The sequence below is a fragment of the Corynebacterium sp. UBA2622 genome, from assembly GCF_002339505.1.
Taxonomy (GTDB): domain Bacteria; phylum Actinomycetota; class Actinomycetes; order Mycobacteriales; family Mycobacteriaceae; genus Corynebacterium.
This window is the reverse complement of sequence record NZ_DDJO01000011.1, coordinates 1-55,810: the sequence shown is the minus strand read 5'-3', so window position 1 is coordinate 55,810 and position 55,810 is coordinate 1. Positions and strand designations below refer to the sequence as shown.

The window sequence follows — 55,810 nt, the reverse complement described above, 5'->3', positions numbered from 1 at the left end:
TCGTCGATGCCGTGGCCGGGTTTCTTCAACCACATCGCCCGGGCCCAGGCGCCGGCGAGCTCCTCGTCGGTAGCGCCCGCCCGCATCATGTCGCGCAGGGAGACCTCCTCCACCGCGGCGGAAAACAGGCAGGAGCGCACCGCGCCGTCGGTGGTCAGTCGGGTGCGGTCGCACGCACCGCAGAAGGGGTGGGTGACGCTGGCGATGATGCCGACGCGCCCGCTGAGCTCGCCGTCGGTGACTTCCCACAGGGCGGCCGGCGCCGAACCGCGGGGTTCCTCCGCCGGGGAGATCTCGAACTCGGCGGAGAGCCGCCGCAGCNNCCCCCCCGCGCGGCCCCCCCCGCCGCCCCGCCCCAGCGGCATCTGCTCGATGAAGCGCAGCTGGAGCCCCCGGCCGAGGCAGAAGCGCACGAGGTCGCAGACGTGGCGCTCGTTCACACCCGGCAGCACCACCGAGTTGACCTTCACCGGGCTCAGGCCCGCCTCCAGCGCGGCATCGATGCCGCGGAACACGTCGTCGAGACGGTCGCGCCGGGTGAGCTCGGCGAACGCGGCCCGGTCGGTGGAGTCGAGTGAGACGTTGATCCGGTCCAGGCCGGCGTCCGCCAGGGCCCTGGCGCGCCGTTCCAGACCGAGCGCGTTGGTGGTGATCGCCGTGGAGGGGGCCACACCTTCGTCGGTGCGCAGGGCGGCGGTGGCCGCGACGATGTCCTCCAGCGAGCGGCGCAGCAGGGGTTCCCCGCCGGTGAAGCGCACGGAGCGGATCCCCAGCCGCTCGACGGCGAGACGGATGAGGCGGGTGACTTCGGCGTCGTCAAGCGATTGCTCGGTGGGCAGCCACTCGAGCCCCTCTGCCGGCATGCAGTAGGTGCACCGCAGGTTGCACCGGTCGGTCAGGCTCACCCGCAGGTCGCGGGCGGTCCGACCGTACCGGTCGACGAGTTCGAGGGGGGTGGTGGCCATGATGGGGGACATTGTACGGCCCGCGTCAAGGCCCCTCCGGCGCCTACAGGTCGTCGGGGTTGGCGGCCTCGACCTGCTCCGAGGTGGGGTTCCCGTGCGAGCGGTTGCCGGGCCCGGGAAGGGTGATGATGTCGTAGCGGTTGTTTGCCAGGTGCTTGCGCAGGTCCTTCTTGTCGAACTTGCCCACCGACGTCTTGTCGATCGAGTCCACGAAGGCCCAGTACTCCGGCGCCATCCAGGTCGGCAGGGAGCGGGAGAGGGATTCGCGCAGCGACGCCGCCGTCTCCGGGGAGGGCTCAATCCCCTCGTGCAGGACGGTGATGGCCAGCGGGCGCTCGCCCCACTTCTTGTCGGGGTAGCCGATGACCGCGCACTCCACCACGGCGTCAGCCTCCATGATGAGGTTTTCCACCTGGGCGGAGTAGATCCACTCCCCGCCGGAGCGGATGACGTCGCGGGCGCGGTCGTAGAGCGTCATGAAGCCGTCGTTGGTCACCGTGCCCACGTCCCCGGTGCGCAGCCAGCCGTCGGAGGTGAAGAAATGGCGGGCGTCCGTGATGTCCTCGCCGCGGAAGGTGCTGGCGATCTCCCCGGGCTCCTGGGTGGGTGAGTGGTAGTAGGAGGCGGCGACCATGTTGCCCCGCACCTGGATCTCACCCTGGGAGCGGTCGGTGGAGGCCATGACCTCGCCGTCGTTGACCACCCTGTACTCGAGCCAGGGGGCGAAGCGGCCCTGTGAGACGCGGTAGGCCCAGCGGGCCTCGCCGGACACGCCCGAGGGGGGACGGGCGATCGTGCCCACCGTGGAGGTCTCCGTCATGCCCCAGACATGGACGACGTCCACGCCGTAGCGCTCCTCCCAGACCTTGATCAGGGCGGGCGGGGCGGGGGAGCCGCCGACGTAGATCTCGGTCAGGCTCATGCGCTCCGGGGGGTTGTGCAGGTAGTGGACCATGAGCTGGATCCACAGCGTGGGCACGCCGTGGGCCACGCGCGGGTGGGTGCTGGCGATCAGCCGCGCCAGCGTCGGGGCCGACATGTCGGAGTCGGGCAGCACCAGCGGCGCGCCGACGAGGAACGCGGCGAAGGGTACGCCCCAGCTCATGACGTGGTAGACGGGGATGCAGCAGAGGAAGGATTCGCCGTGCGAGACGGCCAGGGAGTCCGTGGCGCGCAGGCTCATGGCCTCCAGCCAGATCGAGCGGTGGGAGTAGGCGACACCCTTCGGCGCGCCGGTGGTGGCGGTGGAGTAGACCAGCGCCGCGGCTGTGTTCTCGGGCAGGGTGGGCCAGTCGTAGACGGTCGCCCGGCCGTCGAGTAGCGCCTCGTAGCTCACCACCTCGAGCCCGGCCGGAAGCTCGCGGGAGGGCTCGGTCAACGGCTCGAGGCCGGTGAAAACCACGGCGCGCACCTTCGGGCAGTCCGCGAGGATGCGGCCGAGCTTGGCCGCCAGGCGCGGGTCCGCCACCACCACCTCCGCCTCGGAATGGTTGACCACGTAGGCCACCTGGTCCTCCACCAGCTGCACGTTGAGCGGGGTGAAAACGGCTCCCTTGGCGGCGACGCCGAACATCACCTCCAGGTGCTCGGCGCAGTTGTACATGAAGGTGGCCACGCGCTGGTCGCCGTCGATGCCGAGGTCGTCGTGGATGGCGTGGGCGAAGGCCGCCGCGCGCGCCCCGATCTCCGCGAAGCTCGACTCCTCCGCGCCTCCGGAGCGCCAGGTGGTGACCTTCGTGGTGCCGTGGATCGTCTCGCCGTACTGGAGGATCCGGGCGACGGAAAACGGCACTTCCTGCATGGTGGAGAGCATGCCCAACACTCTAGCGCCAGGGCTTTGGGCAGGCCCGAACCGTGCGGGGGCCGGTGGATGGGTTACAATAGCGCGCGGGACCGCCTCCGAGTGCTCACGCACGTTTGACGCGCGATCCCCGCATCGCCCCGCACGAACCTCGGCGCACCCGCCGCAGAAGGTGCGTGGAGTGCGGTTTCACCCCACGATCTGCTCCACTTACCGCCCCGGGTTGCGCGTTCGCACGCGCCACCGGGCCGCGGCCGTGTGAGCGCGGGGACCGGGCGGATGAGAGGCGCACCAGCGCTCTCCGCGCGAGCAGCACAGCAGCACTACGACTTAATTGCACACGAAAGCTTCCGGCTAGCCGAGCCGAGCGCCGGGCCCCGAGGGTCCGGCCCGGCAGCGGCGACATCAGCGCCGGTCAAGCGACGAAAGGACATCCGTGACCGAACCGGGCACCACCGCAGCAGGCCAGAACCTGGCTGCGCTCAAGATTCCCGAGCTGCGCAAGATCGCGGCGGATCAGGGCCTCAAGGGTCTTTCCGGGCTGCGCAAGGGCGAACTCATCCAAGCCATCACCACCGGCATCGTGCCGCGGAAGGACGCCGTGGCGGCCCCCGCCGGCGACCAGGAGGACGAGAACCAGGGCCACGAGGGCACCAACCCCCGCCGCCGCGCCGCCCGCCGCTCCGCCGGGCCGGGCACGCACGAGTCCACCCAGGGCGCCCACGAGGAGGCCGCGCTGAAGAGCGGCAAGGCCGCCGACGCGGGGGAGGCCGGGCAGCAGCTTCACGACGACCACCGCGAACGCACCAGGGGCGAGGGCGGTGCCGAGGACGAGTCCGGCGATGAAACCCGCGGCGAGTCCCGGGGCGAGGAGCAGCGCTACGAGTCCCGCTCGGCAGCCCGCCGGGCGCGCCGCTACCGCGCGCGCCAGGGTGGCGAGAACACCGAAAATACGGGCAACGCGGGTGACACCGACGATTCCGGGGACGCGGAGAACCGCGGGCACGCCGGCGGCCGCCACGACGAGCAGCGCCGCGGCGACCGGGATGACCGGGATGACCGTGACAACCGCGACGACCGAGACGGCCGTGGCGAGCAGGACGACCAGGATCGCGACGACTCCGACCGCGGCAACCGTGGCGGACGCGGCAACCGCAACGACCGCAATGACCGCGGCAACCGCAACGACCGGGGCGACCGTAACGACCGTAACGACCGGGGAGGGCGCAACAGCGGCGGAAACGGCAACGACAACCGCGGTAGCGACCGCGACGACTCCGAGGGCGGCAACCGTCGCGGTCGCCGTAACCGCCGCAACCGGAACCGCAACCGCAACGACAACGGGCACAATGGCGGAAATAACAACGGCCACAACAACAACGACGGCGGGAACCAGAACCACGGCCAGGACTTCGACGCGTCGGACCTCCAGGAGGTTGCCGGCATCGCGGACGTGGTGGACAATAACACCGCGTTCATTCGCACGACGGGCTACCACCAGAGCTCGGCCGACGTCTTCGTGAACAACAAGCTGGTCCGCCAGTGCGGCCTGCGCTCCGGCGACGCCGTGATCGGCCAGGTCCGCGCGAACGGCCAGGGCCACTCCCACGGCTCCGGGCGCAACAAGCAGCGTTACAACCAGCTCGTGCGCATCGACTCCATCAACGGCATGACCCCGGAGGAGGCCAAGCAGCGCAAGGAGTTCCACAAGCTCACCCCGCTGTACCCGAACAAGCGCCTGCGCCTCGAGACCGAGCCGAACATCCTCACCACCCGCGTCATCGACCTCGTCATGCCGATCGGCAAGGGTCAGCGCGCGCTCATCGTCTCCCCGCCGAAGGCCGGCAAGACGACGATCCTGCAGAACATCGCCAACGCCATCGCGACGAACAACCCGGAGTGCTACCTCATGGTCGTGCTCGTCGACGAGCGCCCCGAGGAAGTCACGGACATGCAGCGCAGCGTCAAGGGCGAGGTCATCTCCTCCACCTTCGACCGCCCGCCGAGCGAGCACACCGCCGTCGCGGAGCTCGCCATCGAGCGCGCCAAGCGCCTCGTGGAGATGGGCCAGGACGTCGTCGTGCTCCTCGACTCCATCACCCGCCTGGGCCGCGCGTACAACAACTCCTCGCCCGCCTCCGGCCGCATCCTCTCCGGCGGCGTCGACTCCAACGCGCTCTACCCGCCGAAGCGCTTCCTCGGCGCCGCCCGCAACATCGAGGAGGGCGGGTCGCTTACCATCATCGCCACCGCCATGGTCGAGACCGGCTCCGCGGGCGACACCGTCATCTTCGAGGAGTTCAAGGGCACGGGCAACGCCGAGCTCAAGCTGGACCGCAGGATCTCGGAGCGCCGTGTGTTCCCGGCCGTGGACGTCAATCCGTCCGGCACCCGCAAGGATGAGCTGCTCATGACCCCGGAGGAGGCGCGCATCATGCACAAGCTGCGCCGCATCCTCTCGGCGCTCGACCCGCAGCAGTCCATCGACATGCTCATCAAGCAGCTGAAGAAAACGAAGTCCAACGGCGAGTTCCTCATGGGCGTCGCCCAGTCTGCGCCGATGGTCTCCAGCGAGGGCGAAGAGGAGTACAGCTAATGGCGAACAACGGCAACGCCGCGTCGCACGTCTCGCTCGTCGACGACTACGTCTCCGAGTACCAGGGCATCCAGGCCCAGATGGGGGACCCGGAGATCGCGGGGGACCAGGCGCAGTTCCGCAAGCTTTCCAAGCGCTACGCGGAGCTCCAGCCCATCATCAAGGTCAACGACGAGCTCGTCCGGGCCCGCGAGAACCACGAGGCCGCCGCGGAAATGGCCTCGGAGGACCGCGAATTCGCCGAGGAGGCCAAGCGCCTCGAGGGTGAGATCGTGGCGCTGGAGGAGGAGCTCGCCGACCTGCTCGCCCCGCGCGATGAGCACGACGGCGACGACATCATCATGGAGATCAAGGCCGGTGCCGGCGGCGAGGAGGCGGCCCTGTTCGCCGGAGACCTCGCGCGCATGTACCAGAAGTACTGCGAGAAGCACGGCCTGAGCTGGGATGTCCTCGACATCGCCGAGTCCGATCTGGGCGGCGCCAAGGACATGACGGTGGCCATCAAGTCGAAGACGCCGTCGCGCGACGGCGCGTGGAGCATGCTCAAGTTCGAGGGCGGCGTGCACCGCGTGCAGCGTGTTCCCGTCACCGAGTCCCAGGGCCGGATCCAGACCTCCGCCGCAGGTGTCCTGGTCTACCCGGAGCCGGAGGAGGTCGGCTCCGTGGAGATCGACGAGAAGGACATCCGCGTCGACGTCTACCGCTCCTCCGGCAAGGGCGGCCAGGGCGTGAACACGACCGACTCGGCAGTGCGCATCACCCACCTGCCCACCAACATCGTGGTGACCTGCCAGAACGAGCGCTCCCAGATCCAGAACCGCGCCCGCGCGATGCAGGTCCTCCAGGCCCGCCTGGACCAGCTCGAGCGCGAGCGCGCCGATGCCGAGGCCGCCGAGGGGCGCGCCTCCCAGGTGCGCACGATGGACCGCTCCGAGCGCATCCGCACCTACAACTGGCCGGAGAACCGCATCTCGGACCACCGGATCAACTACAAGGCGAACAACCTCGACTCGGTCCTCGACGGCAACATGGACGACCTCATCACGGCGCTCCAGACCCACGAGCGCCAGGAGCGCCTTGAAGCCGAGTAGCGATCTGCGCCAGCTCGTCGCCCGCGCCTCCCGCACCCTGGGGGACGCGGGCGTCGCCACGCCCGAGGTCGACGCGCGCCTCCTCGCCGCGTCGCTTCTCGACGTCCCACCCCTGCACCTCTTCTTCACCGACCCCCCGGAGACCTTCGCCGCCGACTACGCGGCAGCGGTGGAGCGCCGCGCCCGGCGCGAACCTCTGCAGCACATCACCGGGCACGCCCAGTTCGGCCCCCTCGACCTGCGGGTGGGGCCCGGCGTGTTCATCCCGCGCCCCGAGACGGAGGTGCTGGCGCAGTGGGCGGTCGGGGCGATCGCGGACGTGAACGGGCCGGTGGTCGTGGACCTGGGCACGGGTTCCGGTGCCCTGGCCATCTTCATCGCGCAAGCGCGCGCCGATGCCCGGGTCACCGCGGTCGAGCTCTCGGAAACCGCCCGCGCGTACGCGCGCGACAACGCGGCGGCCCATGGGGCGTCGATAAGCGTGGTGGCGGGGGACATGACAGACCCCGGACTCCTGGCAGAGCTCAGCGGGGCGGTGGACCTGGTGGTCGCGAACCCGCCCTACGTCCCGGCGGACCCTGGCCTGTCCCCGGAGGTATACTTCGACCCCGCCGAGGCCGTGTTCTCGGGAGCGGACGGCATGGAGGCCATACGCGGCCTCGTGCCGGTGGCCGCGCGTCTGCTCGCGCCGGGTGGGCGGCTCGCCATCGAGCACGACGACACCACCTCGGCGGCGGTGCGCCGGGTGGTGGGCGGAAGCGGGGCCTTCACCGAACCCGGTGTGCTGCGGGACATGACCGGTCGAGCCAGATTTGTCACCGCGAGTAAGCTAAGCCCCTAAAGCGCGGCCCCGGGAGCGGGTGTCCGCCGGCTAGATGACGAGGGAGAACCATGCCGAGCACGATCTACAACTGCCTGGAGGCCGAGGGCCGCAAGGACGGGCTGGCCGCGGCCGTCGAGGCCGTGCGCGCCGGGCAGTGCGTGGTCCTTCCCACCGACACCGTCTACGGGATCGGTGCGGACGCCTTCAACAACGACGCCGTCGCGCGCCTGCTGGCCACCAAGCGCCGGGGCCCGGACATGCCGGTGCCCGTGCTCGTGGGGTCGTGGCTGACCATCCAGGGTCTCGTGCGCGAGTTCTCCGAGACCGCGAAGACCCTGGTCGAGGCGTTCTGGCCCGGCGGATTGTCCATCGTCGTCCCCGAGGCTCCGAGCCTGCCGTGGAACCTGGGGGACACCCGGGGAACCGTCCTGTTGCGCATGCCCAACCAGCCGCTGGCGACCGAGCTCCTGCGGGAGGTCGGCCCCATGGCCGTGTCCAGCGCCAACATCTCCGGCAACCCCCCGGCTGTGACCGCCGCGGGGGCGAAGGACCAGTTCGGCGACGCCATCTCCGTCTACCTGGACGGGGGAGAGTCCCAGGTGGGGGAGCCGTCGACCATCATCGACATTTCCGGGCCCGCCCCCGTGATCCTGCGGGAAGGCGCCATCTCCGCGGAGCGCCTCGGTGAAGTCCTCGGACTTGACCCCGAGGCGCTGCGGAGGAAGTAGATGACGGGCGCGGGAGTGCCCCTGCGCGAGCTCGGCCTGGTGCTGCTCGTCGCCGCCGCCATCACGTACCTCTCCACCGGGCTCGTGCGCTCCATTCTGGTGCGCACAGGCCGTCTGGCCGAGATCCGCACCCGGGACGTCCACACCCAGCCCACCCCCTCCGTGGGCGGGGTGGCCATGTTCACCGGCTTCGTGTCCGCCGTGTTTCTCGCCCAGCAGCTCCCCGCTCTGACGCGTGGTTTCGCCCCCGTCACGCCGGAAATGACCGCGGTGCTCGCGGGTGCCTTCGCCATCGTGGTCGCGGGCGTGTTCGACGACCTCTACGAGCTCGGGGCGATCACCAAGCTCATCGCCCAGTTCTTCGCCGCGATACTCATGAGCATGCTCGGCCTCGTGTTCACCGTGTTCTACCTGCCCGTCGACGGCGGCACGACGCTCATCTTCGACCAGCTTCAGGGGGTGATCGTCAGCGCGGTGTTCACGGTCCTGCTGATCAATGCGATCAACTTCGTCGACGGCATCGACGGGCTCGCGGCGGGCCTGGGGATGATCGCCGGGGCGGCCATCCTCGTGTTCTCCCTGACCGTCCTCCACGACCAGGGCGGTGCGGTCTCTGCCTACCCGCCCGCCATCATCTGCGCGGCGCTCGTGGGGATCTGCGCGGGCTTCCTTCCCCACAACTTCGAACCCGCGCGCATCTTCATGGGCGACTCGGGCGCCATGCTCATCGGGCTGCTGCTCGCCGCGGCATCCATCTCGGCCTCGGGCAAGATCAACATGTCCCTCTACGGTACGGCGGATTTCGTCGCGCTGATCAGCCCCATCGTCGTCGTCATCGCGGCGGTGGCCCTGCCCGTCCTCGATCTGGTCTGGGCCGTGATCCGGCGAACGGCCCGGGGGCAGAGCCCGTTCACGGCCGACGCCGGGCACATCCACCACCGGCTGCTCCGCCTGGGGCACACGCACCGCCGGACCGTTTTAGTCCTCTACCTCTGGGTCTCCGCGGTGGCGTTTGGTGCCGTGAGTTTCTCTGTGGTGCCCGTGAGCTGGGCGGTCGGCTTCACCCTCGTCGCCCTCGCGGGGGCGACGGTGCTCACCGCCGTCCCGTTGATGAGCGGGAAAATCGGTCCGGCCGCCGCGCCGCCGGAGACGGGGCGGACCTAAAGTGCCACGTGCCGCGGCGCGGGCGCGTCAGACCCGGAAGACGTCCTCCACCGGCGTGTCGCCGTCGTTGAACTCGATCACCCGGTTGAGCGCCTCGCCCTCCGCGGGGCCGTTGTGCACAGCCGCCGCAATGGCCAGCGCCACGTTGTCGCGGCTCGTCTCCCCGGCCTCGTCCGCCGAGGCGTCGATGCGCCCGGTGCCCTCCTCGAAGGTGAGCCGGCTGGGGCGCAACAGGGTGAAGCTCAGGCCTGAGCGCTCGAGGTGGGCGTCGGCCTCCGTCTTGGCCTGGGCGTAGGCGTAAAAGTCGTTGTCCTCCGGGACCCCGTGGTCCGGGCCGGCCCCGAAGTAAGAGACCATCACGTAGTGCTTCACACCCGCCTTCGCGGCGGCGTCCATCGAGCGGACCGCGGCGTCGCGGTCGACGGCCCAGGTGCGCTCGGGGTCACCACCGCCCGCTCCGGCGGACCACACCACGGTGTCCACGCCGCGCGAGGCGAAAAGCTCAGTCATGGAGGCCTCGTCGCCGTTCTGGATGTCGAAGACCACGGGCGTCGCCCCGGCCTTCTCGAGGTCGTCGGACTGCTCCTGCCTGCGGATCACCCCGACGACCTCGTCGCCCTGTCCGACGATGTGCGGGATCGCCCGCAGCGCCACCTTTCCGTGCGCGCCGATGATTGCCACCTTGTATGACATGGGAGTCTCCTTCTGTTGTTCAACCGGTACAGCCGTTCCCACCCTAGCCCCGAAACGCCCGGCCCCCGCTTGTCGACGTCCCACCCTCCACCGGTGACCGCGGGTTACGCAGTTGACCACGCCGGTCGGTAGGATGTGGCCCCGTGACTCATCTGCCGAAGGACCAGGACACGAACCGGGAAGGCGCCGCGGGGGCGTCGCCAAGCGAGGGCGAGCTCCGCGTCAACGACACCGCGGGTTTCGACGACCCCCGCCTCCCCCTGACCCGCGCCCTCCGCCTCGGCGCGTGGGTGCTGCTGGGCCTGACGGTGCTCTCCTTCATCGCCTGGGGTGCGGCCCGCGGGCTTCCGGGGCTCTGGGCGGTGCTCATCGGCGCCGCCATCGGCGGGGGATTCGTGCTCCTGACCGCCGCCTCCGTTCTCGCGACGTCGGGCACGTCGCCCTCGGTGACGATGGCGACCGTCCTCGGGGGGTGGCTGGTCAAGATGGTGGTCCTGATCATCGTGCTCATGCTGATCCGCGACATGCAGTTCTACGACCACACCGCGTTCGGGGTGACTGCGATCCTCGCGCTCGTCGTGGTGCTCACGGCCGAGGCGTGGGGTGTGATGACCTCGCGCGTGGGCTACATCGGGCGGTAGGGGAGAAGCAGCCCGCGGGCCGGACGGGAGTTGCCCGACCGGCCCTTTCCGCGTTTCCGGCCCGCTGTGAGCTGGGCCGACGGCGCGTGTGACGCAGCTAACAGGGGGCGCAAAAACGCCTGAACCTGCCGTATCCGCCCCGGTGGGGGAGTTTCCCCCATACTGGGGAAAACACGAACCCCCCTGAAGCGAAAAAAGGGGCATCGACCTGTTAGGCTAACCGCTGGGTTTGCTTGAGGTAGATATCGACCTGCTTGCGAGTTGGCGTTGAACTGCCTGAAGAAACATCCCCTGCACCGCGGTCGCTGATGTGCGACGGAGTCCGCCGCGGAAGCAGTTGACTTGAAGACGTCCATCGCACCGTGCCCGCGCAAACGGGTGCGGCCCGAGAACGGGAGAGAACGCTGAGCGTTACAACTTTGGCCGAGGGCATGAAGGGTACCTTCCACGCGCCCGCACTTGGTCCAGAATTTTTCCCGGGGCAAACGTACGGCCAGCTCATTGGCGGAGACTTCGCCAATGGATGGTTCGCGCTGGATCGCATCATGATTGTCCGCCTGTTTGTTGCGGCTGTTCTGGTGCTCCTTTTTGTTATTGCGTTTAGGAAGCCGCAGCTGGTTCCTAAGGGTCTGCAGAACCTGGCGGAGATGGGCGTGGACTTTGTCCGCGTCAACATCGCGGAAGACACGCTGGGCAAGAAGGATGGGAAGCGGTTCCTTCCGGTTATCGCCACCATCTTCTTCACAATCCTGTTCATGAATGCGGCGACGATCATCCCGTTCCTCAACATCTCCCCGAACGCACGCATCGGCATGCCGGTCGTGCTCGCGGTGGTTGCGTACATCGTGATGATCTACGCCGGCATTCAGCGCTACGGAATGCGGTACTTCAAGCACTCCGTGGTGATCCCGGGGTTGCCGCCCTTCCTCCACATCCTCGTGGTTCCGATCGAGTTCTTCTCGACGTTCATTCTGCGACCGGTCACGCTGGCTCTTCGTCTCATGGCGAACTTCCTCGCGGGCCACATCATTCTCGTCCTGCTGTACTCCGCCACGAACTTCTTCTTCTGGCAGCTGAACGCATGGACGGGTGTGAGCGGTCTGACCCTCATCGCAGCGCTGCTGTTCACCCTGTACGAGATGATCATCATCTTCCTGCAGGCGTACATTTTCGCCCTCCTGACGGCCGTGTACATCGAACTCTCGCTGCACGCTGACGCGCACTAGCAAGACGCGAAACACCTGGCCAAACTGAATAACCCCACACATTTCGTCACTCGCCCGGCCACGCAAGTCAGCTGGCGGGCACCAAGAAAGGGAACGACTTTCACATGAACGACATCATCCTCGCTCAGGCAAACGAGACCGTCACTTCGTTCGACGGCCTTCAGTCCATCGGCTACGGCATCGCCACCATCGGCCCGGGCATCGGCATCGGCATGCTCGTCGGCAAGACCGTCGAGGGCATGGCCCGCCAGCCCGAGATGGCCGGCCAGCTCCGTACCACGATGTTCCTGGGTATCGCCTTCGTCGAGGCCCTCGCCCTGATCGGCCTCGTCGCCGGCTTCCTGTTCTAAAAAGCCCCACGCACCACCGTCAACCTTTTTAGATCAGGAGCAACCCATGACAAACGTCACTCAATTTATTGTGGCGGCAGAAGGTGAGCACCTCCCCATGGAGAAGGAGCCCAACATCCTTGTGCCCGCCATGTACGACGTGGTGTGGTCCTTGGTCGTCTTCATCGTCGTCTTCCTCCTCTTCTGGAAGTATGTCCTTCCGAAGTTCCAGGAAGTTCTCGCTGAGCGCGAAGACCGGATCAAGGGCGGCATTGAGCGTGCTCAGGTCGCCCAGGCCGAGGCCAAGGCTGCCCTGGAGAAGAACAATGCCGAGCTGGCCGAGGCACGCGCCGAGGCCGCCGAGATCCGTGAAGCCGCCCGTGCACGCGGCAAGGAGATCGAGGCTCAGGCCCGAGCAAACGCCGAGGCGGAGTCCCGCCGCATCGTGGAGTCCGGTGAAAAGCAGCTTCTCGCCTCGCGCGAGCAGGTTGTCTCCGAGCTGCGCAACGAGATGGGCCAGAACTCGATCTCCCTGGCCGAGCGTCTGCTCGGCACGGAGCTGTCGGATTCGACCCGCCGCTCCAACACGATCGACGACTTCCTGGCCGAGCTCGACCACGTCTCGACGAGGAAGTAGGCGAGATGAAGGCAGCTAGTCGCGAAGCACAGGCGAACGTGTCGGCTCAGCTCGACGAGCTGGTCCGCCGGTCCGACAACCCCGTCGCTGTAGCGGCGCAGATCGGCACCGAGCTTTTCCTCGTGGTCGATCAGCTGGACGGCGAGCGCGCACTGCGTGTCGCCATCGCCGACCAGTCGCTCGAGGCCTCCGGCCGCCAGGGCATCGTCGACGATGTTCTCGGCGCCAAGGTGGCCGACGCGACCCGCAAGGTCCTCCATGCAGCAGCGGGGCAGGAGTGGTCCTCCTCGCGCGAAATGCGCAACGGGCTGATCCACCTCGGGCGCCGCGCACTGCTGCTCGGCGCGCAGGAGCAGGGCCAGCTTGAGAAGGTGGAGCACGAGCTCTTCCAGCTCTCGGTTGTCCTTGAAAACGAGAAGCAGCTCACCCAGCTGCTGTCCGACCGCACCGCGGACGCGAAGCAGAGGCGCGGGCTTCTGGCCAACGTGATCTACGGCAAGGTGACGATGTTCACCGAGGCCCTCGCGCTACAGGTGATCGGCCGCCCGAAGCACAACCCGATCGACGACCTTTCCGCCCTCGCGGACGAGGTTGCTCAGATGCGCGGCAAGACCGTGGCGCGGGTGACCACCGCCGAGGCTCTGAGCGAGCCGCAGCGCGAGGCACTCGCCGGAAAGCTTCAGAACATTTACGGCCGCGAGATGGCTGTTCACACCGAGGTAGACCCCAGCCTCCTCGGCGGAATGGTGATCCGGGTGGGCGATGAGGAAATTGACGGCTCAACGCGCGGCAAGATCATGCGCCTGCGCGCCGACCTCGCCGCGAACACGGCCTACTAAAGAAAAATATGCTGGAACAATCTACCGAGAGCAGGAAGAACATGGCGGAGCTGACGATCTCCTCCGATGAGATCCGTAGCGCGATAGCGAACTACACCTCGAGCTACTCTGCGGAGGCCTCCCGTGAGGAGGTCGGCGTGGTGACTTCGGCTGCCGACGGCATCGCCCAGGTTTCTGGGCTGCCGGGCTGCATGACGAACGAGCTGCTCGAGTTCCCCAACGGTGTCATCGGCGTTGCGCAGAACCTTGAGACCGACACCATCGGTGTCGTCGTCCTGGGTAACTTCGAAACCCTCACCGAGGGCGACAAAGTCAAGAGGACCGGCGAGGTCCTCTCCATCCCGGTCGGGGAGAACTTCCTCGGCCGCGTCATCGACCCCCTGGGTCAGCCGATCGACGGCCTCGGCCCGATCGAGTCGACCGAGGAGCGCGCCCTGGAGCTCCAGGCCGCGGGCGTCCTGGACCGCCAGCCGGTCGAGGAGCCGATGGCCACGGGCATCAAGGCCATTGACGCGATGACCCCGATCGGCCGCGGCCAGCGACAGCTGATCATCGGCGACCGCAAGACCGGCAAGACCGCGGTCTGCATCGACACCATCCTGAACCAGAAGTCCTACTGGGAGACCGGTGACCCGTCGAAGCAGGTCCGCTGCATCTACGTCGCCGTCGGCCAGAAGGGCTCCACCATCGCCGGTGTCCGCGCCACCCTCGAGGAGCACGGCGCCCTGGAGTACACCACGATCGTGGCCGCTCCGGCCTCCGACTCCGCGGGCTTCAAGTGGCTCGCGCCGTTCTCCGGCGCCGCGCTCGGCCAGCACTGGATGTACCAGGGCAAGCACGTTCTGGTGATCTACGATGACCTGACCAAGCAGGCCGAGGCCTACCGCGCGATCTCCCTGCTTCTGCGCCGCCCGCCGGGGCGCGAGGCGTACCCGGGCGACGTTTTCTACCTGCACTCCCGTCTCCTGGAGCGCGCCGCCAAGCTCAACGACGAGCTCGGCGCGGGCTCCCTGACGGCCCTGCCGATCATCGAGACCAAGGCGAACGACGTGGGCGCGTTTATCCCGACCAACGTCATCTCGATCACCGACGGCCAGGTGTTCCTGCAGTCCGACCTCTTCAACCAGGGCGTGCGCCCGGCCATCGATGTGGGTATCTCCGTGTCCCGCGTTGGCGGCGCGGCGCAGACCAAGGGCATGAAGAAGGTCGCCGGCAACCTGCGTCTCGACCTCGCGGCCTACCGCGACCTCGAGGCCTTCGCCGCCTTCGCCTCCGACCTGGACTCCGCCTCCAAGCGCCAGCTCGAGCGCGGCCAGCGTCTCGTTGAGCTGCTCAAGCAGCCGGAGAACTCCCCGCAGCCCGTCGAGTACCAGATCATTTCGATCTGGCTCGCGAACGAGGGCGCCTTCGACGTCGTTCCCGTCGGAGATGTCCGCCGCTACGAGTCCGAGCTGCAGGAGCACATCCGCTCCAACGCCCCAGAGGTTTACGAGCAGATTGCCGGCGGCGCCGCGCTCGACGACCGGTCCAAGGAGACGCTCCTGCGCGTCAACGAGGACTTCGCGCGTGGCTTCCAGTCCAGCGAGGGCGAGCGCATCGTGCGCGAGCCCGAGGCCCAGGCCCTGGATGCCAGCGAGGTCTCCAAGCACCAGCTCAACGTCAACCGCTCCAAGTAGTGAACAACTTGGAAAAGCACTACTAAAGGAAGGGAGGGGAGAACACCATGGCAACACTTCGCGAATTGCGTGACCGCATCCGGTCCGTCAACTCCACGAAGAAAATCACGAAGGCCCAGGAGCTGATCGCGACATCGCAGATCACCAAGGCCCAGCAACGCGTGGAGGCCGCCAAGCCCTACGCGGACGAGCTGTTGCGCGTCATGGAGCGCCTCGCGGCTGCGAGCTCCCTCGACCACCCCATGCTCCGCGAGCGTGAGAACGGTCGGGTCGCAGCCATCCTCGTGGTCACCTCCGACCGCGGTATGGCCGGCGGTTACAATCACAACGTCCTGAAGAAGACGGCCGAGCTGGAGCGCGCCCTGAAGGACGCGGGCTACGAGGTCGTTCGCTTCGTCACGGGCGGCAAGGGTGTCACGCACTTCCGCTTCCGTGAGATGGACGTGGCTGGTGCCTGGACCGGGTGGTCCCAGAAGCCGACTTGGGAGGGCACGCACGACGTGCGCCACCACATCGTCAACGGGTTCCTCGCCGGTTCCGAGGGAGATGTGGAATGGCGCGAAGGGGTCGATGCGCCAGAGGGCCAGCGCGTGCGCGGTTTCGATCAGGTGCACGTCGTCTACACCGAGTTCGTGTCCATGCTGACCCAGGAGGCGCGCGTCCACCAGCTCCTGCCGATTGAGCCGGTTCTCACCGAGTACGAGTACAAGCAGGATGACATGCTCACCACCAGCGGCGACGTCCTGCCCAACATGGACTTCGAGCCGGATCCGGAGACGCTGATGTCCGAGCTGCTCCCGGTCTACGTCTCGAGAAGCCTCTACTCGATCTTTTTGGAGTCGTCGGCGTCCGAGTCCGCCTCGCGCCGCACCGCCATGAAGAACGCGACGGATAACGCGACGGACCTGGCCAACAACCTGTCGCGTGAGGCCAACCAAGCCCGTCAGGCAAAAATCACCCAGGAAATCACCGAGATTATCGGCGGCGCCGGCGCGCTGACCGGTAGCGGAGAAAGTGACTAAGATATGACTACTGCTCACTCTTTTGAGGAGCGCATTGACGAGCCGTCGGGCGGGGCCGGGACTCCGGCTCCCTCCGCCGGGGCCGAAAATGTCCAGAACCCCGCGGGTTCCGACAACGGCCGAGTCGTGCGCGTGATCGGTGCCGTCGTCGACGTGGAATTCCCGCGCGGCGAGCTGCCCGAGCTATACAACGCCCTGCACGTCGACATCGAGCTGGGCGACCTGTCCAAGACCATCACCCTCGAGGTGGCTCAGTTCCTGGGCGACAACCTCGTCCGCACCATCGCCATGGCCCCGACCGACGGTCTGGTCCGCGGCGCGCAGGTGCGCGACTCCGGCAACCCTATCTCCGTGCCGGTCGGTGACCAGGTCAAGGGCCACGTTTTCAACGCCCTCGGCGAGTGCCTGGACGACCCGTCGGTGGGCAAGGACGGGGAGCGGTGGGGCATCCACCGCGAGCCGCCCGCCTTCAAGGACCTCGAGGGCAAGACGGAGATCCTGGAGACCGGCATCAAGGTCATCGACCTTCTCACCCCGTACGTCAAGGGCGGCAAGATCGGCCTGTTCGGTGGCGCGGGCGTGGGCAAGACGGTGCTCATCCAGGAGATGATCACCCGTATCGCCCGCGAGTTCTCGGGCACCTCCGTGTTCGCCGGTGTGGGTGAGCGCACCCGCGAGGGAACCGACCTCTTCCTCGAGATGGAGGACATGGGCGTTCTCCCCGATACCGCCCTTGTCTTCGGCCAGATGGACGAGCCGCCCGGGGTCCGCATGCGCGTGGCCCTGTCCGGCCTGACCATGGCGGAGTACTTCCGCGATGAGCAGAACCAGGACGTGCTGCTGTTCATCGACAACATCTTCCGCTTCACCCAGGCCGGCTCCGAGGTGTCCACCCTTCTGGGCCGCATGCCCTCGGCCGTGGGTTACCAGCCCACCCTGGCCGATGAGATGGGTGTGCTCCAGGAGCGCATCACCTCGACCAAGGGCCGCTCCATCACCTCGCTGCAGGCCGTGTACGTCCCCGCGGACGACTACACTGACCCGGCGCCGGCGACCACCTTCGCCCACCTCGACGCCACCACGGAGCTTTCCCGCTCCATCGCGTCGAAGGGCATCTACCCCGCCGTGGATCCGCTGACCTCGACCTCGCGCATCCTCGAGCCGGGCATCGTGGGCGAGCGCCACTACAACGTGGCGCAGAAGGTGATCGGCATCCTGCAGAAGAACAAGGAGCTGCAGGACATCATCGCCATCCTGGGCATGGACGAGCTGTCCGAGGAAGACAAGATCACCGTCATGCGCGCCCGCAAGCTGGAGCGCTTCCTCGGCCAGAACTTCTTCGTCGCGAAGAAGTTCACGGGCGACGAGGGCTCCTACGTGCCGCTGGAGGAGACGATCGACGCGTTCGACCGCCTCTGCGAGGGCGAGTTCGACGCCTACCCGGAGCAGGCGTTCTCGAACCTGGGCGGTCTCGACGACGTCGAGGCCCAGTACAAGAAGCTGCAGGAGAAGTAGGAGGGCCCTCATGGCTGAAATCACCGTGCAACTCGTCTCGGTCGACCGGATGCTCTGGTCGGGTCAGGCCAGCATCCTCACGGCCCAGACGACCGAGGGTGAGATCGGCATCCTGCCGGGCCACGAGCCCCTCCTCGGCCAGCTCAAGGAAAACGGCGTCGTCACCATCCGCCCCACCGAGGGCGAGCGGATCGTCGCAGCTGTCCAGGGCGGCTTCCTCTCGGTGCAGGGGGACAAGGTGACCATCCTCGCCGACTACGCCATCTTCGCCGACGAGGTCGACTCGGCAGCCGCCGAGAACGAGCTGGGCGCCGACGACGCGCAGTCCAAGGCGCGGGCGGAGGCCGAGCTCGCGGCGGTGCGCCGCAACTCCGGCCGCTAGGCCGACAGGCAGCTCTCACCGCAGACAACCCCCGCCGCACGGCGGGGGTTGTCCGCGTTTCCGGCCCCGCGGGAAGGACGACACATGCCGGTCCTCCCTTTGGCGGATTGCTTACTGTGTGCATGTCACTAAAATCATGGGAAGCGCGCGGGCCCGCAGCGGGCGGGGACCGGCCGCCACACCACTATCACGGCAGGAGGGCCGATGAAATACGTCGCCGTTGTTCTGTTGGCCCTGCTCGTCGCCGCCACCGCCGCGGCCATGTGGCGCTTCACCCGGTTCCGCAACGCCGGCGCCCCCGCCCTCTTCCGCCGTCTGCCCGCGCGCGAGGTGCACGGTTGGCGCCACGGGATCCTCCGGTACCGCGGGGAGGTCCTGCAGTTTTTCAAGTTGCGCTCCCTCTCCCTGTCGAACGACCTCGCCCTCGACCGGCGCGACATCACCCTCAAGGGCCTGCGCGAGTGCACGGACGAGGAGCGCGAGATCATGCCCGGAATCTCGAAGGTGCTGCACCTGGGCAGCCCGGCAGGGGATTTCGAGTTCGCGGGCGCGCCGCACGTGCAGATGGCTCTCGTTTCGTGGGTGGAGGCGGCCCCGGACCGTCGCCAGGTGCCGCGCGGCCAGGGGCCCATGGCGCAGCAGGGCCACCAGGCACCGCGCCCCCGGGGCAAGCTCTAGCGAGTCCGCCCGGGCGGTACCCTTGACCCCATGCGTTTGATCATTGCCCAGTGCTCCGTCGACTACGTGGGGCGCCTGGATGCGCACCTGCCCTCCGCGAAGCGCCTGATCATGGTCAAGGCGGACGGCTCGGTGTCCGTGCACGCCGACGACCGAGCCTACAAGCCGCTGAACTGGATGACCCCGCCGTGCAGCATCCGCGAGGAGACGGTGGTCGACCTCGACGGCGGGGACACCGGGGTCCGTCTGTGGATCGTGGAAAACCCCCGGGGCGAGCAGCTGCGCATCACCCTCGAGGACGTCATCAGCGAGACAAACGTCGAGCTCGGCGCGGACCCGGGCCTAGTCAAGGACGGGGTGGAATCGCACCTGCAGGAGTTGCTCGCCGAGCACATATCCACGCTTGGCGACGGCTACACCCTCGTCCGCCGCGAGTACCCGACCGCCATCGGCCCGGTGGACCTCCTGGCCCGCGACGCGCTGGGCCGGACGGTCGCCGTGGAGGTGAAGCGCCGCGGGGGCATCGACGGGGTGGAGCAGCTGAGCCGCTACGTCGAACTGCTCAACCGCGACGACCTCCTCGCCCCCGTCTCCGGTGTCTACGCGGCCCAGGAGATCAAGCCGCAGGCCCGCACGCTCGCGGAGGACCGGGGCTTCCGCTGCCTCGTCCTGGACTACGACGAGCTGCGAGGCATCGAATCCAACGAGCTGCGGCTCTTCTAGGGGGAGCTCGTGCCCAGGAAGAACAGGCGGGGCAACGTCACGCCCTCGCGCCAGCTGCCGCGGGACGGGTCGACGTACTTCGGCACCCGCGAGGTGGAGGGTCCCTCGTGGACGCACGGGGAGATCTACCTCATGCGCGCGATCGGTTCGGCCGCGGCGACGAAGTTCTACGTGTGTCCTGGGTGCAACCAGAACATTCCCCCGGGCGTCGCCCACGTTGTGGCGTGGCCGCGGGACACGGGGCGCGGGGGAGATGACAGGCGGCACTGGCACGGGCACTGCTGGGAGCGGCGCTGAGGGGGACGTCGCTAAGCTGGTCGCATGATTGTTGCATTTTCCGTCGCCCCCACCGTGACCGACAACCCCACCGCGGAGATGTCCGGCGCGGTGGCGCGCGCCGTGCGGGTCGTGCGCGAATCCGGGCTGCCGAACGAAACGACATCGATGTTCACCACCGTTGAGGGGGAGTGGGATGAGGTCATGGACGTGATCAAGCGGGCCACGCAGGCGGTCGAGGAGGTCTCGCCGCGCGTGTCGCTCGTGCTCAAGGCCGACATCCGGCCGGGTCACACCGACATGCTGCACCAGAAGATGGAATCGCTGAACAAGCACTTCGAAAGTGAGGGAAAGTAAATGCCGGAATTCGGACCGGGTGTATTCGACTTGTCGTCGCTGAGGAAGCGGGAACCCGCGGAGGGAGCCGGGACCGGATCGGGGGCGGGCGCCTTCGAGGCCTTCATCACCGCCACGGACGACAACATCGAGGCGGAGGTCATCCGCCTGTCGGTGCAGATCCCCGTGATCGTGGTGGTGGGCTCGGCCCGCTCCCCGGAATCGGAGGAGCTCAGGTCAACGCTGAAGTCGCTGGCGGAGGGGCAGAGGGAGTTCCGCGTCGCCTACGTCGACGCCGACGCCACCCCGATGCTCGCCCAGATGCTTGGCGTGCGGGCCGTGCCCACCGCCATCGCGCTTGCCGCCGGGCGCCCCGTCGCGAGCTTCCAGGGCAACCAGCCGCGCGAGGAGCTCTCGCAGTGGGTGCAGGCCCTGGTGTCCAACGTCGGCCCCCAGCTTGAGGGCCTGCCCGCCGCCAGCGGGGAGGAGAGCCCCGCCGAGGCCGAGGACCCGCGTCTGGCACAGGCGACGGAGGCCCTGAACCGAAGCGACTTTGACGCGGCCATCGCCGTCTACGACGCGATCCTCGCGGACGACCCCCGTAACAAGGAGATCTCGCAGGCGCGGGCGACTGTGGGGGTGCTGAAGAGGCTCGACCCCGCCAACCGAACGACCGATGCGGTGGAGGACGCCGCGGCGGACCCGGGGGACGTCGATAAGCAGCTGGCGGCGGCCGATGCCGAGGTCGTGGCCGGGGCTCCCGAGAGGGCCTTCGACCGGCTCGTGGCGCTGGCGGGGGCCGAGCCCCGGGCGAAGGAGCGCCTGCTGGAACTGTTCACGCTCTTCGACGCGGGTGACCCGCGCGTCATCGCGGCGCGCACGAAGCTGGCTTCCGCGCTGTTCTGATCTGCCACCCGCCGCGCGGGTGCAAAAAGGGGCCCGGTGTCACCCGGGCCCCCTCTTTCGCTTTGCCTGGTGCCGGCTCGCGCCGGCACACCGCTAACGGACCAGCTTGTAGTACTGCGCGCTCATCGCGGGCAGGTGCAGTGAGACGGACTGGTCGAAGTTGTCCCACTGCGTCGGCTCAGTGTGGACCATGCGGGGAAGGTCGTTCCCGGCGCCGCCGTAGATGTCCTGGTCGGTGTTGATCACCAGCTCCCAGTTGCCGGCCTCGGGCAGCCCGAGACGGTAGTCCGTGTGGGAGGCACCCGAGAGGTTGACCACGGCCAGGACCGGCACCGCGTCGACACCCCAGCGGATGTAGGCGAGGACGTTGTGCGCGGCGTCGTCGCCCTTGATCCACTGGAAGCCGAGGGGGGTGTTGTCCTGGGAGAACAGCGCCGGGGTGTCGCGGTAGACGAAGTTGAGGTCGCGCACGAGCCGCTGGATTCCCCGGTGGTACTCGTTGCCCCAGCCCTCGCCGAGGTTGTCCCAGTTGATGGAGTGCGCCTCGTCCCACTCGGTGGTCTGGCCCCACTCGCAGCCCATGAACATGAGCTGCTTGCCCGGGTGGGAGAACATGTAGCCGTAGAGGGCGCGGATCCCGGCGGCCTTGTTCCACTCGTCGCCCGGCATGCGCGTCCACAGCGAGCCCTTGCCGTGGACAACCTCGTCGTGGGAGAACGGCAGGACGTACTTCTCGGAAAACGCGTACACCAGGGAGAACGTGACCTCGTTGTGGTGGTGGGAGCGGTGGATCGGGTCGAGGGAGAAGTACTCGAGCGTGTCGTTCATCCAGCCCATGTTCCACTTCAGGCTGAAGCCCAGCCCGTCGGCGGAGGTCTGCGCGGTCACGCCCGGCCAGGCGGTGGATTCCTCGGCGATGGTGACCACGCCGGGGTGCGTGCGGTGAACGGTGGCATTCATCTCCTGGAGGAACTGCACGGCGTCCCAGTGCTCGCGGCCGCCCTGCTGGTTGGGCAGCCACTCGCCGGGGTTGCGGGAGTAGTCCAGGTAGAGCATGGAAGCCACGGCGTCGACACGCAGGCCGTCGAGGTGGAACTCCTCGCACCAGTACAGGGCGTTGGCGACGAGGAAGTTGCGCACCTCGTTGCGCCCGAAGTCGAAGACGTAGGTGCCCCAGTCCCTCTGCTCGCCGCGGCGCCAGTCGGGGTGCTCATAGAGCGCGGTGCCGTCGAAGCGGGCCAGGGCCCAGGCATCCTTCGGGAAGTGCGCCGGCACCCAGTCGACGATGACGCCGATGCCGTTCGCGTGGAGCGTGTCGACGAGCTCCCGGAACTCGTCTGGGGTTCCCCAGCGCGCGGTGGGGGCGTAGTACCCCGTGACCTGGTAGCCCCACGAGCCGCCGAAGGGGTGCTCCGCGACGGGGAGGAATTCGACGTGGGTGAAGCCGTTTTCCACGAGGTAGGGGACGAGCTCCTCGGTCATGGTGCGATAGGTCGCGCCCTGCTTCCACGAACCGATGTGGCATTCGTAGACGCTCATGGGGGCGTTGGTGGCGTCGATGCCGGGGCGGTTGGTCATCCACTCCTCGTCGCGCCACTCGTAGGCGGAGGCGTCGGCGACCACGGAGACCGTCTCCGGCGGGCACAGCGTCTGTTTGGCCAGCGGGTCGGCCTTGTCCACGCGCTCGCCGCCCGCGGTCTGGACCGCGAACTTGTAGGCGGTGCCGGGCCCGATGCCCGGGATGAAGATCTCCCACACGCCGGTGGGGCCGAGGCTGCGCATCGGGTACTGGTTCGGGTTCCAGCCGCAGAACTCACCGACGACGGCCACACCCTGCGCGTTCGGCGCCCACACGGCGAAGGAGGTGCCGGTGACCTCGCCGAGGGAGGTGGTGTAGGAGCGCACGTTGGCACCCAGGACCTCCCACAAACGCTCGTGGCGGCCCTCGCCGATGAGGTGCAGGTCCAGCGAGCCGAGGGTGGGCAGGAAGTGGTACGGGTCCGCGATGATGACGGGCTCGCCCTCCGGGTAGGTCACGCGCAGGCGGTAGTCCGGGGCGCGGTCGTCGTCCAGGCCGACAACCCAGATGTCGTCGCCCGTGCTTTCCATCTCGAGCGTGCCGTTGTGGATGAGCACCTCCACGCGCCGCGCGCCGAGCAGGCGGGTGCGGATGACGGAACCCCCCGGCGTCGCGTGCCAGCCGTAGAAGTCGTGAGGGGCGTGGTGCTTGCACTCGAGGAGGCGCTGCCGGTCGTGCTCGGGGATGAGAAGCGAAGGATCGATGCCCGTCATTGTTTTCCTTTTGGGTGTGTCGGGGATTTCGTCTTTTCGACGCTACCGCAAGCCGCTTCTACGGCCTGTAATCGTGGTCGGAGATACGGCGGAAGGCCAGGGCCTCCCTGCGCCGGGCGTCCACTGCGGGCAGGCGGAAGATGTGCGCCACGTTGCTCTGCGGGGTCAGCCGCACGTAGTTGTCGCCGCCCCAGGTGTAGGTGGCCCCGGTGACCAGGTCGTGGACGTCGAAACTCTCACCCGGGTTGAGCCCGACTGCCTCGGCGTCAATGTGCACCATGCCCTCCTGGGTGGAGGCCGGGTCGAGGTTGACCACCACCAGGAGCGCGTTGCCGGTCACCGCGTCGACCTTGGAGTAGGCCATGATGTGCTCGTTGCTCACGTCGTGGAAGCGGATCTGGCGCAGCTGCTGCAGGGCGGGGTTGTCGCGGCGGATCGCGTTGAGCAGGGTCAGGTACGGCTCCAGCGAGGTGCCGTTCTCGAGCGCCGCGGCGAAGTCGCGGGGGCGCAGCTCGTACTTCTCGCTGTCGAGATACTCCTCGCTGCCCTCGTTCACGGGGATGCCCTCGTAAAGCTCGTAGCCGGAGTACACGCCCCACAGGGGGCTCATCGTGGCGGCCAGGGTGGCGCGGATCGCGAAGGCCGCGGGGCCCCCGTTCTGCAGGGAGGCGTGGAGGATGTCGGGGGTGTTGACGAAGAGGTTGGGGCGCGAGACGTCGGCGACGTCGACAAGCAGCTGGGCGAAGTCCGTCAGCTCCGCCTTCGTCGTCTTCCACGTGAAGTGGGTGTAGGACTGCGAGAACCCGGCCTTGGACAGGCCGTACATGCGCGGCGGGCGGGTGAAGGCCTCGGCGAGGAAGATCACCTCGGGGTTGGTCTCGTGGACGGTGGTGATGAGCCAGTGCCAGAAGTTCACGGGCTTGGTGTGGGGGTTATCCACGCGGAAGGTGGTGATGCCCAGGTTCACCCAGTACATGAGCACGCGGTAGACCTCGCGGTAGAGCGTCTCCGGGGCGTTGTCGAAGTTGATCGGGTAGATGTCCTGGTACTTCTTCGGCGGGTTCTCGGCGTAGGCGATGGTGCCGTCGGCAAGAACGGTGAAGAACTCGGGGTGCTCCCTGGCCCAGGGGTGGTCCGGGGCGACCTGGAGCGCGAAGTCGAGGGCGATCTCGAGCCCCAGCTCGTCGGCGTGGGCCTTCATGGCGAGGAACTCCTCCTCGCCGCCGAGGTCGGGGTGGAAGGCGTCGTGCCCGCCCGCCTCCGAGCCGACCGCCCAGGGCGAACCGACGTCGCCGTCCTCCACGGCGAGGGCGTTGTTGCGGCCCTTCCGGTTGATTTCCCCCACGGGGTGGATCGGCGGGAAGTAGACGGTGTCGAAGCCCATGGCGGCGACGCGGTCGAGCGCGGCGGAGGTGGTGGCCCAGGTGCCGTGCACGGGCGCGCCGTCGTCGCCCACGCCGCCGGTGGAGCGGGGAAAGAGCTCGTACCAGGAGTTGATCAGGGCTTCGCGACGCTCCACGAGGATGTCGCACACGGGGCCGCGCGTGACGAGCTCGCGCAGCGGGTAGGCGTCGAGCACCTCGCGGACCTCGGCGCTCAGCCCCGGCGCGAGACGGTTGGACAACGGCAGGGTGATGTCGGCCAACGCGCGCGCGGCGTTGTCCAGCACCCCGCGCCCCGGCTCGGGGGTCTGCGCGGCCGCGGCCGTGAACAGGTCGATGCCGTGGGCGATGTCGTTGGCCAGCTCGGCCTCGTCCTGCCCGGCGTTGAACTTCTTGGACACGGCGTTGCGCCACGTGGCCATGACGTCGCTCCAGGCGTCGACGCGGAAGCGCCACAGGCCCTCCGTGTCGGGGACGACCACGGCGTGGACGTAGTCCGGGCGGTAGACCTCGGGCTGCATGTGCACGGAGAACTGCTCGCCGTCGGGCTGGGTGAGCACGAGCGTGGCGGCGACGGCATCGTGGCCCTCGCGCCACACCAGGGCGGAGATCGGAACGACTTCCCCGACCACCGCCTTGGAGGGCAGTGTGCGCCCCGAGATCTGGGGGCGAACGTCGTCGATGCCAAAGCGTCCAATCATCGGTTTCTTCCTTCGGTGAGTGCTCTCAACTGGCGTGACCCCCACGCCGCCGCGGGGGTTAGCGTGCTCTTTTCCCGTGCTTTTACCTGCCCCACGATAGCCCCTCGCCACCCCGCGCGCCGGGGTCCACCGCTGGCGCGGCATTTAGGACAAAATGGGAGGGGTGAGTGAGAAGCGCGAGAACCCCGAGGAACTGACCAACGACCCCGACCTGATGATCGACTTCCGCGGTGTCGACGTCGTGCGCGGCGGCAACACCCTGGTCGGCCCGGTCGACTGGCAGGTGGAGCTCGACGAGCGCTGGGTGGTCATCGGGCCGAACGGCGCCGGAAAGACCACGCTGATCCGCGTCGCCTCGGCCCAGGAGTTCCCGTCCCACGGCGTGGCGTTCGTGCTGGGGGAGCGGCTGGGGCGAACCGACATGCGCGACCTGCGGGCGTCGATAGGCGTGACCTCCTCGTCGGTCGCGCAGCGGGTGCCCGACGGGGAGAAGGTCAAGGACCTCGTCGTCTCGGCGGGTTACGCCATCCTCGGCCGGTGGCGCGAGGAGTACGACGAGACGGATTACGGGCAGGCCCTCGAGGTGCTCGAGCAGGTCGGCGGGATGCACCTGCTGGAGCGGACCTGGGGGACGCTCTCCGACGGGGAGAAGAAGCGCGTGCTCATCGCGCGTGCCATCATGACGGACCCCGAGCTGCTCATCATGGACGAGCCGGCGGCGGGGATGGACCTCGGCGGCCGCGAGGACCTCGTCGCCTTCCTCGGGGAGCTCGCCCTCGACCCGGACGCGCCCGCCATAGTGATGATCACCCACCACGTGGAGGAGATCCCCTACGGCTTCACGCACGCCCTGCTCCTCGACGAGGGGCAGGTCATCGCGCAGGGACTCATCGATGACGTCCTCACCTCGGAGAACATCTCCCGCGCCTACCACCAGCCGATCGAGGTCACGCGCGCCGACGGGCGCTTCAGCGCTCGTCGCGCCCGCCGCGGCGGCGTGCACCGCGCGCCGGCGGAGTAGAAAGGGGCGCGGCGGGTAAGCCGGCAGGGAGGTGACGATGACGGTGGCTGCGGAGACACGGATGAGCACGGCGGCGCAGGTCGCCCGCGACGTGCGCGATGCGAAGGACGAGATCAACCCCTATGACACGGCCGGGTACAACGGCTCGCGCCTGGCGACCACCGTGATTCTCGCCCGCGACGGGCGCCGCGGCTTGGAGGTGTGGGTGCAGGAGCGCGTGATGACCATGCGCAACTACCCCGGCATGACCGTCTTCCCCGGCGGCGGCGTGGACAGCCGCGACTTCCCGGGTCGCGCGTGGAACGACGGCGACCTGTGGTTCGGCCGCTCCGCAATCTCCCTCGCGCGCCAGCTCGGCGTGACCAAGTACAAGGCGCACGCGCTGCTCTTCGCGGCGGTGCGGGAGCTGTTCGAGGAGACGGGCACGCTGCTCGCCGTCGACGAGGACGGCGTGCTGCTGCGCGACGTCCGCCCGTTCCACAGCCAGCGCCTCCGGCTCGAGTCCCACGAGCTCTCGCTCACCGACGTCCTGCGCGACAACGACCTCAACGTCGACGCGGACCTGCTCACCCCCTACGCCCGGTGGGTGGGCCGCTCGAAGCGCGGCACGTGGTTCGACACCTTCTCCTGGCTGGCGGTCTCCCCGGGCGGGCAGGACCCCGACGGCGTGACGGGCGAGGCGGACGACGCCAACTGGTTCCCGCCCGCGCTGCTTCTCGACGGCTGGAGGGCCGGCCTGGTGCGCTTCGCGCCGTCGACGTGGGCCCAGCTGCTCGACCTGGCGGACCATGACTGCGTCGACTCGCTCGTGCGCTCCGCGCGCAACGCCGACATGACCCCGGTGGTGGGCGACCCGGTGCACTTCCCGCGCTACCGCGAGTACTTCCGCAGCGCGCCCGCGGACAGGATCGGCAGGGCCCGTGAGCTTTAGCGTGTCCGAGGTCCGGTACCTGTGGGCCAACGCGGGTGCCATCGCCGCCGCCGAGGCGGGTCTCGGGTTGACCGGGAAGTCCGCCTTCGCCGACCGCGCGCTGCTCCAGGAGCGCTTCGGGGACCACTCCCGTGCGGTGCTCGAGCTCGCCACGGCGCGCCGGGGGGCCGCGGGGAAGTTTCCCGGGTGGTGGCTCGCCGACGGTGATGCGTCCCAGCAGGCGACCCCCGCGCGCGTGGCCGCGGTCCGCGCGGCGCGCCTGCGCGGGCACGGCGTGGAAATGGTCCACGACGTGACTTGTTCGGTGGGCTCGGAGGCCCCCGCCGCCCTGGCGGCCGGGATGGGTTGGCTCGGTTCCGACCTGGACCCCGCGCGCCTGCTCATGGCGCGGCACAACCTCGGCCCCGACGCGTGGCTCGCCCGGGCGGACGCGCTCGCTCCCGCGAGCACCGCGCGGCATGACAGCGCCGTGGTCGCGGACCCCGCCCGCCGGGCGAACGGGAGGCGCATCACGGACCCCGCGAAGCTGCACCCGCCCCTGCCGGCGCTCCTGGAGGCGCACCGCGGCCGCGAGCTGGCGGTCAAGTGCGCCCCGGGCATCGACTACTCGGAGTGGGAGGGCCTGGTCAGCGTGGTCTCGGTGGGCGGAGCCGTGAAGGAGGCGTGCCTCTACACTCCGGGCCTGGCGGGCGGGGTGGCCCGCGAGGCGGTCGTCCTGGGGGAGGGGGAGGAGCGCGTGACCTCGTCCGACCCGGCTGAGGTGGAGGTGACGGGGCCGCGCGCCTTCATCATCGAGCCGGACGGGGCGATCGTGCGCGCCGGGCTCGTGCGACACTGGGCCCACCGGCACAACCTCTCCATGCTCGACGAGCACATCGCCTTCCTCACCGGGGACGCCCTGCCCCCGGGCATTTCCGGGTTCCCCTTCCTCGAGTCCGTGCCGCTGAAGAAGCTGCGTCCCGCGCTCGCCGCGCACCGCGCCGGCGCCGCCGAGATCCTCGTCCGCGGTGTCGATGTTGACCCGGACGAGTTGCGCAGGAAGCTCAAACTGAAGGGGCCCGAGCACCGCGGGGTGGTGATCGCCCGGGTGGGCGCGGGGGCCGTGGCCCACATCTGCGGGCCGCGCCAGCGGGGCCAGGCGCACGGCTAGGGTGGGTCGCATGGCTTACTTCGACCATGCAGCGACCACCCCGATGCGCGAGTGCGCCATCGAGGCCTGGGTGCGCCACGCCGGCGCCCTGAACCCGGGGGGACAGTACGCCTCCGGCCGAGCCGCGAACGCGGTGCTTGCCGACGCCCGCGAGGCCGTCGCGGAGGCGCTCGGCGCGGACCCCGCCGAGGTTGTCTTCACCGGCTCGGGCACCGAGGCCGACAACACCGCGATCCGGGGCCTCTACCGCGCCTCCGTCAAGGACAGGGGCCTGACGCGCGTGGTCGCGCCACCGACGGAGCACGCTGCGGTGCTGGAGACCGTCAAGTCGCTCGGCGCCGACGAGGGTGCCGACGTTGTATGGCTGCCGGTCGGCCGTTCCGGCGCGGTGTCCGATCTCGCGGCCCTGGACACGCCTGCCGCGGTGGCCACCTGCATGGTGGCCAACAACGAAACCGGCGCGCTGCAGCCGGTGGAGGAGCTGGTGGAGCGCGCGGCGCGGCAGGGCACCCCGGTCCACCTCGATGCCGTGCAGGCCGTGGGCAAGGTGGCCATCGACTTCCACGGTCTCGGTGCGACCACCCTGGCGGCCTCGGCGCATAAGTTCGGCGGTCCGCGCGGGGTGGGGATCCTGCTGGCGAAGCGCTCGCCCGCGCCCCTGCCGCTCGTGGTGGGCGGGGGTCAGGAGCGCGGGTTGCGCTCCGGCACCGTGGATGTCGCCGGGGCTGCCGCGGCGGCCGCGGCGCTCACCGAGGCGGTCGCGGAGATGGAGCGCGAGCGCGAGGACGTCGCAAAGCTGCGCGACCGCCTGGTGCGCGGGGTCGTCGAGCGGGTGCCCGGGACGGTGGTGACGGTGGAGGACAACGTGCTGCCCGGGCACGCGCACCTGCTGTTCCCCGGCGCCAACGGCGACGCGCTGATCATGCTCCTCGACATGAAGGGCATCGAGGCGTCGACGGGTTCCGCGTGCTCCGCGGGCGTGCACCGGACGAGCCACGTGCTCGAGGCCATGGGTGTGGACGGGCGCGAGAGCATGGGGGCGCTGCGGCTCACGCTGGGCCGGACCACCACGGAGGGGGACGTTGACCTCCTCCTGGCGGAGATCGCCGGGGTGGTCGAGCGGGCGCGGGTCGCGGGTTCGCTGTGAGGGGTATGGTGCGCGTGTGACGTGAGTGTCGCACCGGGGCGGGCGGGAAAGCTGTTATACACTGCCAGGCATGCATGTGAACCGGAGGCACCAGACCGTCCTCGCCGCGCTCGTCGCGGCCCTCATCACCGTTGCCCTCGCCGTCGTCGTCCCCTTCAGCCCCACCCGCCACACCGACGCCGATGCCCAGGGAATCCCCGGACTCGTGCAGGGCATCGACGTGGCGGGGCACCAGCGCCCGGGCGGGCGCGCAATCGACTGGAAGACCGTGGCTGGACCCGGCGGCCAGCACTTCGCCTTTGTCAAGGCCTCCGAGGGCGAGGGCTGGAAGAACGAGTTCTACGACGAGGACGCCCGCTCGGCGCGCGACGCCGGCCTCTCCGTCGGTGCCTACCACTACGCCCGTCCGGCGGAGGACCCGACGACGCAGGCCCGCTACTTTGCCGGCGTGATCAACTCCGGTCCCGCGCTGAACCTGCCCCCGGTGCTCGACCTCGAGGTCGACGAGGGTCTCAACCCCGCGGCGCTCGCGGCATGGACCGCGGCCTTCCTCACCGAGGTCGAGCGCTCCACCGGCACCAGGCCGATGCTCTACACGTACCGCTACTTCTGGTCCGAGCACATGGACAACACCAGCGCCTTCACCGGCTACCCGCTGTGGCTCGCGGCGTACCAGAACCAGGCCCCGCGCCCCGTCGGCGGGTGGGACAAGGTGTCCATCTGGCAGCGCTCCGACAGCGGCCGCGTCGCCGGCCTGTCCACGCCCGTGGACCAGAACATCTTCAACGGCAACGAGGGCGCCTTCAACGCTTTCGCCTCGGGCGATCTCACGGCGGGCGGTGGTGTCCTCGAGACCTTCCAGGCGCCCGACGCGGGCGACCTCGCGGTTCTGGAGCAAAACTCGACGGCCCTCGTCGTGGCGATCCTCGGCCTCGCCGGCGGCATCCTCGCCGCGCCGCAGGTGGCCCAGGCGGCCCAGCAGCTCGGCTTCGACAACTACGACGCCGGCAACATTTCCAACGCCGTGCGCGACCTGGTCACCAGCGGGCAGCTGCCCGTCGAGGACCTGCGCTCGATGATGGTGGGAGACTACTCGGTCGGCGACCTGCTCATCCTGCTCAACAACGCCTCGAAGTAGTCGCCGGGGCCATCCCCCGAACGCCGCGCCCCGCCCGGGTCCACTCCGGCGCGGGGCGCTTTTTCGCCCGCCCAAAGTTCGCGGCGGACCGGGCCTTGTGTCGTGCGCTACAGCAAGCCAAGGGGGGCGAGGACGGCATCGGTGCGGCGCGCAAGGCCCGAGTGCGACACCCCGCTCAGGGTGATCACCCCGCCGAGGCGGGAGGACCAAGCGGGGACCTCCGTGTCGGCGTCGGAGACCACGGAAACCACGTCGATGCCCTCCGGCACGACGGGTTCGTGCGGGTAGTTCTCCAGCTCCACGTAGGACTCGCCGAGGACCCGCGAGACGAGCCAGGCCGGCCGGTACCAGGGGCTTTCCCCTGTGCCGCGCCACGCCGCGCCGAGGCCGACGAGCGTGTGCACCCGGGCGCGGGCCGCAGCGGCGTCGGGGCCGCTGAGGGCGCGCAGGGCAACCAGGGCGCCGAGGGAGTGGCCGACCACGTCGACGCGGGTGACGCTGGCGGGCAGGGAGGCGATGAGGCGGGTGATGGCGGGGGCCGAGGCGTCGATAAGCGCCGTGCCCCGTCGCGCGTAGGAGGGGGCGAGCATGTCCACGCCCCGGGACGCGAGCTCGCGGCCCAAAAGGCGGAAGGTGGAGGGCTCTCCCAGCGTGCCGTGCAGCGCCACCACAACCCGGCCGGAGGACTGGGAGTTGACTGTGGAGGGGTCGGGAAGTACGCGGGGGATGTGGGACAGCAGCGCCATGCGCACCTAGATTACTAAGGGTGCACGCACTTCAATCGGTTTCCCTGGTCTCACCCGCCGCCTCAGTGGTGATTTACGCGGTGGTCATCCTCGCCGCGCTCGTCGCCCTCCGGCGGCCGAACAGGAGGACGGTGTGGGCCGCGGTCGGCTCCCTGTCGGTCCTGATCGTGGTGGCCTTTGCGCTGAGCGTGTGGCCCAAACCCTTCCCGGACATTGTTCCCTGGACCATCTACGCCTCGGGCGCGGCCGCGGCTTTCGTCCTCTTTTCCGCGCTGATGCAGCGCGGGCGGCGCATCGTGCTGGCCCTGCTCTCCGTGCCGGCGATCGCCGCAGCCTACCTCGCCGCCAATCTCATCTACCAGCAGTACCCGACCGTCGGCTCCATCAAGCCCGCTCCCGTGGCCACCCCGATGAGCTGGGACGAGTTCAAGGCCACAACGAGCTCGCCCACCCTCGACGGGCGCGAGGTCGGGGCCCTGGTGACCATGCCCGCCGAGCCGATGCGCGACGCGGTCGTCTACGTTCCCCCGGCCTACTGGCACGGCGCGTCCCTGCCCGTGATGGTCATCCTGGCCGGCAACCCGGGCCGGCCCATCGACTGGTTCGTCACCGGCCAGGCAGCCGAGGCGCTCGATGACTTCCAGGCGGGCCACGACGGTGTCGCCCCCCTGGTGATCAGCGCCGACGCCACTGGAACCGAGACCGGCAACCCCGCCTGCGTCGATGGGCCGGAGTACAAGGTGCAGACGTACCTGAGCAAGGAGATCCCCGAGAAGCTGCACCACAACTTCCGGGTCGAGCCCGACCAGAAGAAGTGGACCATCGCCGGGCTGAGCTACGGCGGCACCTGCTCGCTGCAGATCGTGACCAACAGCCCGCAGTCCTACGGCACCTTCCTGGACTTCTCCGGCGAGCCCGAGCCGACGCTCGGCAACCACCAGCAGACGGTGGACAAGCTTTTCGACGGCAACGAGGACGCGTTCCAGGCCGTCAACCCCGCCACGCTGTTGAGCGACGCCGCCGGCACCCCGAAATACGAGGGCATCGCCGGGCGGTTCGTCTCCGGCGAGCGCGACTCCACGGCCCGCAACGCGCTGCCGCACCTCAACGACCTCGCCCGCGCCGCAGGAATGGACACCACCTACGACACCCTGCCCGGGGCACACAGCTACGCGGTGTGGCGCGTGGCTTTCCGGCAGAACCTCGACTTCGCCGCCGAAAGGGGAGGCATCAAGTGACCGCCGTGAAAACCGTCCTCCGCACCGTCCCGGTGACGCTCGCCCTCGTGGTCCTCATGTGGATCCTCTTCGTCGCGTACCGCGGGGACGCACCCGCTGTGCTCGGTTACCACCTGCCGGATGACACCACCCTGTGGCACGTGGGCAGCTCCGGTCTTACCGGCGGTCACGTCGTGGCAATGGTCTACCTCACCGCCGCGGCGCTGCTCTTCGCCCTGCCCGCCGAGTACACCCTCGGTTCGCGCCGCTTCGCCGTCGCGGCGGTCGCCATCCAGGCCGTTGCCGTGCCGGCCGGTCTGCTCGCCGCCGCCGCGGTGGAGGAGGCGGGCTTCAACCACTGGGGCAGCGACCTCACCCACGAGACGTTCCTCTCGCCCGTGGCGTGGGTGTTCGGCCCGCTGGCCTTCGCCACCGCGCAGATGGGCGTCATGTGGCGCCGCCGGCTGCGCCTGGTCATGCTGGCGCTCACCGGCACGCTGGTGCTGTACTCGGGCTCGCTCGCCGACGTCGTCGCGCTATTCGCGGTGCTCGTCGGATGGGCGGCGGGTGCGCTGGTGGCGGGCAGCACGGGCACGTCGACGCACATGTCGCTGCGCGAGTCGCGCGTCATCGTCGCCGCCCTCGTCGTCGCCGTCGCCGTGGGCCCCGTCCTCACCGCCCTCAACCCGACCGCCCAGGGACCCTTCGCCGGGGTGAGCCAGTTGATGTGGGAGCCGGCCGTCGCCTCCCACCAGGTGGCGCACTGGTGCCGCGACACGGCCTCGACCGCCTGCCAGGAGGCCATCTCCATCAACCACCAGAAGGGCGTCGGCCCGTTTCTGCTCAACATGGTCCCGATCGCCCTGACGACGGTCCTCGCGCTCGGTCTCGCGCGGGGCCGCCGCCTGGCCTGGGCGCTCTCCGTGGCCGTGACGGTGTGCTCCCTTCTCGCCATCGGCCTGCAGGCGGGCGGGCTGGACGGTAGCGTGACCGCCGGCATCAACCTCGGCATGGTCATCCTCCCCTGGGTGGCTGTGCTCGCCGTGCTGATCGCCACACGCAAGCGCTTCACCCTCCCGTCCGCGTGGCGCCCCGCCGCCGCGGGGGTGGTGGGCGCGCTGGTGCTGACCGCCGCGTTCTGGGTCATTGGGGCCCTGCTTCTGCGCCACGGTTTCCTCACCCCACCCACCCTCGGCGCGGTGCTCACCGAGCTGCCGCGGCGCTACCTGCCCCCGGCGATCTCGGTGCTCCTGCCCTACAACCTGGTGCCGCACTCGGGCGCGGCCTGGGCGCTCTACGAGTGGGTGGGCATCGTTTTCTGGGCGGTCACGCTGGTCATCCTCTACCGCGTCCTGTCCGCCTCGCCGTCCCCGGCGGCGGAGGGGCAGCGCGCCCGCGCCCGGGAGATCCTCAAGTCCGGCACCGGCGACCACCTGGCCTGGATGGGCCTGTGGGACGGTAACCGCTACTTTTTCCACCGCTCGCCGGTCGGGGCCGCGGAGGAGGAGACCGGGGGCGCCGCGCCCGATCTGGACGAGGGCGCCGACGGGTACGTCGCCTACCGCGTCTCCCACAACATCGCGGTCACCGTGGGCGCGCCGGTGTGGGGTGCCTCGTCGACACGCGATGAGGTGGCGGCGGCCTTCGAGGACTTCGCCGCTGCCCAGGGGTGGCGCGTGGCCTGGTACTCCGTGGACGCGGAATTCTCCCGGCCCGGATTCCGCACAATCCACGTTGCGGAGGAATCCCTGCTCTACACCGACAACCTGGAGTTCAAGGGCAAGAAGTTCCAGAACATCCGCACCGCCCGCAACCGCGCCGGCAAGGAGGGGGTCAGCGCCGTGTGGACCTCCTGGGCGGACTGCCCCGTGGAGACGCACGAGAAGATCATCGCGCTGTCCGAGCAGTGGGTGGCGGACAAGGCCCTGCCCGAGATGGGTTTCACCCTCGGCGGGCTCGACGAGCTGCGCGACCCGGACACCAAGCTGCTGCTCGCCATCGACGAGTCCGGCCGACTGCACGGCGTGACCAGCTGGCTGCCCGTCTACGAGTCCGGCCGCCTGGTCGGCTACACCCTCGACTTCATGCGCCGCGACACCTCCGGGTTCCGCCCGGTTATCGAGTTCCTCCTCGCGGAGGCCGCGATCGTCGCGGGCGGGTTCGGCCTGGACTGGGTCTCGCTCTCCGGCGCGCCGCTGGCGCGTTCGGACACGCCCACCTCGCTGGTGGAGGTCCTGCTGGACAAGACCGGGGCGGGCATCGAGCCGCTCTACGGCTTCCGCTCCCTGGCGGCCTCGAAGTACAAGTTCCACCCGACCCACCGCGGCTGGTACCTCGCCTACGACGACGAGATGGCGCTGGTCTCCATCGCGCTGGCGGTGGTGAGCTGCTACCTGCCCAACATGAAGGGCTCCGACATGGCCGCGGTGGCCAGGGAGTTCCTCTCCCGCCGCGCCGAGGCGGAGCAGGAGGCTACTTCTGCGGGGGCTCCGGCGGCGGGTCGTGGCGGGGGGTCGTCGCAAGCTGACGCACCCACTCCTCGCCCCTGAACTGAGCGGGCACGGCGCCCTTGAGCAGCTCGCGGGTGAGGGCCGGGCTCGCCTCGACGGGTTCGTTGGCGCCGATGAGAATGATGTTGCCGTAGCGGCGCCCCTTCAGCATCGGGGGATCGGCGATCACCGCGACGTGCGGCCACACCTCCAGCATCCCGGCGAGCTCCTCGCGCGCCTCGCGCAGGTCCGCGTGGGAGCCGCAGTTGGCCACGTAGATGCCGCGCCCGCTTAACGACGCCCTCGCGGCCGCGTAGAACTCCACCGTTGTCAGCCCCCGCGGGGTAGTGGCTGAGGAGAAGACGTCGCGGATGATCACGTCGCGCGTTGCGGGCTTGAACCCGAAGGTCTCCTCCCGGGCATCACCCACCCGGATCTTCACCGCCGGGGCGCGCGGGATGTCGAAGAGCTCGCGCGCCAGGCGGGCGAGCTCCATGTCGATCTCCACGACGGTGTTGCGGCTGCCGGGCCAGGCGCTGGCGAAGTAGCGCGGCAGCGTGCACGCGGCCCCGCCGAGGTGCGTCAGGCGGGGTTTGTCCCAGCACCGCACGCTGTCCAGGAAGTCGGCTATCCAGCGCATGTACTCGAAGTCGAGGCGTTCCGGCTCGCCCGGCACGATGTGGGAGCTGGGCACGCCGTTGACCAGCAGCACCAGCGAGCCGTCGGGCTCGGTGAGCACCTCCGCAACCCCCGTGTCAATCTCGTGGAACTCGCTTTGTTGGGCCATGGCCAGCGAGAGTACACTTCCGGCCCATGCGTGTTCTTGCGGCGATGAGCGGGGGAGTGGACAGCTCGGTGGCGGCGGCGCGCCTCGTCGAGGCGGGCCACGACGTCGTCGGCGTGCACCTCGCTCTCGCCCGCGACCCCCGGGCCACCCGCGAGTCCGCCCGGGGCTGCTGCTCGCTGGAGGACTCCGCCGACGCGCGCCGGGTGTGCGACAAGCTCGGCATCCCCTTCTACGTCTGGGACTTCTCCGACCGCTTCAAGGAAGAGGTCATCGACAACTTCGTCTGGTCCTACGAGCACGGCGAGACGCCGAACCCGTGCCTGCGCTGCAACGAGAAGATCAAGTTCGCGGCGCTGCTCGACCGAGCCCTCGCCCTCGGCTTCGACGCCGTCGCCACCGGCCACTACGCGGTGGTCGACGGGGAGGGCAACCTCCGCCGCTCCGCCGACCCGTTGAAGGACCAGTCCTACGTCCTCGGAGTGCTCACCCGCGAGGAGCTGGCTCGGTGCATCTTCCCCGTGGGCGACACGGAGAAGCCGCAGATCCGCGAGGAGGCGGCCCGCCACGGCTTTTCGACGGCCTCCAAGCCCGACTCCTACGACATCTGCTTCATCCCGGACGGCAACACCCAGGCCTTCCTCGGCCGCAGCATCGGCGTGCGCCCGGGGGTCATCCGGGATTCCGACGGCACCGCGCTGAAGGAGCACGACGGGGCGTTCCAGTACACGATCGGTCAGCGCCGGGGCCTCAACCTGCGTGTTCCCGCCGCCGACGGCCAGCCGCGCTACGTCACCGCCATCGACGCCGTGACGGGCGAGGTAACCGTGGGCCCGCGTGAGGCGCTGAAGGTGCGGGAGATCCGCGCAGACCGGCTCAAGCTCCTGCACGACGCGATACGCGGCTCCTTCGACGCCCTGGTTCAGGTCCGCGCGCACGGGGGAGTGGTGCCCTGCTCCGCCCGCGTGGAGGGCGACGGGATGACGCTCAGGCTGGGCGAGCCCCTCGAGGGCGTCGCGCCGGGCCAGGCCGCGGTGCTCTACATGCCGGACCCCGACGGGTTGGGTGACGTCGTCCTCGGCTCCGGCACGATCTGTGCGACGGCGTGAGGGGGCGGGTCAGGTGACGGCTTTCGGCCTCGGTGAACTGCCGGGCACCGACTTCGCCCAGGCCGCGGACGTGGTGCTCAGCGAAAGCCCGCTGCCCCACATCCCGCAGCTGCCCGAGCGAGGCATCGGCCACGACCCGGTGGGGCGCACCGCCGCCCTGCTGGACATTCCCGTCGACCGGGGACCCCGCGGGTGGCGTGTCGCTGCCCGCCACCGCGCGGCACGCGACCACATGGCCCGGGACCTCGACGCGCTCGAGGCCGCGTGGGCCCGTCCCCCGGAGCGGGTGAAGGTGCAGCTCGTCGGCCCGTGGACCCTGGCTGCCGAGATCGAGATGGCCAACGGTCACCGCATGATCACGGACGCCGGTGCTCTGCGCGACGTCACCGAGGCGCTATTGGAGGCGGTGGGGCGGCACCGGGAGGACGTCGGCAAGCGCTTCGGCTGCGAGACCGTCCTGCAGCTCGACGAGCTTCGCCTCGGGGACGTGATGGCGGGCGCGCTGAAGGGCACCACCGACTACGAGACGATCCCCGCAGTGCCCGAGCCCGAGGAGCGCCTCGCCGCGTTTGGCCCGCACCTGCTCCACGCCCCCGTGCTGTGCGACGTCCCCTGGGCCACCGTCGACCTCGCTGCCGTGACCACCGCGGGGGCGAAGGACCGCCTGGCGCGGCTGATGGAGAAGGGGACCCGCCTGGCCGTCGCCCCCGTGGAACCCGCCCAGCTATGGCGCCTCTTCGACGAGCTGCAGGTCGACCCGGCCGGGGTGGAGCTCGACGTGTGGGCACGCCCGGCGGAGACGCTGCCCGGCGCCGCGCGCAATTACGCGGCCGCGCGCGAGATGGCGGAGGGGCTGCGCTAACCGGCCCGTCCGGCTAACCGATCATCGGCCAGGAGAGGTTGAAGCCCGACACGTCGCGGCCCTTGCCCTGCAGGTACTTGCGCAGTCCGAGGCCGTGGTTGTAGAACTGCACCGCCTGGTACTCCATCAGCTCTCCCTCGTCCATCTGCGCCAAATCCGGCCACATCGACCGCACCTGCTTCCACGCGATGCGCGCGGCGGCCATCGCGTCGGAGGTCGCCTCGTGGGCGTTGTCCAGGCGGACCCCGTAGCGCTGCGCCATGTCGGTCAGGGTGCGCTTTCGGTTGCGCACGGTGTCGCGGGCGCGGTCGATGACGAGGGGGTCGTAGACCGGCCCGGTGACCGTGAAATCCCCGGTCAGGGCGCGCAGGACGGACAGGTCGTAGGGGGCGTTGAACACGATGAGGGTCAGCCCGTCCTCCCAGCCCCGCTTGATCTTCTCCACGGTCTCGGCGAGCACCTCGTCGTGCGGGCGCCCCTCGGCCCGGGCCTTCTCCGTGCTGATCCCGTGGATGGCGGCGGCGGACTCGGGGATCTCGACGCCCGGGTCGGCGAGCTCCTCCTCGGCGCGGACGTCGCGCCCGTCGATGCGCACGAGCGCCGAGGTCACGATGCGCGCCGTGGCGGGATCCGTCGAGGTGGTCTCGAGATCGAAGGAGAGCATGCGCGAGGCGTCGAAAGTGGCCATGCGACTCACTCTAGTGGGCGGGGACGACACTCAGGCGCGGTAGCTAAGCTTGCATGGCGTGACTGATATTTCCCCCGATCTGCGCCGCCAGTGGGACGACCTCGCCGAAGAGGTGCGCCGCCACCGCGACCTGTACTACAACGGCCAGCCCGTCATCACCGACGGCGAGTTCGACCAGCTCTACCAGCGCCTGGTCAAGCTCGAAGCCGAGCACCCCGAGCTCGCGGTGCCGGAGTCCCCGACGATGCAGGTCGGTGCCCCCACATCCAGCGCCTTCGCTGATGTCACCCACCTTGAGCGGATGATGAGCCTGGACAACGTGTTCTCGGCGGAGGAGCTGCGGGAGTGGCTGGACAAGACCCCGGGGCCCTACCTCACGGAGCTGAAGATCGACGGGTTGTCCATCGACCTGGTGTACGAGAACGGCCGCCTCACCCGCGCGGCGACGCGCGGAGACGGCCGCGTCGGCGAGGACATCACCGACAACGCCCGCGTCATCCCCGACATCCCCCACGAGCTCAGCGGCGACTTCCCCGAGCTGGTGGAGGTCCGCGGTGAGGTGTTCATCCGCCCCGAGGACTTCCCGGAGCTCAACGAGCAGCGCATCCGGGAGGGGGGCAAGCCCTTCGCCAACCCCCGCAACACGGCGGCGGGTGGGCTGCGGCAGAAGAACCCGGAGGATGTAAAGAAGCGCAAGCTGCACATGATCTGCCACGGCATCGGCGCGCGCGAGGGCTTCGCCCCCGCGACGCAGCACGAGGCCTACGAGAAGATGGCCGAGTGGGGCCTTCCCGTATCCACCTACACCCGCCGCGCGGAGACGGCGGAGGAGGTGCAGAAGGCGGTGGACTACTGGGCGGACCACCGCCACGATGCGATCCACGAGATGGACGGACTGGTGGTCAAGGTCGACAGCGTCGCCGAGCAGCGCGCGCTCGGGGCGACCTCGCGGGCGCCGCGCTGGGCAATCGCCTACAAGTACCCGCCGGAGGAGGTCACCACCAAGCTGTTGGACATCCAGGTCTCCGTGGGCCGTACCGGCCGCGCCACGCCCTTCGCCGTGATGGAGCCCGTCGTCGTCTCCGGCTCCACCGTCTCGCTGGCCACTCTGCACAACCAGGAGGAGGTCAAGCGCAAGGGCGTGCTCATCGGCGACACCATCGTGGTGCGCAAGGCCGGCGAGATCATCCCCGAGGTCCTCGGACCCGTCGCGGACTTACGCGACGGCACGGAGCGCGAGTTCGTGTACCCCACGCTGTGCCCGAGCTGCGGCACGCCGCTCGCCCCGGCCCGGGAGGGCGACGCAGACTGGCGCTGCCCCAACACGCGCTCCTGCCCGGCGCAGCTGGCGCAGCGCCTCAAGTACCTCGCCGGCCGCGGCGCCTTCGACATCGAGGCGCTGGGGGAGAAGGGCGCCCAGGACCTCACCGGCACCGGCATCCTCGTCGATGAGGGCGACCTTTTCGGCCTCACCGCCGACGACCTGAAGCGCTCGAGCGTCTACACCACGAAATCGGGCGCCGTGAACGCGAGCGGGAAGAAGCTGCTGGACAACCTGGCCACGGCCAAGAAGACCGACCTGTGGCGCGTGCTCGTCGCGCTCTCCATCCGCCATGTCGGTCCCACCGCCGCACGCGCGCTCGCCGCCCGGTACCGGAGCATGCAGGCGCTTATCGACGCCCCCACGGCCGACCTGGCCGAGACCGACGGCGTGGGCATGATCATCGCCCAATCCTTCAAGGACTGGATCGACGTCGACTGGCACCGCGAGATCGTGCGCAAGTGGGCCGATGCCGGCGTCACCATGAAGGACACCTCCACCGAGGCCGCCCCGCAAACCCTGGCCGGGCTCACCGTGGTGGTCACCGGCACCCTCGAGGGTTACACCCGCGACGAGGCCAAGGAGGCAATCCTCTCCCACGGTGGCAAGGCTGCCGGGTCGGTGTCGAAGAAGACCGACTACGTCGTGGTCGGGGACAACGCCGGTTCCAAGGAGGACAAGGCCCGCGAGCTGGGCGTGCCGATCCTCACTGAGGAGCAGTTCACGGCACTTCTGGCGGAGGGGCCGGCCGAGTAGCAGGAAACTACTTCAACATTGCCCCGATGATCGTCCCCAAATCCGAAATCTGGGTGACCTCGGAGGCGAGGAAGTCGGGCCCGCCGATGCGCCCGATCACCAGCAGCAGGTCGGTCCCCGTCAGGGGGCAGGCGGCGAGGGTGGTGCCCAGGAGCCACCACGGCTCGGGCACCCAGGAGTCCGCCTCCTCGTCGAGGATGCGGGCCCTGTCCACTCCGACGGCTACGGGGGAGGATCCGTCGTCGCCCGGGGCCGCCTGCGAGGCCGCGACGCGGATCAGGCCGTCGCCCGTGTCCCGGAGGACCACGGCCCACGACGACGTCATCGCCTGCGGCATCACCGACACCAGCTCCTCCATCGCGGAGCCGACGTCGCGTGTGCGGGAGGCGATGCGCGCGAGCATCTCGATCTGCCCGCGCCTGTCGACGCGCCCCGTGAACGGCCGGATGCTGTCGACGTCCACCCCGTCGATGCTGGCGGCGGCGGTGATGATGGCGTCGACAAGCGTGCCGGTGGGAAGCTCCACGACCATGTCGTCGGTGACCACACCGTCCGGGGACGTCTGCACGATGTCCACGGAGCGGATATCGGCGTCGATCATGCCGAATGCCTCGGCGAGCTGGCCGAGGCTGCCCGGGACGTCGGGGAGGGTCACGCGGATCAGGTAGGACATGGGACAGTTATATCACCGTCCACGGACACCAAAACCCGGCGCGGCCGATCGTGCCCGCTGAGAGTGCATGTCGGTGGCGTAGGATAGGGTCGTTTTGACGTTCCCAAACCTCAGAGATTGGATTCGCTTTGTCTGAAATTTCCCGCGATGAGGTCTCCCACATCGCCCGGCTCGCCCGCATCAGCATGAGTCAGGAGGAGCTCGACCAGTTCGCCGGCCAGCTCGACACGATCGTCGACGCCGTCTCCAAGGTGCAGAAGGTGGACACCCGGGGTGTGGAGCCGATGAGCCACCCGCACTCCGTGGAGGCCGGGATGCGCCCCGACGTGGAGAAGAAGACGCTCACGCAGGAGCAGGCGCTCGACCAGGCCCCGGCCGTCGACGACGAGCGCTTTGTTGTTCCGCAGATTCTCGGAGAGGGCGAATAACGCATGACCACCTACACCCTGCCCACCGAAGGGCTCACCAGCCTGCCGGCACACGTGCTGGCGGAGAAGATCCAGGCCGGCGAGGTCACCTCGCGCGAGGTGACGCAGGCCTTCCTTGACCGCATCTCCGAAACTGATGCCGAGCTGGGAGCGTTCCTCCACGTCGGCGCCGACGAGGCGCTGGCCGCGGCCGACAAGGTCGACGCCCAGGTGAAGGCGGGGGACCAGCCCGCCTCCCGCCTGGCCGGCGTGCCCCTCGCCCTGAAGGACCTGCTGGTCACCACGGATGCCCCGACCACCGCGGCATCGAAGATTCTCGAGGGTTACAGGAGCCCGTACGACGCCACCGTCGTCAAGCGCCTGCGTGAGGCGGGGATCCCGATCCTGGGCAAGACCAACCTTGACGAGTTCGCAATGGGCTCGTCCACCGAGAACTCCGCCTACGGGAACACGAAGAACCCGCACGACCTCGAGCGCGTGCCCGGTGGGTCGGGCGGCGGTACCGCCGCGGCACTGGCCTCCGGCCAGGCTCCCCTCGGCATCGGCACCGACACCGGCGGATCGATCCGCCAGCCGGCGTCCCTGACGGGCACCGTCGGGGTGAAGCCGACCTACGGGGCGGTCTCGCGCTACGGCGTCATCGCCTGCGCGTCTTCCCTCGACCAGGTCGGGCCCTGCGCCAACAACGTCCTCGACACCGCGCTGCTGCACGAGGTCATCGCCGGCCACGACGAGTTCGACGCCACCTCCGTCGAGCGCGCCGTCGCACCCGTCGTCGCCGCCGCCGAGCAGGGAGCGTCCGGCGACCTGACCGGCGTGCGCATCGGCCGCGTCAGGCAGTTCGACCGCCCCGGCACGCAGGACGGCGTCAACCAGGTGATCGCGGAGTCCTTCGCGCAGCTCGAGCGCCAGGGTGCGGAGATCGTCGAGGTGGACTGCCCGACCTTCGAGGACGTCATGGGGGCCTACTACATCATCCAGATGTCGGAGGTCTCATCCAACCTCGCGCGCTTCGACGGCATGCGCTACGGCATGCGCGTCGGCGACGATGGCACCCACTCCGCCGAGGAGGTCATGGCGATGACCCGCGGTGCCGGTTTCGGTCCGGAGGTCAAGCGCCGCATTCTGCTGGGCACCTACGCGCTCTCCGTCGGCTACTACGACGCCTACTACCTCCAGGCGCAGCGCGTGCGCACCCTCATCGCCGAGGACTTCCGCCGCGCCTTCGAGCGTGTCGACGTCATCGCCGGCCCCGCAGTGCCCCAGACGGCGTTCAAGCTGGGGGAGAAGGTCGACGACCCGCTGGCGATGTACAACTTCGACCTGTTCACCCTGCCGCTCAACCTGGCCGGCCTGCCCGGCATGTCGGTCCCTGCGGGCAACGCGCCCGACTCCGGCCTCCCGGTGGGGCTGCAGCTCATCGCACCGGCCTTCGAGGACGACCGGCTGTACCGCGTCGGAGCGGCCTTCGAGGCGGGGCGCTAAGTACCCCGGGTTGCGCCGCGTGGGCGCCGGGGCCGGCTCCGCGCCCCCGGGGCAAACCCGCTAGGGTTGTGCGTATGCGACTTGCGACACTCACCTCCGGCGGAGACTGCCCCGGCCTGAACGCCGTCATCCGCGGGATCGTACGCACCGCCAGCGCCGAATACGGCTCCACCGTGGTCGGGTACCGCGACGGATGGGTCGGCCTGATGGAGGACCGTCGTGTCGACCTCTACGACGACGCCTTCATCGACTCCATCCTCCTTCGCGGCGGCACCATCCTGGGCACCGGGCGCCTCCATCCGGACAAGTTCAAGGCCGGGCTGGACACGATCAAGGCCAACCTCGACGACGCGGGTGTCGACGCCCTCATCGCCATCGGCGGCGAGGGCACCCTCAAGGGCGCGAAGTGGCTCTCCGACAACGGCATCCCCGTCGTCGGCGTGCCCAAGACGATCGACAACGACGTCGATGCCACCGACTACACCTTCGGATTCGACACCGCGGTCTCCGTGGCCACCGACGCCATCGACAGGCTCCACACCACCGCCGAGTCCCACAACCGCATCCTCATCGTGGAGGTCATGGGCCGCCACGTCGGCTGGATCGCGCTGCACGCCGGCATGGCTGGGGGAGCGCACTACACCGTCATCCCCGAGGAGCCCTTCGACATCGCGGACATCTGCAAGGCCATGGAGCGGCGCTTCCAGATGGGTGAGAAGTACGGCATCATCGTCGTCGCCGAGGGTGCGACGCCCAGGGAGGGCACGATGGACGCCGGCCTCGGTGCGGAGGACGAGTTCGGCCACGTCACCTTCACCGGCATGGGCCACATCGTCGCCGAAGAGATCAAGAAGCGTCTCGGCTACGACGTGCGCACCACCGTCCTCGGTCACATCCAGCGCGGCGGAACACCGACCGCCTACGACCGCGTCCTGGCCACCCGCTACGGCGTGCGCGCCGCCCGCGCCGCCCACGAGGGCGCCTTCGGCTCCTGCGTCGCACTGCGCGGCGAGGACATCGAGATGGTGAGCCTCGACAAAGCCGTCGCCCACCTCAAGTCCGTCCCGCAGCGCCGCTACGACACCGCCAAGATCATGTTCGGCTAGATGCACGACATCAACCTCGAGCACGCCCGGCTCTGGGTCGTCGGCATCAACCCCGGCGCCCGCAGCGAGCTTGTCGACGCCCCCTTCGCCCACCCGGGAAACCGCTTCTGGCCCGCCCTTTTCCAGGCGGGCATGACCCCCTACCTCGTCGATCCCCGCAACGGGCTGAGCGGGGCGGACCGCGCGATGCTCGAGGAACGGGGCCTCGGCTTCACCAACCTCGTTCCCCGCATGACCCCGCGCGCCTCGGAACTCAGCCGCGAGGAGTACCTCGCGGGTGCCGAGCGCCTCGAATCCCTCGCGCGGGCGCACCATCCCCGCACCATCATGATCGCGGGCATCGGCGCCTACCGCACCGCCTTCCGCCAGCCCCGCGCTGCCAGGGGCCTGCAGCCCGAGACTCTTGCCGGGGTGCCCGTGTGGGTGGTGGGCAACCCCTCCGGCCTCAACGCGCACGAGACCGTCGCCACCCTGGCCACCTCCTACCGCGAGGCGTGGCTCGCGTAATATGCCGGGGCATGGATAATACTCACGCCCCCGAAAATACGCGGCGGGAGGAGCGCTCCGCCTACGTCGCAACCCTGGGCTTTCCCCTCCTCGTCATAGCCGGCGGTCTCCTGGGATACTTCGCTCCGGGCGTCGTCAAGCCCATCTCCGGCCTCTCCACGTGGCTCCTCGGCATCGTCATGCTCGGGATGGGCCTCACGCTCCGCCCCGGCGACTTCGCGCTCGTGGCGCGGCGGCCCCTGCCGGTGCTGATCGGTGTGGCGGCGCAGTTCGTGATCATGCCCGCAGCCGCGGTGCTTGTCACCCATCTCCTGCGGCTGCCCCCGGAGCTGGCGGCCGGGGTCATCCTCGTCGGTTGCGCGCCCGGTGGTACCGCCTCGAACGTGGTCGCCTACCTCGCGCGCGGTGACGTCGCCCTCTCCGTGACCATGACCTCCATCTCCACCCTTCTCGCGCCCCTGCTCACCCCGCTCCTCACGCAGTGGCTCGCTGGCCAGCACATGCCCGTCAGCGCCTCCGCCATGGGCCTGTCGATCCTCAAGATGGTGCTCCTTCCGGTCGTCCTGGGCGTCGTCCTGCGCCTCGCAGCACCCCGCCTCGTCGCGGCGCTCCTACCGGCCCTGCCGTGGATCTCGGTCTTCGCGATTGCGCTGATCGTTGCCAACGTGGTTTTCGTCTCCCGCGACAAGATCGTCCAGGCGGGCCTCATCGTGTTCGCCGCGGTGGTCATCCACAACGGTCTCGGGCTCATCCTCGGCTACCTCACGGGCCGCGCCACCCGCCAGCCCGAGGCGGTCTCGCGCACGATGGCGATCGAGGTCGGCATGCAGAACTCCGGCCTCGCCGCGACCCTCGCCACCGCGCATCTCAGCCCGCTCGCGGCCCTGCCCGCCGCAGTGTTCTCGGTGTGGCACAACGTCTCCGGCGCTCTCGTCGCCCTGCTCGCGCGCCGCGCCGATAGGGTGAACGCATGAATGACACCATGGAAATCGCCGGCGTCCGCCTCGAGCCGCTGAGCCCCTCGCATATCGACGACCTCTCCAACGCCGTCGGCAACCTCAGCGACACCTGGTACGTCGACCACGTTCCGACCCCCGCCGGCGTCGCAGCCCAGGTCGACTTCCTGCGATCCAGCGACAACTACATCCCCTGGGCCGTCATCGACCTGGCCACCCGCCGTGCCCTCGGCGTGACCTGCATGTACAACCTGGACGACCACAACAAGCACTGCGAACTGGGCTACACCTGGCTCGGCGCCGCAGCCCAGGGGACCCACATCAACGCGGCGCTGAAATACCTCATGCTCACGCGCGCCTTCGACGACCTGGGCCTCATGCGCGCCGAGTTCCGCTGCCACTCCATGAATCTGCAGTCCCGCCGCGCGCTCGAGAAGCTGGGCGCGAAGTTCGAGGGTGAGCTGCGCCGGCACCGGATCATGGACGACGGCACCGTCCGCGACTCCTGCATTTACTCGATCCTGGATTACGAGTGGCCCACAGTGCGCCGCGGGCTGGAGGCGCGCCTGGCGCGGGTGTGAGGATGGGGTGCTGGGGTGCTGGGGTGCTGGCGTGCTGGGGTGCTGGGGTGCTGGACGACCGCATCGTAACCGCGCTCCTGAACCCGCAGCGCGTACGGAGCGCCCAGGCGGTGTGGTCGTCCGGGCGCTTGGGTGGGACGCCGGGCAGGGGAGCGACTTGGGGCCCGCCGCAGTTCCCGGGTGGACATGATGCGGGCCGGACGACCGCAACGCGCGGGTCTGGCAACACCCCCAGCTCGTGTCGACCTCCAAGGCGATGTGGTCGTCCAGGGGAACGGCGGGGGAGCCCGGGGAGAGTCTCAGAGCGCCCAGTGTTCCCGGGGTGCTCGAGGGGTCGTCGTGAGGCGAGCTCTCGACGACCGCAACGCAAAAGCGGCCCAAAAGCTCCGGGTAGGAAGCCGGTCGAAGCAGATGCGGTCGTCCGGCACCCATGTCACCCCTGTGGATAAATCCCCCGGTCACGGAGTTATCCACAGGCCGCCCCGCGCCAGGGCCCGCGTGTCCGGGGCACCTGTTATACACAGTGCATGGGGTACACGGGGGAGCGCGAAATTGCGCTGATCAGGAGCTTGTACGGGCACCGGCGCACGGCCGTGCTCACTGGGCCCGCGGCGCTGCGAGTGCTGGGAATCAAGACGCTGGACTGGGTCAAGAAGATAGACCTTGTCCTGCTGGGGCGGACACGCGCCAAGGGTCGCGGGCGGTGGCGCCCCGGCTTCGTCTACCACAGCGGCCGTCTCGACGAATCCCACATCGTCCGCAATCACGGCATCACCATGACCTCGCTGATCATGGCGCTCTTCGACACCTACCGCTACCACGGCCGCCTCCCCGCCCTTGTCTCGATCGAGTCCGCTCTCCAGCGCCCTGACGTCTCCAAGGAGCTCCTGCGCAGCTGGGCGCGTGACCTCCCGCAGTCGCAGGGCGTGCGCGGCTTCCGCCGCCTGATCGACTACGCCGCCGAGGGCAGCGAAAGCCCCCTCGAAACCCTGGGCCGCGATGCCATCCTGAGCGCCGGGCTCCCCGGCGTGCACACCATCCGCCAGCAGGTGCCCTTCATCTACCACGACTCCTGGGGAATGCGCCGCAACGGCAGGTCGGACCTGGTCATCAACGACTGCATCGTCATCGAGTGGGACGGCCGCAGCAAATCCCTCGATAACTGGGACGTGGTCACCCACGAGGAACGCATCCGGGAGCGCTGGCTCATGAACGGCAGGCAACTGCTCATCCGGGCGGAGTGGGAGGACGTCAAGAACGGCTCCATTGTCGGCATGGTCGCGGCCGCGCTCGAGCTCACGGGGTTCACGTAACCACCGCTTCACGACGCCCACCCCAACCCGCCCCACACCTTTCCCGCACATCCCCGCCTTAGTGCCCCTGCACTCCCGCCCGCGCGCTACGCTCCCGGGCCCCGGCGGGTCGTTTGCGCGCCGACACCCGGTTGCGCTGGGCACTGGTCTGCCACTCGGCTCCCCGCGCAGCCCGTGCCACGCCTTGCGGGAGTAACCTGGACGACCACTTTGCCCCATCCGGGGAATACCCCCAGGTGGGCGGTTACGCATGTGACCCGAAAGCGTTGCGGTCGACCCGGCCGCAGAATCCGGCCGACCGCGGTGCAGCCCGCGCCTGCCACACCCGCCCCGCGCCTGCCGCGCCCCGCCGCACCCGCCCCGGACGACCACTCCGCGATGGCGGCAGCAAAGGACCAGGTCACCCGCAACCAATGGGACAAAAATCCAAAGCGGTCGTCCAACCCGCCCCGTCTCTCGCGCACCCGCCAAACCCCACGCGCCGTCCAGGCGGCGCGGCGAACTACACTGATGCGCATGACTGCCTACGACCTGATGGATTACGACGAGGTACTGGAGAAATACGACCCCGTGATGGGTCTGGAGGTGCACGTCGAGCTGGGGACGGAAACCAAGATGTTTTCCTCGTCCTCCGCACACTTCGGCGCGGAACCGAACACCAACATCGACCCCGTTTCGCTGGGGCTGCCGGGTGCCCTCCCGGTGGTCAACGCGAAGGGTGTCGAGTGGGCGATCAAGATCGGCCTTGCGCTCAACTGCTCCATCGCGGAGCGCTCCCGCTTCGCGCGCAAGAACTACTTCTACCCGGATCAGCCGAAGAACTACCAGATTTCGCAGTACGACGAGCCCATCGCCTACGACGGATACCTCGACGTTGTCCTCGAGGACGGCACCGAATGGCGCGTGGAGATCGAGCGCGCGCACATGGAGGAGGACACGGGCAAGCTGACGCACCTCGGGTCGTCGTCGGGGCGCATCTCCGGGGCCACCGCCTCCCTGGTGGACTGCAACAGGGCCGGCGTGCCACTGATCGAGATCGTCACCAAGCCGATCATCGGGGCCGGAGAGCGCGCGCCCGAGGTGGCCAAGGCGTATGTAGGCGCGCTGCGCGAGCTGGTCAAGGCCCTCGGTGTCTCCGACGCCCGCATGGACCAGGGCTCGATGCGCTGTGACGCGAACGTGTCCCTGCGCCCGATCGGACGGGAGAAGTTCGGCACGCGCACGGAGACAAAGAACATCAACTCGCTGAAGTCGGTGGAGCAGGCGGTGCGTTTCGAAATGATGCGCCAAGCGCGCGCGCTGGAAAACGGCGAGGAAATCGTGCAGGAAACCCGCCACTACCAGGAGAAGGACGGGTCGACCTCGAAGGGCCGCCCGAAGGAGGAGGCCAGCGACTACCGCTACTTCAACGATCCCGACCTGCCGCCGGTGATCGCGAAGCCGGAGTGGGTGGAGGAGATCCGTCAGACCCTCCCGGAGCTTCCGTGGGTCCGCCGCGCCCGCATCCAGGAGGAGTGGAAGCTGCCGGAGAACGAGTTCCGTGACCTCGTCAACGCCGGCGCACTCGACCTCGTGGTTGATACCGTCGAGGCTGGCACGACCCCGGACGAGGCGCGCGCCTGGTGGGTGTCGTACATCATGTCCAAGGCGAACGAGCTGGGCAAGGACCTCGATGCCGTGGGCGTCGAGCCGAAGGATGTCGCCCGGGTGGTGGAGCTCGTCAAGGAGGGCTCCCTGACCACCAAGCTGGGCCGCCAGGCCATCGACGGCGTCATCGCCGGGGAAGGCAGCGTCGACGAGGTCGTCCAGGCCCGCGGGTTGCAGGTCGTGCGCGATGACGGGGCGATTGAGAAGGCTGTCGACGAGGCGCTGGCGGCCAACCCGGATATCGTCGAGAAGTACCGTGCGGGCAACAAGAAGGTCACCGGCGCGATCGTGGGTGCGGTGATGAAGGCGACGCAGGGCAAGGCGGACCCGGGTCAGGTGAACAAGCTCATCGCCGAGAAGCTGGCCTAGATACCGGCATAGAAAAAGGGCCGTCCCCCGCAGCGGGGGCGGCCCTTCTCCTTACTTCTCCTCCGGCTTGACCGCGGGGAAGGAACCGGTCTCGTACATCTCCTCGTACGCCTTCCAGTTGATCGGCGCCTCCTCGCTCGGTGGCTCCGGGGCGCCCTCGTATTCATCGGCCTCGGGGTCGAGCGCCGGGGTCTCCTCCAGGGAGAACTCGCTCTCCGGGTCGGCATCGAGGTCCGCGGCGACCTCCTCCTGCACGGACTGCCAGAGGTGGGTCTCGTCGACGTGCGACTCCACCACGAGCTCCTCCACCTCGTCGCGAAGCTCGGGCGTGAGCTCCTCGGCGGGGTCGAGGGCGGCCTCGGCGAGCTCGGCGAGGCGCTCGCGGCGGCGCGTCTCCCCGCGGATGCGTACGCGGCCCTGGAACCAGGAGCCGACCATAACGACGATCAGCGCCATGCCCAGGTAACCCAGGACGGGGTAGACCCAGCCGATGAGGCTGGCGAAGCCGATGAAGGACAGGGCGAAGCCGACGAGCACCACGGTGAAGTAGACGGGACGGAAGCGCTCCGGGTTCGAGTGCGTCAGACGGCGCGCCATGGCGTAGAACATGCCGACGGCGGTGTTGTACACCATCAGGTAAATCACGATCGCGACGACGATGCCGACTGCGGGGTGCATGTTGTCGAAGACCTTGAGCAGCGGGAAGTCAGCCCCGTAAACGCCCTCCATGTTCATGAAGATGATGAACACGAGGGTGACCAGCAGGGTGGCGAAGAGCATGCCGCCGACGAGCCCGCCTACACCCGCCTCGCGCGGGTTGAGCTGCGAGCCCGCGATGACGAGGATCATCGAGACGGCCATGATGATGCACAGCGAGGCGTAGTTCAGCGCGGAGAGCAGCCAGTTGTTGAACACGCCCCCGGCCGGGGTGTTCTGCATGGCCAGCTCGTTGAGCCCGCCGATGTTGTCGGGCATGTGCAGGATGGTCACCACCAGCGCGCCGAGCACCGAGAGGATGAGGAAGGGCGTGATGATGGAGATCACGTTCGTAAGCTTGTCGACGTCCAACAGGCCCGACAGGAGCAGCAACACCGTCATGATGACCGCGCCGACCCAGGTGGGGAAGCCGAACTGCTGTTCCAGGTTGGACCCGGCGCCGGCGATCATCACGAAGCCGATCGAGAACAGCGTGAGCATCGTCGCCACGTCCATGAAGGTGGAGACGATGGGGCTGGAGACGCGGCGGAACACCGCGCTGTGGTCGTCCGCGAGGTAGTAGGAGCCCAGCTGGAACAGGGAGGCGCCGACGATGACGATGATGATGCCGGCGATGATGGCCCCGACGATGCCCCAGTAACCGTACGCGAGGAAGTACTGGATGGTTTCCTGCCCCGAGGCGAAACCGGCGCCGACCAGAAGGCCGACAAAGGCGAGGGCGACCGTTAGGGATTTTCTCATATCACGTCCTGTGTAGGTCCGAAAAGCAACGGTTGTAGAGAATAACAAAACCCTGCCGTATCTGTGAGCGCGCTTATCAACGCCCCTCCCATGCCTCCGGGTTCTTCACCTCCTCGCCCGGCCGCACCGGCTCCGGGAGGCTCACCCCCGGCGCGAAAGGGGAGCCGCCGAGGCGGCCGCGGCCGTGGTCGTCGGCAAGCCACGACATGTCGGGGCCGACGGGCACGATCTGCGAGGGGTTGATCTCCTGGTGGGTGACGTAATAGTGCTGCTTGATCTCGGTGAAGTCGGTAGTGTCGCCGAAGCCGGGGAGCTGATAGAGCTCGCGGAGATATCCGGCGAGGTTGGGCATCTGCGCGATGCGGTTGCGGGAGGCCTTGAAGTGGCCCACGTAGACGGGGTCGAAGCGGACGAGGGTGGGGTAGAGGTAGATGTCGGCGAGGGTGATGTGCTCGCCGACGAGGTAGCGGCGCGAGGAGAGGCGCCGCTCGAGCCAGTCGAGCGTGTCCCACAGGCGCGCGTAGGCGTCCTCGTAGGCGGACTGGTCCCGGGTGAAGCCGCAGCGGTAGACGCCGTTGTTCACGTCCTCGTACACGCGCTGAGCGACGCGGTCGATCTCGGGGCGGAGCTCCTCCGGGTAGAGGTCGGGCGCACCGGGGCGGTGGAAGGCGCGCCACTCGTTGTTGAAGTCGACGGGAATCGTGGCGAAGGAGTTGGTCACCACGCGCGAGTCGGCCCCGGCGACCTCGACGACCGCCGGGACGGTGATTCCCCGCGCGTAGCCGGGGAAGCGGTTCTCGTAGGCGTCCTTCAGGCGGTGCAGCCCCGTGGCGGGGTCGACGCCGCCGGGGTCGAGGCTGAAGACCCAGGAGTCCGCGTCGTGGGTGGGCCCGGCCAGCCCGAGGGAGATCGCGTCCTCGAGGCCCAAGAGGCGCCGGGTGATCACCGCCCGGTGGGCCCACGGGCAGGCCCGGGCGGCCATCAGCCGGTAGCGGTGGGGCTCGACGGGCCAGAGGGAGGTGGCGTCGTCAAGCTGGCGCGGCGGGGAACCGGGGGCGACGGAGGCGACGATCCTGTCCTCGATGTAGGTGGTGTCGCGCTCGAATGCGCCCTCGGGGGCGGCGTTGCGGGCGGGGTTGGGTGTGTTCATGGTTCCAGGATGGTCGGACATCGGTGAAGTGTCAACAAAAAACTTGGGGCCACGCCGGGCGCGCTCACCGCGTGGGCTGCCGACCTCGCATAGATTCAACAGCATGTTCAGCAAAAATAGGCGAGACGTAACCCCCGACGACTTCGACGGCCTCGACGGCGTCCCCACCTACACCTCCGGCGACTCCTCCGGGAGCAGCAAGGTTACCGGCGCGGGCCCCACCCCCGACATTTACCAGCGCACCGGCAAAGCCGCCCCGACCGAGGTTTTCCCGGCCAGCGCGGGTACGCGCGCGGACCAGGAGCAGCGCACCGAATACATCGACACGCGCGCCCAGTCTGCGCGCACCCCGGACGACCGCAACGAAACCGTCGCCCTCGACCGCACCGTGACCAGCGCTTCCGCGGCCCCCGAACCCTCCCGGAACGATGCGGTCGTCCGCGAGGCCGCCCCCGCACCCGTCCGCGAGGCCGCCCCCGTCCCGGAGACGACCCACGAGACCGTCTACGCGACCACCACCTACGAACCGGTCAGCGCGGAGCCGGAGTCGTACCCGGCGGAACCCGTGGCCGTCGCCGAACCGCGTGCCCGCCGGGGCACCATCGACTTCGGCCTGCTGCTCCTGCGCCTGGTCACGGGGGGTTACCTCATCCTCGACGCCGTGAAGACCTTCTTCCGCCTCGGCAACTCCGACGGCATCACCGGGCTGGAGGACGCGTTCTCTGGCTACACGTACGGCGACGTCCTCGCGGTCGTCCTGCCCACCCTGGAGCTTGCCGCCGGCGTCTTCCTGGTCCTGGGGCTGCTCAGCCCGGTCGCCGCGATGGTGGCCGTCGCCGCCACCGGTTTCAACGCCGCGCACGCCGTCGCCGCGTCCGGCACCGGTGCGAACGCCCTGCAGTGGGACGCCTCCGTGTGGCTGCCGGTCCTGCTCTTCGGTGCGAGCCTGGCGCTGCAGTTCACCGGCCCGGGCTTCTACGCCGTCGACGCGGGCCGCAGCTGGGCGCGCCGCCCGCTGGCCAGCTCGTGGATCTTCGCCGTCCTCGGCATCGCGGCCGCCGCGCTGATGTGGTGGTTCGGCACGGGCGTCAACCCCTTCGCCTAAGGCCCCGCGCAGCACAAAGGCCACCCCGCCCGGGGTGGCCTTTTTCGTGCGCGAATGGGGGCGTCGTAAAGCGCGGAGCTAATCGACGACCCTGACGGCGCCCTTGTCCGCGCTCGTCGCCATCCTGGCGTAGGCGCGCAGAGCCTTGGACACCGTGCGGGTGCGGTTCGGGGTCCACGGGTGCTCGCTGGCCTCCATGGCGGCGCGCCGGCGCTCGATCTCCGCGTCGTCGACGTCGAGGCGCAGCTCGCGGCGGGAGACGGAAATGGAGATGGTGTCGCCGTTCTCGATGAGCCCGATGAGCCCGCCGTGGGCCGCCTCGGGCGAGATGTGGCCGATGGAGAGCCCGGAGGTGCCGCCGGAGAAGCGCCCGTCGGTGATCAGCGCGCACTTCTTGCCCAGGCCGGCACCCTTGAGGAAGGACGTGGGGTGGAGCATCTCCTGCATGCCCGGGCCGCCGGCGGGCCCCTCGTAGCGGATCACCACGACCTCACCCTCCTGCACGTCGCGGGCCAGGATGGTGGAGACGGCCTGCTCCTGTGAGTCCACCACGCGGGCGGGCCCGGAGAACTCCCACAGGCCCTCCTCGACGCCGGCGGTCTTGAGAATCGCCCCGTCGGGCGCGAGGTTGCCGCGCAGGACCACGAGGCCGCCGTCCGAGGTGAAGGGGTGGTCGACATCGTGGATCACACCGTTGGCCGCGTCGGTGTCCAGCGACTCCCAACGCGCGGACTGGGAGAACGCCTTGGTGGTCCGCTGCCCGCCCGGGGCCGCGTGGTAGAGCTCCACGGCCCGGTCGAGCGGGTTCTCGGCACGGATGTCCCAGTCGGCGAGCCACTCGTCCAGCGAAGGGTAGGCAACCGAGTGCACGTCCTTGTTCAGTAGGCCGGCGCGGTTGAGCTCGCCGAGGATGGCGGGGATGCCGCCGGCGCGGTGCACGTCCTCCACGTGGGCCTCACCGTTGGGGGCCACCTTGGACAGGCAGGGGATCTGGTGGGACAGCTCGTCGATGTCCCCGAGGTCGAAGTCCACCTCGCCCTCCTGGGCCGCGGCAAGAATGTGCAGGATCGTGTTGGTCGACCCGCCCATCGCCATGTCCAGCGCCATCGCGTTGCGGAACGCCTCGGGGGTGGCGATGCTGCGCGGCAGCGCGGATTCGTCGCCCTCGCCGTAGTAGCGCTCGCACAGCTTGACGACGGCCCGCCCGGCCTCCTCGAACAACTCCCGGCGCGCGGTGTGCGTGGCCAGCGTGGTGCCGTTGCCCGGCAGGGAGAGCCCGAGCGCCTCGGTGAGGCAGTTCATCGAGTTGGCCGTGAACATGCCGGAGCACGAGCCGCAGGTGGGGCAGGCGTTGTTGGCGATCTCATCGAGCTGCGCGTCGGAGACGCTCTCGTCGGCGGAGAGCGAGATGGCGTCGATGAGGTCGGACTTGGGCTTGGTCACGCCGTCGACGGAGATCGCCTTGCCCGCCTCCATCGGCCCGCCGGAGACGAAGACGGCCGGGATGTTCAGGCGCATCGCGGCGTTGAGCATGCCCGGGGTGATTTTGTCGCAGTTGGAGATGCAGACCATGGCGTCGACGGTGTGGGCGTTGACCATGTACTCCACCGAATCGGAGATGATCTCGCGGGAGGGCAGGGAGTAGAGCATGCCCGAGTGACCCATGGCGATGCCGTCGTCGACGGCGATGGTGTTGAACTCCTTGGNNGCACGAACTGGGTGTAGGAGTTCACGATGGCCACGATCGGCTTGCCGAATTCGTTTTCCTGGGTGCCGGTGGCGCGCCACAGCGCGCGGGCTCCGGCGGCCTGCCGGCCGACGGTGGTGACTCGTGAGCGAAGGGGGATCACGGCCTGCTCCTTAGGGTTGGGACTGGGGGTTTGAGGTTTCGGCGTGGGGTTCCACCGGGCGCGGGCCCGGCAGGTCGGGGTGTTCGCGCAGGTACGCGTCGTACTCCTCGCGGTCGAGAAGTACCTTACGCCCGGCGCGGTCGATGATTTCGTACTTCCCGTTCACGGCTTCGGCGGTCTCGGTGATCACGTCGGTGATGCGCCCGCGCGATGCCTCGGACAGCTCGGGCAGGGAATTGAAGGTCACGCCCGGCATGGCGTACTCCGCGCCATCGGTGGTGGCGGCGAGGGCCCTGGCACCCCTGAAGCTGATGCCGGACAGCTCGTCCCAGGCGATGGCCCTGTTGGGCTTGACCAGGTAGCGCAGGGAGATCCCGCGCTCGTCGACGGTGGTGGAGGTG

50 protein-coding genes and 1 pseudogene are annotated in these 55,810 nt (G+C 69.1%); 38 read left to right on the top strand and 13 right to left on the bottom strand.

All coding sequences use genetic code 11. From position 1 onward, the window contains the following. Together moaA and B3611_RS04405 are read right to left on the bottom strand one after the other, a co-directional pair. Window positions 1-965 (bottom strand): GTP 3',8-cyclase MoaA (gene moaA, locus B3611_RS04410; RefSeq protein ID WP_291313869.1); only part of this gene is annotated, 965 nt, incomplete at its 3' end. Window positions 966-1,008: 43 nt separating this feature from the next. Further along, entirely contained in the window at window positions 1,009-2,778 is a 1,770-nt protein-coding gene (locus B3611_RS04405; protein ID WP_291313868.1) for a long-chain fatty-acid--CoA ligase, read from the bottom strand. Window positions 2,779-3,202: 424 nt separating this feature from the next. On the opposite strand from B3611_RS04405, the gene rho reads away from it, so the two are divergent. Genes rho through B3611_RS04380 form a run of 5 tightly spaced genes read left to right on the top strand, consistent with a single transcriptional unit; the run spans window position 3,203 to window position 9,168 of the window. Next, window positions 3,203-5,362 (top strand): transcription termination factor Rho, encoded by a 2,160-nt coding sequence (gene rho / locus B3611_RS04400; RefSeq protein WP_291313867.1) that lies wholly within the window; start codon window positions 3,203-3,205, stop codon window positions 5,360-5,362. Further along, entirely contained in the window at window positions 5,362-6,453 is a 1,092-nt protein-coding gene (prfA, locus tag B3611_RS04395) for a peptide chain release factor 1 (RefSeq protein WP_291313866.1), read from the top strand. The genes rho and prfA overlap by 1 nt, the downstream gene beginning before the upstream one ends. After that, the gene (gene prmC / locus B3611_RS04390) at window positions 6,440-7,294 is read left to right on the top strand and encodes a peptide chain release factor N(5)-glutamine methyltransferase (RefSeq protein ID WP_291313865.1); all 855 of its coding nucleotides are present in this window, start codon (window positions 6,440-6,442) and stop codon (window positions 7,292-7,294) included. Before prfA ends, prmC begins: the two co-directional genes overlap by 14 nt. A 50-nt stretch (window positions 7,295-7,344) precedes the next feature. Beyond that, window positions 7,345-8,004 (top strand): L-threonylcarbamoyladenylate synthase, encoded by a 660-nt coding sequence (locus B3611_RS04385; RefSeq protein WP_291313864.1) that lies wholly within the window; start codon window positions 7,345-7,347, stop codon window positions 8,002-8,004. Beyond that, window positions 8,005-9,168, top strand: coding sequence for an MraY family glycosyltransferase (locus B3611_RS04380; RefSeq protein ID WP_291313863.1), 1,164 nt, complete (start codon window positions 8,005-8,007; stop codon window positions 9,166-9,168). It begins immediately after the preceding gene. A gap of 27 nt (window positions 9,169-9,195) precedes the next feature. Here the strand turns inward: B3611_RS04380 and B3611_RS04375 are convergent, their stop codons facing one another. Next, window positions 9,196-9,861 carry an SDR family oxidoreductase gene (locus tag B3611_RS04375; protein ID WP_291313862.1) on the bottom strand — a complete coding sequence of 222 codons (666 nt, stop codon included), beginning with the start codon at window positions 9,859-9,861 and terminating at the stop codon, window positions 9,196-9,198. 260 nt (window positions 9,862-10,121) lie between these two features. On the opposite strand from B3611_RS04375, the gene B3611_RS04370 reads away from it, so the two are divergent. The 14 genes from B3611_RS04370 to B3611_RS04305 all read left to right on the top strand — a co-directional run bounded on the left by B3611_RS04370 (window position 10,122) and on the right by B3611_RS04305 (window position 21,047). Further along, window positions 10,122-10,502: a hypothetical protein gene (locus B3611_RS04370; protein WP_291313872.1), complete on the top strand. Its 381-nt coding sequence runs from the start codon at window positions 10,122-10,124 to the stop codon at window positions 10,500-10,502. 431 nt (window positions 10,503-10,933) lie between these two features. Beyond that, window positions 10,934-11,728, top strand: a complete 795-nt coding sequence (atpB, locus tag B3611_RS04365; RefSeq protein WP_291313871.1) for a F0F1 ATP synthase subunit A — start codon at window positions 10,934-10,936, stop codon at window positions 11,726-11,728. Window positions 11,729-11,832: 104 nt separating this feature from the next. After that, window positions 11,833-12,078 (top strand): ATP synthase F0 subunit C, encoded by a 246-nt coding sequence (locus B3611_RS04360; RefSeq protein ID WP_291313861.1) that lies wholly within the window; start codon window positions 11,833-11,835, stop codon window positions 12,076-12,078. Window positions 12,079-12,124: 46 nt separating this feature from the next. After that, on the top strand, window positions 12,125-12,694 hold the full coding sequence (locus B3611_RS04355; protein ID WP_291313860.1) for a F0F1 ATP synthase subunit B: 570 nt from the start codon (window positions 12,125-12,127) through the stop codon (window positions 12,692-12,694). Window positions 12,695-12,699: 5 nt separating this feature from the next. Continuing rightward, the gene (locus B3611_RS04350; protein WP_291313859.1) at window positions 12,700-13,533 is read left to right on the top strand and encodes a F0F1 ATP synthase subunit delta; all 834 of its coding nucleotides are present in this window, start codon (window positions 12,700-12,702) and stop codon (window positions 13,531-13,533) included. Between the two features lie 8 nt (window positions 13,534-13,541). Further along, window positions 13,542-15,209, top strand: coding sequence for a F0F1 ATP synthase subunit alpha (gene atpA, locus B3611_RS04345; protein WP_291313858.1), 1,668 nt, complete (start codon window positions 13,542-13,544; stop codon window positions 15,207-15,209). A 47-nt stretch (window positions 15,210-15,256) separates the two neighbouring features. Continuing rightward, window positions 15,257-16,231 carry a F0F1 ATP synthase subunit gamma gene (locus B3611_RS04340; RefSeq protein ID WP_291313857.1) on the top strand — a complete coding sequence of 325 codons (975 nt, stop codon included), beginning with the start codon at window positions 15,257-15,259 and terminating at the stop codon, window positions 16,229-16,231. A gap of 3 nt (window positions 16,232-16,234) precedes the next feature. Continuing rightward, window positions 16,235-17,746, top strand: coding sequence for a F0F1 ATP synthase subunit beta (atpD, locus tag B3611_RS04335; protein ID WP_291313856.1), 1,512 nt, complete (start codon window positions 16,235-16,237; stop codon window positions 17,744-17,746). Window positions 17,747-17,756: 10 nt separating this feature from the next. Further along, window positions 17,757-18,128: a F0F1 ATP synthase subunit epsilon gene (locus tag B3611_RS04330; RefSeq protein WP_291313855.1), complete on the top strand. Its 372-nt coding sequence runs from the start codon at window positions 17,757-17,759 to the stop codon at window positions 18,126-18,128. A gap of 204 nt (window positions 18,129-18,332) precedes the next feature. Beyond that, entirely contained in the window at window positions 18,333-18,806 is a 474-nt protein-coding gene (locus B3611_RS04325; RefSeq protein WP_291313854.1) for a DUF2550 domain-containing protein, read from the top strand. A gap of 30 nt (window positions 18,807-18,836) precedes the next feature. Beyond that, window positions 18,837-19,529, top strand: a complete 693-nt coding sequence (nucS, locus tag B3611_RS04320) for an endonuclease NucS (RefSeq protein WP_291313853.1) — start codon at window positions 18,837-18,839, stop codon at window positions 19,527-19,529. Window positions 19,530-19,538: 9 nt separating this feature from the next. Next, complete coding sequence (locus tag B3611_RS04315; RefSeq protein WP_291313852.1) at window positions 19,539-19,826, top strand: hypothetical protein; 288 nt, start codon at window positions 19,539-19,541, stop codon at window positions 19,824-19,826. A gap of 24 nt (window positions 19,827-19,850) precedes the next feature. Next, a complete protein-coding gene (locus B3611_RS04310) occupies window positions 19,851-20,162 on the top strand; it encodes a thiamine-binding protein (protein WP_291313851.1) in 312 nt (103 codons plus the stop codon). Continuing rightward, complete coding sequence (locus B3611_RS04305) at window positions 20,163-21,047, top strand: tetratricopeptide repeat protein (protein ID WP_291313850.1); 885 nt, start codon at window positions 20,163-20,165, stop codon at window positions 21,045-21,047. A 93-nt stretch (window positions 21,048-21,140) separates the two neighbouring features. Here the strand turns inward: B3611_RS04305 and glgB are convergent, their stop codons facing one another. Then, window positions 21,141-23,339 carry a 1,4-alpha-glucan branching protein GlgB gene (gene glgB / locus B3611_RS04300; protein WP_291313849.1) on the bottom strand — a complete coding sequence of 733 codons (2,199 nt, stop codon included), beginning with the start codon at window positions 23,337-23,339 and terminating at the stop codon, window positions 21,141-21,143. Between the two features lie 58 nt (window positions 23,340-23,397). Beyond that, on the bottom strand, window positions 23,398-25,422 hold the full coding sequence (locus B3611_RS04295; RefSeq protein WP_291313848.1) for a maltotransferase domain-containing protein: 2,025 nt from the start codon (window positions 25,420-25,422) through the stop codon (window positions 23,398-23,400). A gap of 154 nt (window positions 25,423-25,576) precedes the next feature. Here B3611_RS04295 and B3611_RS04290 point away from each other — a divergent pair, with 154 nt between their 5' ends. The 5 genes from B3611_RS04290 to B3611_RS04270 all read left to right on the top strand — a co-directional run bounded on the left by B3611_RS04290 (window position 25,577) and on the right by B3611_RS04270 (window position 30,809). Further along, entirely contained in the window at window positions 25,577-26,443 is an 867-nt protein-coding gene (locus tag B3611_RS04290) for an ABC transporter ATP-binding protein (RefSeq protein WP_291313847.1), read from the top strand. Between the two features lie 37 nt (window positions 26,444-26,480). Continuing rightward, complete coding sequence (locus B3611_RS04285; protein WP_414646296.1) at window positions 26,481-27,374, top strand: NUDIX hydrolase; 894 nt, start codon at window positions 26,481-26,483, stop codon at window positions 27,372-27,374. Beyond that, a complete protein-coding gene (locus B3611_RS04280) occupies window positions 27,364-28,524 on the top strand; it encodes a THUMP-like domain-containing protein (protein ID WP_291313846.1) in 1,161 nt (386 codons plus the stop codon). The genes B3611_RS04285 and B3611_RS04280 overlap by 11 nt, the downstream gene beginning before the upstream one ends. Before the next feature lie 10 nt (window positions 28,525-28,534). Then, complete coding sequence (locus tag B3611_RS04275) at window positions 28,535-29,671, top strand: cysteine desulfurase family protein (protein WP_291313845.1); 1,137 nt, start codon at window positions 28,535-28,537, stop codon at window positions 29,669-29,671. A gap of 70 nt (window positions 29,672-29,741) precedes the next feature. Continuing rightward, a complete protein-coding gene (locus B3611_RS04270) occupies window positions 29,742-30,809 on the top strand; it encodes a glycoside hydrolase family 25 protein (protein WP_291313844.1) in 1,068 nt (355 codons plus the stop codon). A 107-nt stretch (window positions 30,810-30,916) separates the two neighbouring features. Here the strand turns inward: B3611_RS04270 and B3611_RS04265 are convergent, their stop codons facing one another. Beyond that, window positions 30,917-31,555 carry a lipase family alpha/beta hydrolase gene (locus tag B3611_RS04265; protein WP_291313843.1) on the bottom strand — a complete coding sequence of 213 codons (639 nt, stop codon included), beginning with the start codon at window positions 31,553-31,555 and terminating at the stop codon, window positions 30,917-30,919. Window positions 31,556-31,575: 20 nt separating this feature from the next. Between B3611_RS04265 and B3611_RS04260 the strand changes: the two genes are divergently transcribed. After that, window positions 31,576-32,793: an alpha/beta hydrolase gene (locus B3611_RS04260; protein WP_291313842.1), complete on the top strand. Its 1,218-nt coding sequence runs from the start codon at window positions 31,576-31,578 to the stop codon at window positions 32,791-32,793. Beyond that, complete coding sequence (locus B3611_RS04255; protein ID WP_291313841.1) at window positions 32,790-35,321, top strand: bifunctional lysylphosphatidylglycerol flippase/synthetase MprF; 2,532 nt, start codon at window positions 32,790-32,792, stop codon at window positions 35,319-35,321. Before B3611_RS04260 ends, B3611_RS04255 begins: the two co-directional genes overlap by 4 nt. Here B3611_RS04255 and B3611_RS04250 read toward each other — a convergent pair. Beyond that, complete coding sequence (locus B3611_RS04250) at window positions 35,245-36,048, bottom strand: spermidine synthase (protein ID WP_291313840.1); 804 nt, start codon at window positions 36,046-36,048, stop codon at window positions 35,245-35,247. The genes B3611_RS04255 and B3611_RS04250 overlap by 77 nt on opposite strands. 26 nt (window positions 36,049-36,074) lie before the next feature. Between B3611_RS04250 and mnmA the strand changes: the two genes are divergently transcribed. Continuing rightward, window positions 36,075-37,154, top strand: a complete 1,080-nt coding sequence (gene mnmA, locus B3611_RS04245; RefSeq protein WP_291313839.1) for a tRNA 2-thiouridine(34) synthase MnmA — start codon at window positions 36,075-36,077, stop codon at window positions 37,152-37,154. Between the two features lie 13 nt (window positions 37,155-37,167). Further along, window positions 37,168-38,016, top strand: coding sequence for a methionine synthase (locus B3611_RS04240; RefSeq protein WP_291313838.1), 849 nt, complete (start codon window positions 37,168-37,170; stop codon window positions 38,014-38,016). A gap of 13 nt (window positions 38,017-38,029) precedes the next feature. Here the strand turns inward: B3611_RS04240 and B3611_RS04235 are convergent, their stop codons facing one another. Next, on the bottom strand, window positions 38,030-38,704 hold the full coding sequence (locus tag B3611_RS04235; protein WP_291313837.1) for a 3'-5' exonuclease: 675 nt from the start codon (window positions 38,702-38,704) through the stop codon (window positions 38,030-38,032). A gap of 58 nt (window positions 38,705-38,762) precedes the next feature. Between B3611_RS04235 and ligA the strand changes: the two genes are divergently transcribed. After that, on the top strand, window positions 38,763-40,781 hold the full coding sequence (gene ligA, locus B3611_RS04230; protein ID WP_291313836.1) for an NAD-dependent DNA ligase LigA: 2,019 nt from the start codon (window positions 38,763-38,765) through the stop codon (window positions 40,779-40,781). A gap of 7 nt (window positions 40,782-40,788) precedes the next feature. Here ligA and B3611_RS04225 read toward each other — a convergent pair whose 3' ends face one another. Next, entirely contained in the window at window positions 40,789-41,454 is a 666-nt protein-coding gene (locus B3611_RS04225) for an amino acid-binding ACT domain protein (protein ID WP_291313835.1), read from the bottom strand. Between the two features lie 128 nt (window positions 41,455-41,582). Here B3611_RS04225 and gatC point away from each other — a divergent pair, with 128 nt between their 5' ends. From gatC to gatB, 8 genes are all read left to right on the top strand, one after another. Then, window positions 41,583-41,882: an Asp-tRNA(Asn)/Glu-tRNA(Gln) amidotransferase subunit GatC gene (gatC, locus tag B3611_RS04220; protein ID WP_291313834.1), complete on the top strand. Its 300-nt coding sequence runs from the start codon at window positions 41,583-41,585 to the stop codon at window positions 41,880-41,882. Between the two features lie 3 nt (window positions 41,883-41,885). Then, the gene (gene gatA, locus B3611_RS04215) at window positions 41,886-43,367 is read left to right on the top strand and encodes an Asp-tRNA(Asn)/Glu-tRNA(Gln) amidotransferase subunit GatA (RefSeq protein ID WP_291313833.1); all 1,482 of its coding nucleotides are present in this window, start codon (window positions 41,886-41,888) and stop codon (window positions 43,365-43,367) included. A gap of 74 nt (window positions 43,368-43,441) precedes the next feature. After that, on the top strand, window positions 43,442-44,473 hold the full coding sequence (locus tag B3611_RS04210; protein WP_291313832.1) for a 6-phosphofructokinase: 1,032 nt from the start codon (window positions 43,442-43,444) through the stop codon (window positions 44,471-44,473). After that, on the top strand, window positions 44,474-44,980 hold the full coding sequence (locus B3611_RS04205) for a mismatch-specific DNA-glycosylase (protein ID WP_291313831.1): 507 nt from the start codon (window positions 44,474-44,476) through the stop codon (window positions 44,978-44,980). It abuts the gene before it with no gap. 11 nt (window positions 44,981-44,991) lie between these two features. Then, window positions 44,992-45,954 (top strand): bile acid:sodium symporter family protein, encoded by a 963-nt coding sequence (locus B3611_RS04200; protein ID WP_291313830.1) that lies wholly within the window; start codon window positions 44,992-44,994, stop codon window positions 45,952-45,954. Then, a complete protein-coding gene (locus B3611_RS04195; RefSeq protein WP_291313829.1) occupies window positions 45,951-46,517 on the top strand; it encodes a GNAT family N-acetyltransferase in 567 nt (188 codons plus the stop codon). Before B3611_RS04200 ends, B3611_RS04195 begins: the two co-directional genes overlap by 4 nt. Window positions 46,518-47,044: 527 nt before the next feature. Further along, window positions 47,045-47,830 carry a hypothetical protein gene (locus B3611_RS04190; protein WP_291313828.1) on the top strand — a complete coding sequence of 262 codons (786 nt, stop codon included), beginning with the start codon at window positions 47,045-47,047 and terminating at the stop codon, window positions 47,828-47,830. Between the two features lie 516 nt (window positions 47,831-48,346). Beyond that, on the top strand, window positions 48,347-49,846 hold the full coding sequence (gene gatB, locus B3611_RS04185) for an Asp-tRNA(Asn)/Glu-tRNA(Gln) amidotransferase subunit GatB (protein WP_291313827.1): 1,500 nt from the start codon (window positions 48,347-48,349) through the stop codon (window positions 49,844-49,846). Window positions 49,847-49,897: 51 nt separating this feature from the next. On the opposite strand, the gene B3611_RS04180 is transcribed toward gatB, so the two are convergent. Both B3611_RS04180 and B3611_RS04175 read right to left on the bottom strand, forming a co-directional pair. After that, window positions 49,898-51,304 carry a hypothetical protein gene (locus tag B3611_RS04180; protein ID WP_291313826.1) on the bottom strand — a complete coding sequence of 469 codons (1,407 nt, stop codon included), beginning with the start codon at window positions 51,302-51,304 and terminating at the stop codon, window positions 49,898-49,900. A gap of 76 nt (window positions 51,305-51,380) precedes the next feature. Next, window positions 51,381-52,454, bottom strand: coding sequence for a glutathione S-transferase family protein (locus tag B3611_RS04175; RefSeq protein ID WP_291313825.1), 1,074 nt, complete (start codon window positions 52,452-52,454; stop codon window positions 51,381-51,383). Window positions 52,455-52,557: 103 nt separating this feature from the next. On the opposite strand from B3611_RS04175, the gene B3611_RS04170 reads away from it, so the two are divergent. After that, the gene (locus B3611_RS04170; protein WP_291313824.1) at window positions 52,558-53,559 is read left to right on the top strand and encodes a DoxX family protein; all 1,002 of its coding nucleotides are present in this window, start codon (window positions 52,558-52,560) and stop codon (window positions 53,557-53,559) included. A gap of 78 nt (window positions 53,560-53,637) precedes the next feature. Here B3611_RS04170 and ilvD read toward each other — a convergent pair. Further along, window positions 53,638-55,409 (bottom strand): annotated as a pseudogene (gene ilvD / locus B3611_RS04165) (dihydroxy-acid dehydratase). A gap of 10 nt (window positions 55,410-55,419) precedes the next feature. Continuing rightward, window positions 55,420-55,810, bottom strand: a 391-nt coding sequence (locus B3611_RS04160) for a PH domain-containing protein (protein ID WP_291313823.1), incomplete at its 5' end; no start/stop codon positions are given.

What these genes read in the sequence shown, in the direction of transcription:
- B3611_RS04405 (WP_291313868.1), bottom strand. Translation starts at nt 2,778, where the DNA reads ATGCTCTCCACCATGCAGGAAGTGCCGTTTTCCGTCGCCCGGATCCTC.
- prfA (WP_291313866.1), top strand. Translation starts at nt 5,362, where the DNA reads ATGGCGAACAACGGCAACGCCGCGTCGCACGTCTCGCTCGTCGACGAC.
- B3611_RS04385 (WP_291313864.1), top strand. Translation starts at nt 7,345, where the DNA reads ATGCCGAGCACGATCTACAACTGCCTGGAGGCCGAGGGCCGCAAGGAC.
- B3611_RS04380 (WP_291313863.1), top strand. Translation starts at nt 8,005, where the DNA reads ATGACGGGCGCGGGAGTGCCCCTGCGCGAGCTCGGCCTGGTGCTGCTC.
- B3611_RS04375 (WP_291313862.1), bottom strand. Translation starts at nt 9,861, where the DNA reads ATGTCATACAAGGTGGCAATCATCGGCGCGCACGGAAAGGTGGCGCTG.
- atpB (WP_291313871.1), top strand. Translation starts at nt 10,934, where the DNA reads ATGAAGGGTACCTTCCACGCGCCCGCACTTGGTCCAGAATTTTTCCCG.
- B3611_RS04360 (WP_291313861.1), top strand. Translation starts at nt 11,833, where the DNA reads ATGAACGACATCATCCTCGCTCAGGCAAACGAGACCGTCACTTCGTTC.
- B3611_RS04355 (WP_291313860.1), top strand. Translation starts at nt 12,125, where the DNA reads ATGACAAACGTCACTCAATTTATTGTGGCGGCAGAAGGTGAGCACCTC.
- B3611_RS04350 (WP_291313859.1), top strand. Translation starts at nt 12,700, where the DNA reads ATGAAGGCAGCTAGTCGCGAAGCACAGGCGAACGTGTCGGCTCAGCTC.
- atpA (WP_291313858.1), top strand. Translation starts at nt 13,542, where the DNA reads ATGCTGGAACAATCTACCGAGAGCAGGAAGAACATGGCGGAGCTGACG.
- B3611_RS04340 (WP_291313857.1), top strand. Translation starts at nt 15,257, where the DNA reads ATGGCAACACTTCGCGAATTGCGTGACCGCATCCGGTCCGTCAACTCC.
- atpD (WP_291313856.1), top strand. Translation starts at nt 16,235, where the DNA reads ATGACTACTGCTCACTCTTTTGAGGAGCGCATTGACGAGCCGTCGGGC.
- B3611_RS04330 (WP_291313855.1), top strand. Translation starts at nt 17,757, where the DNA reads ATGGCTGAAATCACCGTGCAACTCGTCTCGGTCGACCGGATGCTCTGG.
- B3611_RS04325 (WP_291313854.1), top strand. Translation starts at nt 18,333, where the DNA reads ATGAAATACGTCGCCGTTGTTCTGTTGGCCCTGCTCGTCGCCGCCACC.
- nucS (WP_291313853.1), top strand. Translation starts at nt 18,837, where the DNA reads ATGCGTTTGATCATTGCCCAGTGCTCCGTCGACTACGTGGGGCGCCTG.
- B3611_RS04310 (WP_291313851.1), top strand. Translation starts at nt 19,851, where the DNA reads ATGATTGTTGCATTTTCCGTCGCCCCCACCGTGACCGACAACCCCACC.
- B3611_RS04305 (WP_291313850.1), top strand. Translation starts at nt 20,163, where the DNA reads ATGCCGGAATTCGGACCGGGTGTATTCGACTTGTCGTCGCTGAGGAAG.
- glgB (WP_291313849.1), bottom strand. Translation starts at nt 23,339, where the DNA reads ATGACGGGCATCGATCCTTCGCTTCTCATCCCCGAGCACGACCGGCAG.
- B3611_RS04295 (WP_291313848.1), bottom strand. Translation starts at nt 25,422, where the DNA reads ATGATTGGACGCTTTGGCATCGACGACGTTCGCCCCCAGATCTCGGGG.
- B3611_RS04290 (WP_291313847.1), top strand. Translation starts at nt 25,577, where the DNA reads ATGGGAGGGGTGAGTGAGAAGCGCGAGAACCCCGAGGAACTGACCAAC.
- B3611_RS04285 (WP_414646296.1), top strand. Translation starts at nt 26,481, where the DNA reads ATGACGGTGGCTGCGGAGACACGGATGAGCACGGCGGCGCAGGTCGCC.
- B3611_RS04275 (WP_291313845.1), top strand. Translation starts at nt 28,535, where the DNA reads ATGGCTTACTTCGACCATGCAGCGACCACCCCGATGCGCGAGTGCGCC.
- B3611_RS04270 (WP_291313844.1), top strand. Translation starts at nt 29,742, where the DNA reads ATGCATGTGAACCGGAGGCACCAGACCGTCCTCGCCGCGCTCGTCGCG.
- B3611_RS04265 (WP_291313843.1), bottom strand. Translation starts at nt 31,555, where the DNA reads ATGGCGCTGCTGTCCCACATCCCCCGCGTACTTCCCGACCCCTCCACA.
- B3611_RS04250 (WP_291313840.1), bottom strand. Translation starts at nt 36,048, where the DNA reads ATGGCCCAACAAAGCGAGTTCCACGAGATTGACACGGGGGTTGCGGAG.
- mnmA (WP_291313839.1), top strand. Translation starts at nt 36,075, where the DNA reads ATGCGTGTTCTTGCGGCGATGAGCGGGGGAGTGGACAGCTCGGTGGCG.
- B3611_RS04235 (WP_291313837.1), bottom strand. Translation starts at nt 38,704, where the DNA reads ATGGCCACTTTCGACGCCTCGCGCATGCTCTCCTTCGATCTCGAGACC.
- B3611_RS04225 (WP_291313835.1), bottom strand. Translation starts at nt 41,454, where the DNA reads ATGTCCTACCTGATCCGCGTGACCCTCCCCGACGTCCCGGGCAGCCTC.
- gatA (WP_291313833.1), top strand. Translation starts at nt 41,886, where the DNA reads ATGACCACCTACACCCTGCCCACCGAAGGGCTCACCAGCCTGCCGGCA.
- B3611_RS04210 (WP_291313832.1), top strand. Translation starts at nt 43,442, where the DNA reads ATGCGACTTGCGACACTCACCTCCGGCGGAGACTGCCCCGGCCTGAAC.
- B3611_RS04205 (WP_291313831.1), top strand. Translation starts at nt 44,474, where the DNA reads ATGCACGACATCAACCTCGAGCACGCCCGGCTCTGGGTCGTCGGCATC.
- B3611_RS04200 (WP_291313830.1), top strand. Translation starts at nt 44,992, where the DNA reads ATGGATAATACTCACGCCCCCGAAAATACGCGGCGGGAGGAGCGCTCC.
- B3611_RS04195 (WP_291313829.1), top strand. Translation starts at nt 45,951, where the DNA reads ATGAATGACACCATGGAAATCGCCGGCGTCCGCCTCGAGCCGCTGAGC.
- B3611_RS04190 (WP_291313828.1), top strand. Translation starts at nt 47,045, where the DNA reads ATGGGGTACACGGGGGAGCGCGAAATTGCGCTGATCAGGAGCTTGTAC.
- gatB (WP_291313827.1), top strand. Translation starts at nt 48,347, where the DNA reads ATGACTGCCTACGACCTGATGGATTACGACGAGGTACTGGAGAAATAC.
- B3611_RS04180 (WP_291313826.1), bottom strand. Translation starts at nt 51,304, where the DNA reads ATGAGAAAATCCCTAACGGTCGCCCTCGCCTTTGTCGGCCTTCTGGTC.
- B3611_RS04175 (WP_291313825.1), bottom strand. Translation starts at nt 52,454, where the DNA reads ATGAACACACCCAACCCCGCCCGCAACGCCGCCCCCGAGGGCGCATTC.
- B3611_RS04170 (WP_291313824.1), top strand. Translation starts at nt 52,558, where the DNA reads ATGTTCAGCAAAAATAGGCGAGACGTAACCCCCGACGACTTCGACGGC.